The organism is Paraclostridium sp. (assembly GCF_051657365.1).
Classification (GTDB): domain Bacteria; phylum Bacillota; class Clostridia; order Peptostreptococcales; family Peptostreptococcaceae; genus Paraclostridium.
Window position 1 is genome coordinate 1 of the sequence record NZ_JBOFKN010000162.1, and the last position, 57,671, is coordinate 57,671.

The 57,671-nt window shown below is 29.1% G+C and carries 59 protein-coding genes (1 of these 59 running past the window's edge); 46 read left to right on the plus strand and 13 right to left on the minus strand.

Going from position 1 to position 57,671, the window contains the following annotated elements:
• On the minus strand, window positions 1-686 hold a 686-nt coding region (locus ACRCYC_RS12435), incomplete at its 3' end, for a ribonuclease H-like domain-containing protein (protein ID WP_438619463.1).
• 78 nt (window positions 687-764) lie between these two features.
• Here ACRCYC_RS12435 and ACRCYC_RS12440 point away from each other — a divergent pair.
• Window positions 765-2,810: an ATP-dependent helicase gene (locus ACRCYC_RS12440; RefSeq protein WP_438619464.1), complete on the plus strand. Its 2,046-nt coding sequence runs from the start codon at window positions 765-767 to the stop codon at window positions 2,808-2,810.
• A gap of 42 nt (window positions 2,811-2,852) precedes the next feature.
• Here the strand turns inward: ACRCYC_RS12440 and ACRCYC_RS12445 are convergent, their stop codons facing one another.
• Window positions 2,853-3,848, minus strand: coding sequence for an asparaginase (locus tag ACRCYC_RS12445; protein ID WP_438619465.1), 996 nt, complete (start codon window positions 3,846-3,848; stop codon window positions 2,853-2,855).
• A 684-nt stretch (window positions 3,849-4,532) separates the two neighbouring features.
• Between ACRCYC_RS12445 and ACRCYC_RS12450 the strand changes: the two genes are divergently transcribed.
• Both ACRCYC_RS12450 and thiI read left to right on the plus strand, forming a co-directional pair.
• Complete coding sequence (locus tag ACRCYC_RS12450) at window positions 4,533-5,684, plus strand: cysteine desulfurase family protein (RefSeq protein ID WP_438619466.1); 1,152 nt, start codon at window positions 4,533-4,535, stop codon at window positions 5,682-5,684.
• Window positions 5,685-5,700: 16 nt separating this feature from the next.
• On the plus strand, window positions 5,701-6,879 hold the full coding sequence (gene thiI / locus ACRCYC_RS12455; RefSeq protein WP_438619467.1) for a tRNA uracil 4-sulfurtransferase ThiI: 1,179 nt from the start codon (window positions 5,701-5,703) through the stop codon (window positions 6,877-6,879).
• 38 nt (window positions 6,880-6,917) lie between these two features.
• Here thiI and pflA read toward each other — a convergent pair whose 3' ends face one another.
• Window positions 6,918-7,652, minus strand: a complete 735-nt coding sequence (gene pflA / locus ACRCYC_RS12460; protein ID WP_438619468.1) for a pyruvate formate-lyase-activating protein — start codon at window positions 7,650-7,652, stop codon at window positions 6,918-6,920.
• 242 nt (window positions 7,653-7,894) lie between these two features.
• Window positions 7,895-10,126 (minus strand): formate C-acetyltransferase, encoded by a 2,232-nt coding sequence (pflB, locus tag ACRCYC_RS12465; RefSeq protein ID WP_438619469.1) that lies wholly within the window; start codon window positions 10,124-10,126, stop codon window positions 7,895-7,897.
• Between the two features lie 268 nt (window positions 10,127-10,394).
• Between pflB and ACRCYC_RS12470 the strand changes: the two genes are divergently transcribed.
• Both ACRCYC_RS12470 and ACRCYC_RS12475 read left to right on the plus strand, forming a co-directional pair.
• Window positions 10,395-11,351 (plus strand): calcium/sodium antiporter, encoded by a 957-nt coding sequence (locus ACRCYC_RS12470; RefSeq protein ID WP_438619470.1) that lies wholly within the window; start codon window positions 10,395-10,397, stop codon window positions 11,349-11,351.
• A 145-nt stretch (window positions 11,352-11,496) separates the two neighbouring features.
• A complete protein-coding gene (locus ACRCYC_RS12475) occupies window positions 11,497-13,086 on the plus strand; it encodes a DEAD/DEAH box helicase (RefSeq protein ID WP_438619471.1) in 1,590 nt (529 codons plus the stop codon).
• A 41-nt stretch (window positions 13,087-13,127) separates the two neighbouring features.
• On the opposite strand, the gene ACRCYC_RS12480 is transcribed toward ACRCYC_RS12475, so the two are convergent.
• The gene (locus ACRCYC_RS12480) at window positions 13,128-14,363 is read right to left on the minus strand and encodes an LL-diaminopimelate aminotransferase (RefSeq protein ID WP_438619472.1); all 1,236 of its coding nucleotides are present in this window, start codon (window positions 14,361-14,363) and stop codon (window positions 13,128-13,130) included.
• Between the two features lie 164 nt (window positions 14,364-14,527).
• On the opposite strand from ACRCYC_RS12480, the gene spoIIAA reads away from it, so the two are divergent.
• From spoIIAA to spoVAE, 6 genes are all read left to right on the plus strand, one after another.
• Window positions 14,528-14,884: an anti-sigma F factor antagonist gene (gene spoIIAA, locus ACRCYC_RS12485; RefSeq protein ID WP_438619473.1), complete on the plus strand. Its 357-nt coding sequence runs from the start codon at window positions 14,528-14,530 to the stop codon at window positions 14,882-14,884.
• Window positions 14,877-15,311 carry an anti-sigma F factor gene (gene spoIIAB / locus ACRCYC_RS12490; RefSeq protein ID WP_438619474.1) on the plus strand — a complete coding sequence of 145 codons (435 nt, stop codon included), beginning with the start codon at window positions 14,877-14,879 and terminating at the stop codon, window positions 15,309-15,311. Before spoIIAA ends, spoIIAB begins: the two co-directional genes overlap by 8 nt.
• A gap of 10 nt (window positions 15,312-15,321) precedes the next feature.
• Entirely contained in the window at window positions 15,322-16,086 is a 765-nt protein-coding gene (gene sigF, locus ACRCYC_RS12495) for an RNA polymerase sporulation sigma factor SigF (RefSeq protein ID WP_438619475.1), read from the plus strand.
• An 81-nt stretch (window positions 16,087-16,167) separates the two neighbouring features.
• The gene (gene spoVAC / locus ACRCYC_RS12500) at window positions 16,168-16,605 is read left to right on the plus strand and encodes a stage V sporulation protein AC (RefSeq protein WP_438619476.1); all 438 of its coding nucleotides are present in this window, start codon (window positions 16,168-16,170) and stop codon (window positions 16,603-16,605) included.
• A gap of 14 nt (window positions 16,606-16,619) precedes the next feature.
• The gene (spoVAD, locus tag ACRCYC_RS12505; protein ID WP_438619477.1) at window positions 16,620-17,633 is read left to right on the plus strand and encodes a stage V sporulation protein AD; all 1,014 of its coding nucleotides are present in this window, start codon (window positions 16,620-16,622) and stop codon (window positions 17,631-17,633) included.
• Window positions 17,634-17,645: 12 nt separating this feature from the next.
• A complete protein-coding gene (gene spoVAE, locus ACRCYC_RS12510) occupies window positions 17,646-18,005 on the plus strand; it encodes a stage V sporulation protein AE (RefSeq protein WP_438619478.1) in 360 nt (119 codons plus the stop codon).
• Window positions 18,006-18,040: 35 nt separating this feature from the next.
• Here spoVAE and ACRCYC_RS12515 read toward each other — a convergent pair whose 3' ends face one another.
• Complete coding sequence (locus ACRCYC_RS12515; protein ID WP_438619479.1) at window positions 18,041-20,791, minus strand: transglycosylase domain-containing protein; 2,751 nt, start codon at window positions 20,789-20,791, stop codon at window positions 18,041-18,043.
• 192 nt (window positions 20,792-20,983) lie between these two features.
• Here ACRCYC_RS12515 and tyrS point away from each other — a divergent pair, with 192 nt between their 5' ends.
• Both tyrS and yunB read left to right on the plus strand, forming a co-directional pair.
• Entirely contained in the window at window positions 20,984-22,204 is a 1,221-nt protein-coding gene (tyrS, locus tag ACRCYC_RS12520) for a tyrosine--tRNA ligase (protein WP_438619480.1), read from the plus strand.
• A 41-nt stretch (window positions 22,205-22,245) separates the two neighbouring features.
• Entirely contained in the window at window positions 22,246-22,941 is a 696-nt protein-coding gene (gene yunB / locus ACRCYC_RS12525) for a sporulation protein YunB (RefSeq protein ID WP_438619481.1), read from the plus strand.
• Between the two features lie 8 nt (window positions 22,942-22,949).
• Here the strand turns inward: yunB and ACRCYC_RS12530 are convergent, their stop codons facing one another.
• Complete coding sequence (locus ACRCYC_RS12530) at window positions 22,950-23,903, minus strand: SpoIVB peptidase S55 domain-containing protein (protein WP_438619482.1); 954 nt, start codon at window positions 23,901-23,903, stop codon at window positions 22,950-22,952.
• 163 nt (window positions 23,904-24,066) lie between these two features.
• A complete protein-coding gene (locus ACRCYC_RS12535) occupies window positions 24,067-24,402 on the minus strand; it encodes a hypothetical protein (protein ID WP_438619483.1) in 336 nt (111 codons plus the stop codon).
• A 149-nt stretch (window positions 24,403-24,551) separates the two neighbouring features.
• On the opposite strand from ACRCYC_RS12535, the gene ACRCYC_RS12540 reads away from it, so the two are divergent.
• The 4 genes from ACRCYC_RS12540 to ACRCYC_RS12555 all read left to right on the plus strand — a co-directional run bounded on the left by ACRCYC_RS12540 (window position 24,552) and on the right by ACRCYC_RS12555 (window position 28,484).
• Window positions 24,552-25,340 carry an N-acetylmuramoyl-L-alanine amidase family protein gene (locus ACRCYC_RS12540; protein WP_438619484.1) on the plus strand — a complete coding sequence of 263 codons (789 nt, stop codon included), beginning with the start codon at window positions 24,552-24,554 and terminating at the stop codon, window positions 25,338-25,340.
• A 95-nt stretch (window positions 25,341-25,435) separates the two neighbouring features.
• Window positions 25,436-26,146, plus strand: a complete 711-nt coding sequence (locus tag ACRCYC_RS12545; RefSeq protein WP_438619485.1) for a zinc dependent phospholipase C family protein — start codon at window positions 25,436-25,438, stop codon at window positions 26,144-26,146.
• A 138-nt stretch (window positions 26,147-26,284) separates the two neighbouring features.
• Window positions 26,285-27,835 carry an ABC-F family ATP-binding cassette domain-containing protein gene (locus ACRCYC_RS12550; RefSeq protein WP_438619486.1) on the plus strand — a complete coding sequence of 517 codons (1,551 nt, stop codon included), beginning with the start codon at window positions 26,285-26,287 and terminating at the stop codon, window positions 27,833-27,835.
• 19 nt (window positions 27,836-27,854) lie between these two features.
• Window positions 27,855-28,484 carry a TIGR01906 family membrane protein gene (locus ACRCYC_RS12555; protein ID WP_438619487.1) on the plus strand — a complete coding sequence of 210 codons (630 nt, stop codon included), beginning with the start codon at window positions 27,855-27,857 and terminating at the stop codon, window positions 28,482-28,484.
• Window positions 28,485-28,513: 29 nt separating this feature from the next.
• Here ACRCYC_RS12555 and ACRCYC_RS12560 read toward each other — a convergent pair whose 3' ends face one another.
• Complete coding sequence (locus ACRCYC_RS12560) at window positions 28,514-28,774, minus strand: cysteine-rich small domain-containing protein (protein WP_438619488.1); 261 nt, start codon at window positions 28,772-28,774, stop codon at window positions 28,514-28,516.
• Between the two features lie 99 nt (window positions 28,775-28,873).
• Here ACRCYC_RS12560 and hflX point away from each other — a divergent pair, with 99 nt between their 5' ends.
• The 4 genes from hflX to ACRCYC_RS12580 all read left to right on the plus strand — a co-directional run bounded on the left by hflX (window position 28,874) and on the right by ACRCYC_RS12580 (window position 32,100).
• Window positions 28,874-30,157: a GTPase HflX gene (hflX, locus tag ACRCYC_RS12565; RefSeq protein ID WP_438619489.1), complete on the plus strand. Its 1,284-nt coding sequence runs from the start codon at window positions 28,874-28,876 to the stop codon at window positions 30,155-30,157.
• A 10-nt stretch (window positions 30,158-30,167) separates the two neighbouring features.
• Entirely contained in the window at window positions 30,168-30,830 is a 663-nt protein-coding gene (locus tag ACRCYC_RS12570; RefSeq protein ID WP_438619490.1) for a HEAT repeat domain-containing protein, read from the plus strand.
• Between the two features lie 113 nt (window positions 30,831-30,943).
• The gene (locus ACRCYC_RS12575) at window positions 30,944-31,372 is read left to right on the plus strand and encodes an NUDIX domain-containing protein (RefSeq protein WP_438619491.1); all 429 of its coding nucleotides are present in this window, start codon (window positions 30,944-30,946) and stop codon (window positions 31,370-31,372) included.
• A gap of 89 nt (window positions 31,373-31,461) precedes the next feature.
• Window positions 31,462-32,100, plus strand: a complete 639-nt coding sequence (locus ACRCYC_RS12580) for a YigZ family protein (protein ID WP_438619492.1) — start codon at window positions 31,462-31,464, stop codon at window positions 32,098-32,100.
• 49 nt (window positions 32,101-32,149) lie between these two features.
• Here the strand turns inward: ACRCYC_RS12580 and ACRCYC_RS12585 are convergent, their stop codons facing one another.
• Window positions 32,150-32,527: a TSUP family transporter gene (locus ACRCYC_RS12585; protein WP_438619493.1), complete on the minus strand. Its 378-nt coding sequence runs from the start codon at window positions 32,525-32,527 to the stop codon at window positions 32,150-32,152.
• Window positions 32,527-32,895 (minus strand): sulfite exporter TauE/SafE family protein, encoded by a 369-nt coding sequence (locus ACRCYC_RS12590; protein WP_438619494.1) that lies wholly within the window; start codon window positions 32,893-32,895, stop codon window positions 32,527-32,529. Before ACRCYC_RS12590 ends, ACRCYC_RS12585 begins: the two co-directional genes overlap by 1 nt.
• Window positions 32,896-33,006: 111 nt before the next feature.
• Here ACRCYC_RS12590 and nadE point away from each other — a divergent pair, with 111 nt between their 5' ends.
• On the plus strand, window positions 33,007-33,762 hold the full coding sequence (gene nadE / locus ACRCYC_RS12595) for an NAD(+) synthase (protein ID WP_438619495.1): 756 nt from the start codon (window positions 33,007-33,009) through the stop codon (window positions 33,760-33,762).
• Between the two features lie 169 nt (window positions 33,763-33,931).
• Entirely contained in the window at window positions 33,932-34,654 is a 723-nt protein-coding gene (locus ACRCYC_RS12600) for a YebC/PmpR family DNA-binding transcriptional regulator (RefSeq protein ID WP_438619496.1), read from the plus strand.
• A 30-nt stretch (window positions 34,655-34,684) separates the two neighbouring features.
• On the opposite strand, the gene ACRCYC_RS12605 is transcribed toward ACRCYC_RS12600, so the two are convergent.
• Together ACRCYC_RS12605 and ACRCYC_RS12610 are read right to left on the minus strand one after the other, a co-directional pair.
• Window positions 34,685-35,008 carry a DUF1540 domain-containing protein gene (locus ACRCYC_RS12605; RefSeq protein ID WP_438619497.1) on the minus strand — a complete coding sequence of 108 codons (324 nt, stop codon included), beginning with the start codon at window positions 35,006-35,008 and terminating at the stop codon, window positions 34,685-34,687.
• Window positions 35,009-35,099: 91 nt separating this feature from the next.
• A complete protein-coding gene (locus ACRCYC_RS12610; RefSeq protein WP_438619498.1) occupies window positions 35,100-35,417 on the minus strand; it encodes a hypothetical protein in 318 nt (105 codons plus the stop codon).
• Window positions 35,418-35,590: 173 nt separating this feature from the next.
• Between ACRCYC_RS12610 and ACRCYC_RS12615 the strand changes: the two genes are divergently transcribed.
• From ACRCYC_RS12615 to ACRCYC_RS12725, 23 genes are all read left to right on the plus strand, one after another.
• On the plus strand, window positions 35,591-36,187 hold the full coding sequence (locus tag ACRCYC_RS12615; RefSeq protein WP_438619499.1) for a hypothetical protein: 597 nt from the start codon (window positions 35,591-35,593) through the stop codon (window positions 36,185-36,187).
• Window positions 36,188-36,324: 137 nt separating this feature from the next.
• The gene (gene ruvC / locus ACRCYC_RS12620; RefSeq protein WP_438619500.1) at window positions 36,325-36,834 is read left to right on the plus strand and encodes a crossover junction endodeoxyribonuclease RuvC; all 510 of its coding nucleotides are present in this window, start codon (window positions 36,325-36,327) and stop codon (window positions 36,832-36,834) included.
• A complete protein-coding gene (ruvA, locus tag ACRCYC_RS12625; RefSeq protein ID WP_438619501.1) occupies window positions 36,827-37,429 on the plus strand; it encodes a Holliday junction branch migration protein RuvA in 603 nt (200 codons plus the stop codon). Before ruvC ends, ruvA begins: the two co-directional genes overlap by 8 nt.
• Before the next feature lie 14 nt (window positions 37,430-37,443).
• Complete coding sequence (gene ruvB, locus ACRCYC_RS12630; RefSeq protein WP_438619502.1) at window positions 37,444-38,457, plus strand: Holliday junction branch migration DNA helicase RuvB; 1,014 nt, start codon at window positions 37,444-37,446, stop codon at window positions 38,455-38,457.
• Between the two features lie 106 nt (window positions 38,458-38,563).
• On the plus strand, window positions 38,564-39,589 hold the full coding sequence (gene queA, locus ACRCYC_RS12635; protein WP_438619503.1) for a tRNA preQ1(34) S-adenosylmethionine ribosyltransferase-isomerase QueA: 1,026 nt from the start codon (window positions 38,564-38,566) through the stop codon (window positions 39,587-39,589).
• A gap of 15 nt (window positions 39,590-39,604) precedes the next feature.
• On the plus strand, window positions 39,605-40,105 hold the full coding sequence (locus ACRCYC_RS12640) for a phosphate-starvation-inducible PsiE family protein (RefSeq protein WP_438619504.1): 501 nt from the start codon (window positions 39,605-39,607) through the stop codon (window positions 40,103-40,105).
• Window positions 40,106-40,127: 22 nt separating this feature from the next.
• Entirely contained in the window at window positions 40,128-41,249 is a 1,122-nt protein-coding gene (gene tgt, locus ACRCYC_RS12645) for a tRNA guanosine(34) transglycosylase Tgt (protein ID WP_438619505.1), read from the plus strand.
• Window positions 41,250-41,332: 83 nt separating this feature from the next.
• Complete coding sequence (gene yajC / locus ACRCYC_RS12650) at window positions 41,333-41,605, plus strand: preprotein translocase subunit YajC (RefSeq protein ID WP_438619506.1); 273 nt, start codon at window positions 41,333-41,335, stop codon at window positions 41,603-41,605.
• A gap of 64 nt (window positions 41,606-41,669) precedes the next feature.
• Window positions 41,670-42,032, plus strand: a complete 363-nt coding sequence (locus ACRCYC_RS12655) for a TIGR04086 family membrane protein (protein ID WP_438619507.1) — start codon at window positions 41,670-41,672, stop codon at window positions 42,030-42,032.
• Between the two features lie 65 nt (window positions 42,033-42,097).
• Complete coding sequence (gene scfA, locus ACRCYC_RS12660) at window positions 42,098-42,241, plus strand: six-cysteine ranthipeptide SCIFF (protein WP_007789995.1); 144 nt, start codon at window positions 42,098-42,100, stop codon at window positions 42,239-42,241.
• A 144-nt stretch (window positions 42,242-42,385) separates the two neighbouring features.
• Window positions 42,386-43,759, plus strand: a complete 1,374-nt coding sequence (gene scfB / locus ACRCYC_RS12665; RefSeq protein WP_438619508.1) for a thioether cross-link-forming SCIFF peptide maturase — start codon at window positions 42,386-42,388, stop codon at window positions 43,757-43,759.
• A 5-nt stretch (window positions 43,760-43,764) separates the two neighbouring features.
• Window positions 43,765-44,265: a gamma carbonic anhydrase family protein gene (locus ACRCYC_RS12670; protein ID WP_438619509.1), complete on the plus strand. Its 501-nt coding sequence runs from the start codon at window positions 43,765-43,767 to the stop codon at window positions 44,263-44,265.
• Window positions 44,266-44,348: 83 nt separating this feature from the next.
• Complete coding sequence (locus ACRCYC_RS12675; protein WP_438619510.1) at window positions 44,349-46,013, plus strand: ABC1 kinase family protein; 1,665 nt, start codon at window positions 44,349-44,351, stop codon at window positions 46,011-46,013.
• A 14-nt stretch (window positions 46,014-46,027) separates the two neighbouring features.
• Complete coding sequence (gene recJ, locus ACRCYC_RS12680) at window positions 46,028-48,472, plus strand: single-stranded-DNA-specific exonuclease RecJ (RefSeq protein ID WP_438619511.1); 2,445 nt, start codon at window positions 46,028-46,030, stop codon at window positions 48,470-48,472.
• Between the two features lie 10 nt (window positions 48,473-48,482).
• The gene (locus ACRCYC_RS12685; protein ID WP_438619512.1) at window positions 48,483-48,995 is read left to right on the plus strand and encodes an adenine phosphoribosyltransferase; all 513 of its coding nucleotides are present in this window, start codon (window positions 48,483-48,485) and stop codon (window positions 48,993-48,995) included.
• A gap of 73 nt (window positions 48,996-49,068) precedes the next feature.
• A complete protein-coding gene (locus ACRCYC_RS12690) occupies window positions 49,069-51,276 on the plus strand; it encodes a RelA/SpoT family protein (protein WP_438619513.1) in 2,208 nt (735 codons plus the stop codon).
• 10 nt (window positions 51,277-51,286) lie between these two features.
• Window positions 51,287-51,736 carry a D-aminoacyl-tRNA deacylase gene (dtd, locus tag ACRCYC_RS12695; protein ID WP_438619514.1) on the plus strand — a complete coding sequence of 150 codons (450 nt, stop codon included), beginning with the start codon at window positions 51,287-51,289 and terminating at the stop codon, window positions 51,734-51,736.
• 13 nt (window positions 51,737-51,749) lie between these two features.
• On the plus strand, window positions 51,750-52,364 hold the full coding sequence (locus ACRCYC_RS12700; RefSeq protein ID WP_438619515.1) for an MBL fold metallo-hydrolase: 615 nt from the start codon (window positions 51,750-51,752) through the stop codon (window positions 52,362-52,364).
• 39 nt (window positions 52,365-52,403) lie between these two features.
• Window positions 52,404-53,879 carry a coproporphyrinogen dehydrogenase HemZ gene (hemZ, locus tag ACRCYC_RS12705; RefSeq protein WP_438619516.1) on the plus strand — a complete coding sequence of 492 codons (1,476 nt, stop codon included), beginning with the start codon at window positions 52,404-52,406 and terminating at the stop codon, window positions 53,877-53,879.
• Entirely contained in the window at window positions 53,869-55,131 is a 1,263-nt protein-coding gene (gene hisS / locus ACRCYC_RS12710) for a histidine--tRNA ligase (RefSeq protein ID WP_438619517.1), read from the plus strand. Before hemZ ends, hisS begins: the two co-directional genes overlap by 11 nt.
• Before the next feature lie 32 nt (window positions 55,132-55,163).
• Window positions 55,164-56,954 (plus strand): aspartate--tRNA ligase, encoded by a 1,791-nt coding sequence (gene aspS / locus ACRCYC_RS12715; RefSeq protein WP_438619518.1) that lies wholly within the window; start codon window positions 55,164-55,166, stop codon window positions 56,952-56,954.
• A 101-nt stretch (window positions 56,955-57,055) separates the two neighbouring features.
• On the plus strand, window positions 57,056-57,346 hold the full coding sequence (locus ACRCYC_RS12720; protein WP_438619519.1) for a metal-sensitive transcriptional regulator: 291 nt from the start codon (window positions 57,056-57,058) through the stop codon (window positions 57,344-57,346).
• 10 nt (window positions 57,347-57,356) lie between these two features.
• Window positions 57,357-57,671: the 5' portion of a SoxR reducing system RseC family protein gene (locus ACRCYC_RS12725; RefSeq protein WP_438619520.1), read on the plus strand. It continues 126 nt past the right edge of the window; the window shows 315 of its 441 coding nt (coding positions 1-315); the start codon lies at window positions 57,357-57,359; its stop codon lies off the right edge, out of view.

Genomic DNA, 57,671 nt, shown 5'->3' on the forward strand with positions numbered 1-57,671 from the left:
TTAGTAGTAGATATAAATTTTAAAGATAATATTTTTTTACGTATAGTGTATTTAGTAAGTAAAATTTCATAAGGATTTTTGCAGATTAAAATATCTATATAATCTAGTTTATTATGTAAAATTTCTTTGATTTTAAAAATTTTACCTAAATAATAAATATCTTCATAGTTATGAAGTAATATTTTAGATTTTATTAATTCATCTTTATTTAAAATAAATTCTTTATACAATCTAACACTGTCTTTTCCAGAAATAGAATCATCTCTTTGTATGCCTATGTATTTTTCTATAGTTTTTAGTTTACAATCAGATAAAGCAAGTTTTTCTTTATAAGGCTTTATAAGTCGTAAAATATCAATATCCTGAGATTTATCCATATGGTAATCTATACCATTAGTTTTAAATCTAGAATTTAGGAAAGGAATATCAAATGAAATTCCATTAAAAGTGATATGATAATCGAAGTTTTTAATATCTTTTATAAAGCAAATTAATAATTCTTTTTCTTCTTCTTCGGATGTAGCAAAGTATTGCTTTATGATTGTTGTATTTTCAAAATTATAAAGTATACCTATTAATATTACTTTACAGTATTTATGGCTTAAGCCTGTTGTTTCAATATCAAATATAAAGTGATTTTTAGGTATATCAATTAAATTATCTAAAGTTTTAGTAATAACTTGCATAGTGTTACTCCTTTTTAAAAAATATGATATATAATATTAATTATAAAATAATATAAAGATAGTTCAAGGTGATAAATTATGATAGATATAAATAAATTAAATGAAAATCAAAAAAATGCAGTAATGCATACTGAAGGGCCATGTATGGTGCTAGCTGGACCAGGATCAGGTAAAACTAGAGTTATAACTTATAGGATAGTTAACATGGTTTTAAACAACAATATAAATCCTAAAAATATATTAGCGATTAGTTTTACAAAAGCATCTTCTACAGAAATGAAAAATAGAGCGCTTAGCTTAAGCCATGATACTAGGATAAATAGAATAAACTACGGAACCTTTCATTCTGTATTTTTTAGAATACTAAGGTTTTTCGAGAAATACGAATTAGATTGTATTTTAGACGAAAAAAATAAGAAGTTTGCAATAAAAGGTATTTTGAAAAACTTAAATGTAGAGAATGCAGAAGATGATGATACTATATTAAGTGTTATAAATGAAATATCATATGTTAAAAATGAATTGATGGATAAATTAGATTTTGACTCAGAAATATTAACTAAAGATGAGTTTAGTAAAACATATAATATGTATGAAGAGTATAAGGAGAGTATTAAAAAAATTGATTTTGATGATATGCTTATAAAAACATACAATTTATTAAAAGATAATAGTAGAGTATTAGAAAGAGTTAGAGCTGCGTACAAATATATTTTAGTAGATGAATTTCAAGATATAAATAAAGTTCAATTTGAAGTTATAAAATTAATTGCTAGCCCCAATAATAATATATTTGTAGTAGGAGATGAAGATCAAAGCATATATGGATTTAGAGGATCAAGACCTGATTTTTTGTTAGAGTTTGAACAATACTTTAAGAATAGTAAAAAATATATATTAGATGTAAATTATAGATCTAAGAAGTGTATAACTGATATTGCAAACAAATTAATACAAAATAATGATAATAGATATGAAAAGTTAATAAAATGCGATAGAGATGATACAGGGATAGTAAAATATATAAATACAGAAGATTCAGAGGAAGAAGCAAAATTTATTGCAAAAGATATAATAAATAAATGCGAAGACAATTGTATTAATTATGAAGATTTTGCAGTTATATATAGAACTAATATACAGTCAAGGGCGTTAGTAGATGTATTTATGGATATGCATATACCTTTTGTAGTCAGAGATTCTATTGTGACTATATATGATCATTGGGTAGCTAAAGACTTATTAGCATATTTAAGATTAGGTATTGATACGACACTAAGTGAAGATTGGATAAGGATCATAAATAAGCCATTTAGATATATATCTAAGGATAGTATAAAATTAGCTAGTGAAGATAAAGATTTTATAGGGGGACTTATAAATAAGGCTGGATTACATCCAAAGCAAATAAAAACTTTAAATGATTTGGAAATAGATTTAAGTTATTTAAAAACTTTATCTCCTAAAAATGCTATTTCTTATATAAGGACTAGCTTAGACTATGATAGATACGTACTAGATTATTGTAGCAACAGAAAAATAAAGCCTAATGGATTGATAGAAATATTAAATGAATTAGAAAGCTCATCAACTAACTTTAAAACTATAAATGATTACTTAGAACATATAGAAAAGGTAAAATCTGAAATAATTGAAAATAGAAATAATAAAAATTCAGAAGGTGTAATATTCACAACTATGCACAGTGCAAAAGGATTAGAATTTCCATATGTTTATATAATTGGAGCTAATGAGGGAACTATACCTCATGAAAAATCTTATGATATAGAAGATGAACAAAAAAGAAAATTTGCAATTGAGGAAGAAAGAAGACTGTTATATGTAGGAATAACTAGGGCGCAAGATGAATTATGTATAAGTTCTCCGAAAAATAAATATGGGCGTAAAGTTTTTAAATCTAGATTTATAGATGATATTAAATCACCTACAAAAGACGATATAAAAGCAATAAAAGTAGGAGATACTTTAGTTCATAACAAATTCGGAGAAGGAAGTATAATTGGGAAAGAAGGCAAGATGATAGATGTTAAATTCAAATCAGGAATAAAAGCTTTAGATTATGCTATATGTTTTAAAAATGAAATTATAAATAAAATTAAATAAATATAAAAGGGATGTATCTAGTTAGATGCATCCCTTTTGATTTTAGTAATATATACCTTCTTCAAATATATCTTTTAATTCATTTAAGTCATTAGTTTTACCTAATGCAACCATTAATTTTATTCTAGCCTTTTGCCCAGGTAAATCACCTGCGAATATGCAGCCTAAGTTTCTTAAATCTCTACCAGAACCTAAATAACCATAACTATCAAAAACTCTACCAGAATGGCATCTGCTAGCAACTATAACGGGTATGTTTTTGCTTCTAGCATATTCTACGCCTTTAAGCATTCCTGGAGGTATATTACCTCTACCCATTGCTTCAATAACTATTCCTTTACATCCTTTATCGGCTGCGAATTGTATAAAAGACTCATCCATTCCTACACCAGATTTTATAAGTGCTATATCAGATTCAACTTTATCTACATCTATAGTTTGTCTATCAACTATATTTCTAGATAGAACAAGTTTATCGCAATCAATAATACCTAAAGGACCGCAAGTTAAAGACTTGAATGTATTTAAAGTAAGTGTATTAGTTTTAGTAGCTTCAGATGCTAATAAAACTTCATTACTTAAAACAACTAAAACACCTTTATCATAAGCTTCATCAGATATTGCAGTACAAACTGCTGATGCAAGGTTGCTAGGTCCATCATAACCAAGTTCATCACTACTTCTCATTGCACCGGTAACTATTACTGGTTTAGATGTATTTAATGTTAAATCTAAGAAATATGCAGTTTCTTCTAAACTATCAGTACCATGAGTAACAACAACGCCGGAAACATCATCTTTAGCAAGTATATCGTTTATATAATTTCTTAAACTTAACATTTTTTCAGGAGTCATATGAGGTCCTGGAATTTCATCGAAATTATATACCTCTATATCAGCAACTTTGTCTATATTAGTTACCATAGACATTATTTGCTCCCCAGATAAAGATGGTATGGCAGCGCCTATTTTTTCGTCTACAGTCATTGAAATAGTACCACCTGTAAACACTATAGCTACTTTTTTCTTATTATGCATAGTATCGACCCCCTAAATTTATTATATCTATTAAATTATATCAAAAAAAAGAAGATAAATGTAGAATTAAAGATAAAAAAAAAGAGCTTGGGGAAGCTCTTTTTTGCATTAAACTAACTTCCGTTGTTAGCTTAATATTGGATATAAAGTCTATCCGTTCAAAAGGGGTATTGGGAATAGAGATTTTAATTAAGGTTATCAGGGGGATAACCATGTATATATAATAACAATATTCGACAGAAAAATCAATAGTTTTTGAAAATATATTTAATTAAAATTTATTAATCATTTTAAACATAAAAAAACCTACTTCTTTTCCGTTAAGAAGTAGGACTTAAATGAATGTAGTATATTCATTTAAAAGGGGTATTGGGAATAGAGATTTTAATTAAGGTTATCAGGGGGATAACCATAAATATATAATAGCAACATTCGACAGAAAAATCAATGTTTTTGACAAAAAAATTAAAAAAAACCACATTTAAGACAATATAGCCGGATAAAACATATAGATACTACAGGAACTATTGAATTATGCTCCTTTGGTATATAAAAAAAGATCAAATAGTGGTATAATAGTAAAAGTTTCACTAAATTTATATGATAATTTATAGCTTTAATTGGGACAATAAAATAAAGAACAAAATAACATAATTTTAAACAAAAGAAAGTTGGTGTATTAGTATGGATATATACTTAGATAATAGTGCAACAACTAAACCATACAAAGAAGTTGTAGATAAGATGATATATGCACTTACTATAGACTATGCAAATCCTTCGGCAGCACATAAAAAGGGTGTAGAAGTTGAAAAAAATATAAAAAAAGTAAGACAAGAAATAGCTAAAAGTATAGGATGTAAAGATAAAGAGATAATATTTACATCAGGAGGTACAGAGGCAAATAATACTATAATAAGAGGAATTGCCAATCTTCATAAAAAAAGAAAAAATCATATAATAACTACGAATATAGAACATCCATCAGTCTTAAGAACTATGGAGGATTTACAAGAACAGGGATTTGAGGTTACATACTTAAAGGTAAATGACAAAGGTGTAGTAGATATAGATGACTTAAAAAATGCTATAAAAGACACTACTATATTAATAAGTATGATGCATGTAAATAATGAAATTGGAAGTATACAACCTGTAAAAGAAGTCGGAAAATATTTGAGTACATTAAAAGATAAAATATACTTACATGTAGACGCAGTTCAATCATTTGCTAAAATTAATTTTAGGCCAGCTAGATACAATATAGATTTTATGAGTGTTAGTGGTCATAAATTACACGGACCAAAAGGTATTGGATTTATGTATATAAAAGATAGTAATAAGATAAAGCCTATGCTTACTGGTGGAGGCCAAGAAATAGGTATTAGATCGGGTACTGAAAACGTAGCTGGTATATACGGCTTAGGTGAAGCTGTAAATATAATAACTTCAGATTTAAGCTCTAAAATAGATAATATTGAAAAATTAAAAAACTTATTGAAAGACTATATAGTAGAAAATGTAGATGATATAAAAGTAAATTCTCCGGAAGATGGCGTGTGTCATATACTGAATATATCATTTAAAGGTGTTAGAGGTGAAGTATTACTTCATCACTTAGCTCAACAAGGTATATTTGTATCTACTGGATCAGCATGTTCTGCTAAGAAAAAAGGAAGTCATGTTTTAAATGCAATAGGACTTACACATGAAGAAATAGACGGAGCTATAAGATTTAGTTTTTCTGATATGACTACAGAAGAGGAAATAAAAGAAGCATCACAAATAATAAAAAAATCTGTTGAAGAACTAAGAATGATAATAAAAAGAAGATAATTAAGAGGTGATAGATTTGTATAATATAGCAATAGTAAAGTACGGAGAAATAGGTGTAAAAGGAAAAAATAGATATATATTTGAAAACAAACTTATAAAAAATATAAAGAATATGTTATCTCATATAGCTAAATTTAATGTATACAAAGAGTATGGAAGAATTTATGTTGATTTAGGTGAGTATGCGGAAGATTATGAGGAAGTATTAGAAGAAATTAAAAAAGTATTTGGAGTTGTAGGAGTTTGTCCTGGCGTAAGAGCTGAAAAAGACTATGACAAATTAAAAGAATTAGCATTAAAGCTTTTAGAAGAAAAAATAGAAGAAGGTTCTAAATCATTTAAAGTTACATCAAGAAGAGGAGATAAAAATCTTCCTTTAACATCTCAAGAGATGAGTATGGATATAGGTGGTTTTTTAGTTTATAACGTTAAAGATAGAATAAATGTAGATGTAAGAAATCCAGAAACAATAATACATTGTGAATACAGACAAAATCACGTAATGGTATACAGTGATACTGTTGCAGGATATGGTGGACTTCCAGTTGGAACAAATGGAAGAGCTATGTCTTTATTATCAGGAGGAATAGATAGTCCTGTTGCATCATGGATGGTTGCAAAAAGAGGAGTTGAAATAGAAGCTATACATTTCCATAGTTATCCTTTTACTAGTGAGAAATCGCAAGAGAAGGTAAGAGATTTAGCTCAAATATTAGCTAAATATTGTGGTAAATTAAGACTTCATAAAGTTAACTTACTAGAAATACAAAAAGCTATAGGTGTATCTTGTAAAGAAGAAGAAATGACGATAATATCTAGAAGATTTATGATGAGAATAGCTCAACAAGTAGGTGAGATGAGATATTGTGATGCTTTAGTTACTGGAGAAAGTATAGGACAAGTTGCATCACAGACGATACAAGGATTAACTTGTACAAATGCATCTATAAGCTTACCTGTATTTAGACCTCTTATAGCTATGGATAAATCAGAAATAATAAAAATAGCTCAAAATATAGGTACATTTGAAACATCAGTAATACCAGAAGAAGATTGTTGTACAGTATTCTCGCCAAAGAACCCAGTAACAAAACCTAAATTGGATAGAATAGAAAGATCAGAATCTAAATTAGATGTAGAAGCATTAATACAAGCTGCTATAGATAATATGGAAGTTGAAGTATTTGAATTTTAAATAAAAAAAGTCGTAGTAAAATACTACGACTTTTTTATTTACTTACTATGAACCTTAATACCAAACTGAGCCAATACTTCAGATGCTTTTTCAACATCTTCTTTAGTTGCATCTGGGACATCTTTCAATTCGTAATCATATCCCAGGTTTTCCCACTTATGAACTCCTAATGTATGATAAGGTAAAAGTTCAACTCTATCTACATTTTTTAGAGTATTTATAAATTCACCCATAAGTTCAAGATTTTCTTTGCTATCTGTTATGCCAGGAACAAGTACATGTCTTATCCAAACTGGTATATTTCTATCGCTTAGATGCTTCGCTAATTCTAAAGTTTTTTCTATACTTACACCAACTAAGTCTTTACATTTATCTGGAACCATATGCTTTAAATCAAGTAAAACTAAGTCAGTATAATCAAGTACAGGGTCTATTGTATCTATATTTACAAATCCAGATGTGTCTAAACATGTATGAATATTATTTTCTTTAGATTTTTTAAATAATGCTTTTAAAAATTCTGGTTGAAGTGTTGCTTCACCGCCTGAAACTGTTAATCCACCACCTGAAAATTTCATATAAGAGGAGTATTTATTAATCTCTGTTATTATTTCATCTACAGTGTATTCTTTACCTCCATTTACATCCCATGTATCTCTATTATGGCAGTATTTGCATCTTAATGGGCAACCTTGCATAAATAATATAAATCTAATACCAGGACCATCTACAGTACCAAAAGTTTCTATTGAATGAACTCTACCTTTTATCATTTTATCCACCTCATTGATTATTATATATTTATAAGAAAAAATCATATTTATCGAATTTAAAATAACATGTATACATTATACTTCATACCCAATATTATAAGCTACTAAACTTATTATGTCTATTTTAAAAAATCTTAATAGAATTTTCAGAAAAAAAGAGTGCAAACTGATGAGGTTTGCACTCGTAATATACTTTGATAATTGATTGTTTAATAATATGTTTACAAATTTATTGAGTTATATTAGCACATTTTTCCGTGGAATGTTCTGTTTATAACGTCCATTTGTTGTTCTCTAGTTAACTTGATGAAGTTTACAGCATATCCTGAAACTCTTATAGTTAATTGAGGGTATTTCTCTGGATGTTCCATAGCATCTTCTAAAGTAGCTCTATCAAATACGTTAACGTTTAAGTGATGAGCATTTTGAGAGAAGTATCCATCCATCATTGATGATAAGTTGTGTACTCTTTCATCCATATCTTTTCCTAAAGCACCTGGTACTATAGAGAAAGTATTAGATATACCATCTTGAGCATGCTCATATGGTAATTTAGCAACTGATGATAATGAAGCTAATGCACCACTATTATCTCTTCCGTGCATTGGGTTAGCACCAGGAGCGAATGGCTCTCCAGCTCTTCTTCCATCAGGAGTGTTACCAGTTTTCTTACCGTAAACAACATTTGAAGTTATTGTAAGTATTGATTGAGTGTGGTAAGAATCTCTATAAGTTTTGTTCTTTCTTATTTTGTTCATGAAACTTTCAACTAAGTCACAAGCTATTTCGTCAACTCTATCATCGTTGTTTCCGAACATTGGGTATTCACCTTCTATTTCGAAGTCAACAGCAACTCCAGCTTCGTTTCTTATAGTTTTAACTTTAGCATGTTTTATAGCAGATAATGAGTCAGCACATACTGATAAACCAGCTATACCACAAGCCATAGTTCTGAATATATCTCTATCATGTAAAGCCATTTCTAATGCTTCATAAGAATACTTATCATGCATGTAGTGGATTACATTTAATGTATTTACGTATAAGTTAGCTAACCAATCAGTGAATGGATCAAGTTTAGCCATAACTTCATCATAGTCTAAGTACTCAGAAGTTATTGGTTCGAATCTAGGTCCAACTTGAACACCTGACTTCTCATCAACACCACCATTTATAGCGTATAATAAAGTCTTAGCTAAGTTAACTCTAGCTCCGAAGAATTGCATTTGTTTACCTATTCTCATTGCAGATACACAACAAGCTATACCGTAGTCATCTCCCCAGTAAGGTCTCATTAAATCATCGTTCTCGTATTGAACAGAACTTGTATCTATAGAAACTTTTGAACAGAAGTTTTTGAATCCTTCTGGTAAGTGAGTAGACCATAATACTGTTAAGTTTGGCTCTGGAGAAGCTCCAAGAGTATATAATGTATTTAAAACTCTGAATGAGTTCTTAGTTACTAATGTTCTACCATCTATTCCCATACCACCTATAGACTCAGTTACCCAAGTTGGGTCTCCAGAGAATAAATCGTTGTATTCAGGAGTTCTTAAGAATTTAACCATTCTTAATTTCATAACGAAGTGGTCCATTATTTCTTGAACTTCTTCTTCAGTTATAGTTCCAGCAGCTAAATCTCTTTCGAAGTATATATCTAAGAAAGTAGAAGTTCTACCTAATGACATTGCAGCACCATTTTGATCTTTTATAGCACCTAAGTATCCGAAGTATAACCATTGAACAGCTTCTTTAGAGTTAGTAGCTGGCTTAGATATATCGAATCCGTAAACTGCAGCCATAGCTTTTAATTCATTTAAAGCTTTTATTTGATCAGCTATTTCTTCTCTTGATCTTATAACAGCTTCATCCATTGTAGAAACGTCTAAAGAATCTTTTTGTACTTTTTTATCAGCTATTAAAGCATCAACACCGTATAAAGCAACTCTTCTGTAGTCTCCTATTATTCTACCTCTTCCGTAAGCATCAGGTAATCCAGTTACTATACCAGATTTTCTAACAGCTCTCATCTCAGCAGTGTAAGCATCGAATACACCTTGGTTATGAGTTTTTCTGTATTTAGTGAATATTTCACTTATTTCAGGGTCACATTCATATCCATAAGCCTTACAAGAATTTTCAGCCATTTTTATACCACCGAATGGTTGTATAGCTCTTTTTAAAGGAGCGTCAGTTTGGAAACCAACTATAGTCTCTATTTCTTTATCTAAATATCCAGGACCGTAAGCATTTATCATAGATACTGTTTTAGTGTCTATGTCTAATGTTCCGCCATTATCTCTTTCCTTTTTGAAAAGAACCATAGCTTCTTCCCATAATTTTTTAGTGTTTTCAGTAGCTCCAGCTAAGAAAGAATCATTTCCTTCATATGGAGTGTAGTTTAATTGAATGAACTCTCTAACGTTTATTTCTTTAGTCCATCTACCAGTTTTGAATCCTTGCCATGCATTCATGTTGATAGCCTCCTTAAGTTTATGTGTGTTCAATTTAATTTATATTTATAAAATCTAGCTAGATATTTTTTAAACAATATAATCATAACACAGAATTAGTATTTTGTATACAACATTTTATATAATGTTTTGTATTTTGACATTTTTCTTATACTCATATAATACCCGTTAAAATATATAATAAACATAAATTTTAAGAATAATTTTAAAATTTAACCTATACATAAAATTACGTTAATTGAATACTTATTTAATAAGGGGGGATAAAATGATATTTACAATTATTTTGTTTTTAATAGGATTTATACTAATAACTAAAGGTGCTGATATATTTATAGAATCAACTATAACTGTTGCTAAAAAGACAAATATACCAGAGATGATTTTAGGAGCTACAATAGTTAGTTTAGCAACTACTTTTCCAGAACTTACAGTTTCAACAATGGCATCTATACAAGGACATGCTACAATGAGTTTAGGCAATGCTGTAGGGTCTATAATTTGCAATACGGGGTTAGTTCTTGGTATTGTAGCTACAATAAGACCTTTTAAGATTAACAGTAAAGATTTTAATTCTAAAGCTTTGTTATTAATTATATCTATAATAGTACTTATTATATTAGGGCTTGATAGAAGTATAAATAGAACTGATGCTTTAGCTTTAATTGGATTGATGTGTATTTATATGATACAAAATTATAAAAGTATTCCGAAAAATGATTCAAGAAGAGGCTATATAAGTAGAAATGATAAAATAAATAAATCTAATGATATCATTAAAGTAGTTGTTATATTTATAATTGGAATAAGTATGATGATTATAGGGTCTAGATTATTAGTTAACAATGGAATAATAATAGCTGAATTTGTAGGTGTTCCACAAGCTGTAATAAGTTTAACTGTAATAGCACTTGGGACATCATTGCCTGAATTAGTATCTTGTTTGACAGCTATTAGAAAAAAACATAATGCAATTTCTGTAGGAAATATACTTGGAGCTAACATATTAAATATTGTTTCAGTAATAGGATTATCAGCATTTATAAATGATATACCTATATTAAAACAAACATCTACGATTGATTTTCCATTTATGATAGTATTGACACTAATTCTAATTATTCCAGCGTTTATAAAACAGAGGATATATAGAAAGCAAGGTTTACTTATGTTGCTTACATATATAATGTATTTAATAACTCTATATTTTACATATATAAGTTAAAATAAGGTGTGTTAAATCACGCCTTATTTTTATTTATATTGAATAGATTATTTAGTGTTAGGATAAAATATTAATTGCATAATGTCTAAAAAAATTATATAATTGATAAAGTTAAGATAAATTGATTACGGAAAGGAAACAATATATGAATATAGTTAAATTCGATGATTTACCAATAAATGAAAACATAAAAAAAGCTGTATTAGAAATGGGGTTTGAAGAGCCATCTCCAATACAAGCTCAAGCAATACCAAAGATAATAACAGGAGTAGATATTATAGGACAAGCGCAAACTGGTACGGGGAAAACAGCGGCATTCAGTATACCTATACTAGAGATGGTGGACGAAAACGACAAAAGTCTACAAGCTGTAGTTTTATGTCCAACAAGGGAATTAGCAATACAAGTTTCAAGTGAGATAAAGAAAATAGGTAAGTACATGCACGGAATAAAAACTTTACCTGTATATGGTGGACAACCTATAGATAGACAAATAAAATCTTTAAAAAGTGGAGTACAAATCGTTATAGGAACTCCAGGTCGTATTATAGATCATATAAATCGTAAGACTTTAAAGATGGATAAAGTGAAAATGGTTATATTAGATGAAGCGGATGAAATGCTAGATATGGGATTCAGAGAAGATATTGAGATGATTTTAAGTGAAACTCCAGAAGATAGACAAACAACTTTCTTCTCAGCTACTATGCCTAAGGGAATATTAGACTTAACAAAGAGATTCCAAAAAAATCCTGAGCATGTAAGAATAGTTAGAAAAGAACTTACAGTTCCTAATATAAAGCAATATTATATAGAAACTAAAGCAGCTAATAAATTAGAAGTATTATGCAGACTAGTAGATGTATACAACCCTAAATTATCAGTTGTATTCTGTAACACAAAAAGAGGCGCGGATGAATTAGTTAGTGATTTACAAGCTAGAGGATATTTTGCAGATGCATTACATGGAGATTTAAAGCAAACTCAAAGAGATATAGTAATGGATAAATTCAGAAACGGAACTATAGATATATTAGTTGCTACAGATGTTGCCGCTAGAGGAATAGATGTTGATGATGTTGAAGCAGTATTTAACTACGATTTACCTCAAGATGAAGAGTACTATGTACACAGAATAGGTAGAACTGGTAGAGCTGGTAGAAATGGAATGTCATTCACGTTTGTATTTGGTAAAGCTATGAGAAAAATGAAAGATATAGAAAGATACACTAAATCTAAATTAGAAAAACATGAGATACCATCAATATCAGATGTAGAAGAGAAAAAAGTAAGTGTATTCTTCGATCAAGTTAAATCAACTATAGAAGCTGGACACTTAACTAAGCAAGTTCAATGGTTAGAAAACTTCTGTAAAGAAGAAGATTATGATACTTTAGATATAGCAGCAGCTTTAGTTAAATTAGCATTAGGTGATGAAGCTAAACAAGAAATAATCGAAGAAAGTTATGATACAGGCGCTGAATCAGGAATGACTAGATTATTTATAAATATAGGTAGAAATCAAAGAGTTCAAGCTAAAGATATAGTTGGAGCTATAGCTGGAGAAGTTGGTATACCTGGTAAGTTAGTAGGAACTATCGATATATATGATAAATATACTTTCGTTGAGATTCCAAAAAAACATACAAGAAAAGTTCTTGATAAGATGAAGAACATAAAGATAAAAGGAAATAAAGTTAATATAGAAAAAGCTAACTCTAAGAGAAGAAAATAGCAAATAAAGAAGATACCTATAATTAGGTATCTTTTTTTAATTTAATCAAACTCTAAGTTTAAAGAAATAAGTCTTTTTTTCAAATCATTCATAACATAGACTTCCTCATCTATAGAATTTGCATCGAAAGTAACTGAAAATCTTAAAAAACTACCGCAATCATCCCAAGGAACTGTTGAAATTAATGCATTTGATAATATATAAATGCTAGCTTCCTCTGCATTTTTAAATCTAATACCGTCTTTAACACCTATAGGGATAGGTACGTAAGAATAAAAACCACCTTTAGGTGTATCTACTTTAAATCCAACTTCTTTTAAAACATTTACTAGTAAAGCAAATCTTCTTATATATCTTTCTTTATTAATATTTATTAAGTCACAATGATCGAGTGCATAAGCTCCTGATTTTTGAATTGCTCTAAATTGTCCAGAATCTGTATGTCCTTTAACAGCACGATATACTTTCATAGCTTTTTTAGATCCAACAACGAAGGCTAATCTCCATCCAGTCATATTAAATGATTTAGATAAAGAATGTACCTCAATGCAAACATCTAAACTACCATCTACACTAAGTATACTAAGTGGTTTATTGTCACCATATGTTAGTGATCCATAAGCTAAATCAGAAATTATTAAAATATCATTCTCTTTAGCAAACTTAACTGCATATTCATAAAACTCTTTAGTAGCTACCTGACCAGTTGGATTGTTAGGATAATTTAAGTATAAGAGTTTAGATTTCTTCTTTATTTCACTTGGAATAGAATCTAAATCAGGATAGAAATTATTTTCAGAACATAGTGGAAGTTTATAAATTTCACCACCCATGAACTTTGAATATGTTCCAAGAACTTGATATGCAGGTGAAGGCATAAGGCATATATCACCAGGGTCCATAAAACAAATTGGAAGCATTGCTAACACAGGCTTAGAACCTATTCCGTGTACAATGTTTTCTGTATTTATATTGTTAACTCCATACATAGCAGATAGATATCTGCAAGCTGATTCTTGAAATTCTATAATTCCATTATCAGAGTAAAATCTATTTTCTGGCTTACTAGCCTCAATAGATAAAATATCTACAATAGACATATCGGCCATTTTATCAGGTTCACCAACACCCATATCTATTAGTTTTATATCAGGATATTTAGATTGAATTTCTTTAGTTATTTTTTTTACTTTTTCGAATTTGTAGAGATTATCAATACCTTTAAAAAAGGATGGACCTCCAAGACGATTGGAAACTTTGTTGTCAATAAAATCCATTATTATTCCTCCAAAATTAATTTTAGTATAATACTATAGTATTTAGAGATGTAGTTTTTTGATACAATAAAACAAAACTATTTAGATTTCGTTGAAGGATAATAATTTAATTTATAGAATTCAATACAAAGTAGTATTTTTAAAATTGTTAGGAGGGGAAACTAATGATAAATTTTTCATTGGACAATAAAAACTTAAGAGTGGAGTTTTTAAGCAAAGAATTAGATCATCATATAGCAAATGAAGTGAGAGAAGAAATAGATTATGTTATACAAGATAAGCAAATAAAGAATATAGTATTTGATTTTAAAAATATGAATTTTATGGATTCTTCTGGAATAGGTGTTGTAATTGGAAGATATAAAAAGATATCTAGCGAAGGTGGAAAAGTTGCTGTGATAAATATAAATCCTAGAGTTAGAAAGGTTTTTGATTTATCGGGTATGGCTAAAATAATACAAATTCATAATACTTATGAAGATGCTTTAAGTTCTTTTTTAGGAGGCGTAGGAAATGAATAATATTATGGAAGTTAAATTTTCAGCAAAATCAGAAAATGAAAGTTTTGCAAGAATTATAGTTGCATCTTTTGCATCTAAATTAGATCCTACATTAGATGAACTTGCAGATATAAAAACTGCTGTCTCTGAAGCTGTTACAAATTCAATAATACATGGTTATGATGAAGATGAAAGCAAGTTTGTAAAAATTAGATGTGAAATAGAAGATAAAACCGTATTAATAGTAGTTGAAGATTTTGGAAATGGAATAGAAGATTTAGATATGGCAATGCAGCCATTATATACCTCTAAACCTGAGTTAGAGAGATCAGGTATGGGATTTACAGTTATGGAAAGTTTTATGGATAATGTAGAAGTTTCTTCTAAGCAAGGTGAGGGAACTAAGGTTACTATGAAAAAGAAAATAGATTCATCTAATATAGAATAGAGGTTTTATTATGGGGATAACTACCAATAAAGAAGAAAGAAAGGGATTGCTTAGCCATGAAGAGACTTTAAGATTAATACAACTTGTACAAAATGGAGATGAAGAAGCAAAAGAAACTTTAATAGAATGTAATTTAGGGTTGGTTAGAAGTGTTGTATCTAAATTTTTAAATATAGGATACGAAAGAGATGATTTATTTCAATTAGGATCTATAGGACTTATAAAGTCTATATATAAATTTGATCCTAAATTTAATGTGAAATTTTCTACTTATGCAGTACCAATGATCTTAGGCGAGATAAAAAGGTATCTAAGAGATGACGGGATGATAAAAGTATCAAGGTCATTAAAACAGGTTGCTATAAAAGCTAAAATTCAGACAGAGGTATTAACAAAAAAATTAGGAAGAGAACCTACAATAGAAGAATTATCAAAAGTAGTAGGGGTAGATAAAGAAGAATTGGTAATGGCTTTAGAATCTAATTTTTCAGTAGAATATTTGCACGGAGTTATACATGAAGAAGAAGGTGCTCCTATATGTTTAATTGATAAAATAAGTTTAAAAGGTGAGAATGAAGAAGAAAAAGTTATTGATAATCTTTTATTAAAAGAAGTATTAGGAAAATTAGATAAGCGAGAGCGTCAAATTATAATGCTTAGATATTTTGAAGATAAAACACAAAGTGAAATAGGTGAAATGTTGAATATATCTCAAGTTCAAGTTTCTAGAATAGAAAAAAAAGTACTATCAAAATTAAAAACATATATAGGATAAATAAACCCTTAAAATAGGGTTTATTTTTTTTGTTTTGTTAAATAATAACATTATACAAAAAAGTTAAAAGGAGGTTAGAATATGGATGAAAATTATAAAGATTATGTTGATAAAATAAGTCCAAAACCAACATATACAAAAAATTATATATTAGCTTTTATAGTTGGAGGAATCATATGTGTGATAGGACAAGTAATAAATGATATATATATGAATTTTGGACTAGATAAGTTAATGGCTGGAGGAGCAACATCTATGACCTTAATATTTATAGGTGCTTTTTTAACGGGAATAGGAGTGTATGATTTAATAGGAAAAAGAGCAGGAGCGGGATCTATTATACCTATAACTGGATTTGCAAATTCTATAGTATCTCCAGCTATGGAATATAAGAGAGAGGGATATGTATTAGGAGTCGGAGCAAACCTATTTAAAGTTGCAGGTCCAGTTTTAGTTTATGGTATAGGATCTTCAGTTTTATGTGGATTTGTTTATTATGTGATAAATATTGTTAAATAAAGGTGGTTATTTAGTTGGCAAAAAAAAGAATTGGAAACAGGACTGTTAAATTAGAAAATGAACCAATTATATTATCAACTGCATCGATAGTAGGACCTAAAGAAGCAAAAGGGCCATTGAAAGATTACTTTGATATGACTCTTGAAGATGATTTATTTGGAGAAAAAAGCTGGGAATTTGCTGAAAGTAAAATGGTACAAACTGTTATAAAAAGTGCAATAGAAAAAGCTAATAAATCTATAGAGGATATAAACTACATGGTAGCTGGAGACTTATTAAATCAACTTTTATCAACGTCATTTGCTGCACGAGAAGTTAATATACCGTTTTTAGGAGTATACGGAGCTTGCTCAACTATGGCACAGTCGTTATCTATTGGAGCTATGCTGGTTGATGGAGGATTTGCTGATTTAGTTGTGGCTTCAACATCTAGTCATTATTGCACGGCGGAGAGGCAATTTAGATTTCCTTTAGAATTAGGAAATCAAAAACCTATGACTGCACAGTGGACTGTTACTGGGTCTGGATGCTCATTATTATCAAATAAGGGAGAAGGACCTAGGGTGAAATATATAACAATAGGTAAAGTGATAGATAAAGGCATAAGTGATGCTAATAATATGGGGGCAGCTATGGCTCCGGCTGCAATAGATACTATATATTCATATTTTATGGATACAAAAGATGATCCCGATAGTTTTGATATAATTGCAACTGGGGATTTAGGTAAAGTTGGAATGAAAATAACATCAGATATTTTAAAAGAAAAAGGGCTTGATATATCAAATGTATATACGGATTGTGGAGTAGAGATATTTGATTTAGAAGTTCAAGATGTACATTGCGGAGGCAGTGGGTGTGGATGCTCTGCATCTGTGTTTAACGGATATATATACAAAATGTTAAAATCTAAAAAATTTAATAAAGTGATGTTGGTTTCAACAGGAGCGTTATTATCTCCCACAAGTACATTGCAAAAAGAAAGTATACCAAGTGTAGCTCATGCAGTAATAATAGCAAATGAATAAGAGGTGTGCGATATGATAGATTATGTAAAAGTATTTTTAGTAGGTGGAACTATATGTTTAATTGCTCAGATAATGATGGATTTTTTTAAGATGCAAACACCATATATAATGGTGACGTATGTAACTAGTGGTGTAATTTTAAGTTTCTTAGGTATTTATGAGCATATAGTTGATTTTGGAGCATCTGGAGCAACTACACCAATAATAGGATTTGGATATTCCTTATATAATGGAGTTATTAAGGCTATAGAACAGGATGGATTTATAGGTATCTTTACAGGTGGAATAACTGCTACGGCAGGAGGTATAACAGCTGCTATTTTCTTTGGTTATATAATGGCTGTTGTGTTTAATCCGAAAACAAAACCATAAAAAAGAACTATATGATTTCTCATATAGTTCTTTTTTTATGCTCCTGCATTTGGAGCATTAGTTTGTGGGTTTGGAGTTGGGTTAACAGGTTGAGTCGGTTGAGTAGGAGGTGTTGTATTTGAACTACCTCCACTACCTTGATCAGGAGGTGTTGTACCACCAGTACCTGTATTATTATTTCCACCATTATTTGTACCGGAACCAGTACCAGTACCTGTATTATTAGTATTATCACCAGGTGTTGTAGTTGTACCATTATCCCCAGGAGTTACAGGATTTGTAGTATTTTCAGGAACTGTAGGAACTTCAGGTGTTTGCGTATTTGTATTATTCTGTTCCTCAGTATCAGATTTTTTATCCTCTACATCCTGTTTCTCATTAACTGTTGGAGTATGGTTTATAGGGCTACCACCTGGTGTATTGCCTTTTATAAATGCTGCAATTGCAGAATTATAGGCACCTTTACTCATAACATTACCGTTAGTTAAATTTATATTGAAAAATTCTATATTACTAGGTTTTTTAAATTCTGTAGGCTTAAGATCTTCATGAACGGATTCCATTACCTTAGCCCATAGTTTTGCAGAAGTAGAACTTCCTTTTACAACACCTCTACGAGGTATGCTTTCTTTTGTTTCTTGGGTAACTCTATAGTCATCTCCTATGTATGTAGAACCTACATAGTAAGGTGTATACCCAACAAACCAAGCATCTTTATCATCATTTGTAGTACCAGTTTTACCAGCAACAGGCATATCACCAAGTTTTGCAGATTTACCTGTACCTTCAGTTATAACAGATTTCATCATATCAGTCATTACATAAGCAACTTCAGAATCAACAACTTTGTGTTCTTCAGGAGTATTTTGTATTAATACTTGTCCATCAGACGATTCTACAGTTGTGAATGTTATAGGTTCAACATAAACTCCTCCATTTGCTAATGTTCCATAAGCAGCGGCCATATCAAGAGGAGAAACTCCCTTAGTCATACCACCTAAAGTAAGTGCAGAGAAAGTTCTATCTGCTCCACCAGGGCCATCCTTTAAATCAGATAAACCGAAGTTCTTTAAGTAATCAAGCATAACATCAACACAGTCATCATAAGAACTGCCTAATGATTCAGCAACTTTAACAGCTATTGTATTTGATGATTTAGCTAAAGCTTGACGCATTGTCATAGTACCTGAACCTGCTGTTGTAGTTTTTGGGTTCCATTTAGTATTTTTTTCGAATTTATATCCACCAGGTACATCGCTATAAACATCGGCTTGGTTCTTTCCATTATCAATAGCAGGAGTATATACTGCTAAAGGTTTTATAGTAGAACCAGGTTGATGAGGTGAAGTAGCTCTATTTAAAACTTTTCTAGCTTTAATTTCTCTACCACCCATTAAAGCTTTAATTTGACCGCTTCTATAATCTAATATTACCATTGCAGCTTGCGGTTGAGGTACACCATCAGGACCTATTATAGTACCAGGGAAGTTTGCTCTATTATTAAATTCATCTTCTAAGTTACTCTGCATACCTTTATCGATAGTAGTACGTATTTTTAAACCACCGTTAAAGTATAAGTTATTAGCTTCAGAATCTGTATAACCTTGTGCTATAAGACTGTTTATAACATCATCTTCAATAAGATCTTCAACTGTAGAAGCAGGTTTTTTAGTCGGCTTAGGTAATTTTATTTCGATTTTTTCAGCAACTGCTTTATCATATTCTTCTTGAGTTAAGTATCCAAGTTCTAACATTTTCATTAAAACAGTTTCTTGTCTTTTTTTGGCTTCTGGGTTTAATTCTACTTTTCTACAAACCATAGTGCCATCTTTTAATTGTTTGTAGTAATCATCATCAGGTAAAAGACCCCAATCATACATTTTATCTATCATATCAAGTTCCACTCGAGTAGGATCATCAAAGTTATCATTTTTACCATTTACATAAAACTTTACTTTATTTTGTAAATCTTCTTTTGTTTCATTACCAGTCAACTTTGCAGTTCTATATGCTGCATATTTATTTGGATTTTGAGTTATACCAACTATCATAGCTGACTCTGCTACTGAAAGATCTTTAGCATGTTTATCAAAATAAGCATTAGATGCAGCTTCCACACCTATTGCTCCACTTCCGAAATAAGCACTATTTAAGTATAATTCTAGAATTTCTTCTTTAGACAGAGTTTTATCCATTTCTAGTGCATAATATATATCTTTAATTTTACGAACGACTGAAACTTCTTTAGAAGTTAACAAGTTTTTAGATACCTGCATAGGTATGGTACTTCCACCAGGAGAAGAAGATGTTAATAAGTTTGCTACTGTAGCTCTAGCAAGACCCTTAAAATCTACACCATTATGTTCATAAAATCTCTCATCTTCTATAGATACAAGTGCATGTTGAAGATGTGTAGGCATGTCTTTTACTGAAATAGGAACTTTTTTATTATCTGTAGGTGGATTTCCCATTAAAGATCCATCGTTATATAATAGTTCGGTTACAGTATTAACTTTTTTATCAAGTAAAGCTTTAGTTATAGGCTCTACATTTTTTAAAGCTACAAATACTAATGCTGAAGAAACAGCGACGCCTAAGACTAGTGTAACTAAAAGTGTAACACCTATTGTTCTTAGTACCTTAAATTTATCTTTCTTATTAGGTTTACGAGTACTATTTTTGCTACTGCTTTTACTTGATTTGTTTGACGAGGCAGTAGGTCTAGTACTAGAGGAACTAATTTTTTTTCTGCGAATTTTGTTTTTATCATTGTTATCATTTCCCATGAAATTGACCTCCTTACTATAAGCATATATTATATCATATATAAGTATATTTTTGTATTTTATAGATAAAAATGAATATTGTGTAAATAAATGTTACAGTATAACTAGCATTAATTGAATTTAGCATTTAACTATGATACAATATTAATTATTTTTAACTAAGTATCAAAAAAATATGTGTGAGGTGTACATATGATCGAAATAAATGAACAAATGAAGATAATCAAAAAAGGGGTAGCTGAAATGATATCTGAAGAAGATATTATGAAGAAGCTAGAACAATCTTTTAAAGAAAACAAACCACTAACAATAAAGTTAGGATTAGACCCATCTGCACCAGATATCCACTTAGGACATACTGTAGTGCTAAGAAAAATGAAAGCATTCCAAGATTTAGGTCATCAAGTAATCATAATAATAGGTGATGCTACTGGTATGATAGGTGATCCAACTGGAAAATCAGCAGTTAGAAAGCAACTATCTCATGATCAAGTTTTAGAAAATGCTAAAACATATCAAGATCAAATATTTAAAATATTAGATAGAGAAAAAACAATAGTTAAGTTTAATAGTGAGTGGTTACAGGCTATGAATTTTATGGATGTAGCTAATTTAGCATCTAAATATACAGTGGCTAGAATGTTAGAAAGAGATGACTTTAAGAAGAGATTTGCATCTAATCAGTCTATATCAATACATGAATTTTTCTATCCTTTAATGCAAGGATATGACTCTGTCGCAATAAAAGCTGATATAGAAATGGGTGGAACAGATCAAAAGTTTAATATATTAATGGGAAGAACTCTTCAAAAAGAGTATGAGCAAAGTCCTCAAATAGCTTTATTAATGCCTATAATAGAAGGTACTGATGGAGTGAAAAAAATGAGTAAATCGTTAGGCAACTATATTGGGATAAGTGAAGCACCTAATGATATGTATGGGAAGACAATGTCTATACCTGATGAACTTATAATAAGATATTTTGAGTTAGTTACAGATGAACATCCAGATTCTATAGAAGCTATGAAAACTGATATGGAACAAGATAAAGTTAACCCAAGAGACTTAAAAATGAAACTAGCTAAAGAAGTAGTTAAATTATATCATGGAGAAGAAAAAGCTTTAGAAGCTGAGCAATATTTTAAATCTGTATTCCAAAAGAAAAACATGCCAGATGATATAGCTGAAATGGAGATATCTATAGCTGAAGCTGAAGACGGATTGTTCTTTATACCTAAATTAGTAACAACATTAAAGTTAGCACCATCTACAAGTGAAGCTAGAAGATTATTAAAACAAGGCGGAATAAAAGTTAATGGTGAAAAACTAGAATCTGATAAAATATCTCTATCGGATGGAGATATAATTCAAGTAGGAAAAAGAAAATTTGCAAAATTAATAATTAAGAAGTAATTATAAGCCCCTCTTACATAAAATAGTAAGGGGGGCTTTTTATGAAAAAAATTCTAATAAAAAAAAAGAAAGAAAAATTTAAAAAAAATATATTTATATTTATAATAATTTTTATACTATCTATATTAATAGGAAGTTTTATATACATAGATAATAAACTTAGACCTACAATAACAGTAATAGCAGAAACTAAAGCAGAGGAACTTGCCAATAAATCTATTAATAAAGCAGTGTCTACTATTATAGATAATGATATAAAATATGAGGATTTAATAAATATAAAAACAGGTGAAGATGGAAGCATCACTATGATGCAAGCTAATTCTATATTGATTAATGAAATAGCATCAAAAGTTGCACTTGAAATACAGTCAGAGATGAAAAAAATAAAAACAACATCAACATACATACCAATAGGAACTGCAATAGGAAGTCCTTTACTAGCTAAATATGGACCTAAAATAAAGGTATCTATTGAACCTATAGGAACGGTATATGTAGACTTTGGTACAGACTTTGAATCATCTGGAATAAATCAAACTAGGCATAGAATATATCTAAAAGCAACAACTGAAGTTAAGGTAGTAGTTCCGCTAACTACTTCTACAAAAGAAGTTAAAACACAAATACCTATATGTGAAACTATAATAGTTGGAGATGTACCTCAAAGCTATGTAAATGTACCTCAAAAAGATATGATGAATGTTTTGCCTAATATAGGTTCAAAAAACAATTAAAGAGGGAGTTACTCTCCCTCTAACATCCAACCTATATATACGCCGTAGCCTAGAGCTGGGTCATTTTCAATCGCATGAGATATGGCACCTATAATTTTATCATTTTGTATTATGGGAGTACCACTCATCCCTTGAACTATACCTCCAGTCATATTTAACAGTTCTTTATCTGTAATTTCTATTTTAAAAGTTTTAGATTCCGCATTTTTTTGATTTTTTATGTTTATTATATTTATTTCATATTCTGTTGAATTTCCAGTTGATGTTTGCAATAAAATTGATGCTTTTCCTGTTTTAACTTCATTTAAATTTGCAACTTGATATTTTTTAGATTTACAAAAATCTAATGTTTGAATAGTACCTTTTATTCCAAAAGCTGTATTTTCTTTAAAATTACCTATAAATTCATTTTTTTGTGCGTTAATACATCCTACTGAGCCTCTATATGATTTATTAATTGTTAAATTAGATGTTGATGAAATATGCCCATTTTTAATTAATAAACTTCTATTAGAGCCAACGCTTATTGGATGCGCTACAGCACCAAACGTATTATCTTTTGGATCTACATAAGTTAAAGTTGCAAATCCAGAAACTATATTATTGAAATTAACTTTTTCTAAAATATTTTTAGTTATATTTACAGTAATAAGTTCGCTATTCCTTAAAAAATTTACCTTTATAGAATTATTGTTATCTAAGTTTTGAATTAGATTAGAAAAATCTTCATAATTTTTAATTTTAATATCATTCACTGAAACTAATGAATCACCAACTTTAAATGGAGAACCATCAAAAGAATTTCTAACCATTAATGATTGTAATTCAGCATCTATTTGAGTTATATTGCCTAAAGGAATTAAATATCTAGCATCATTTTTAACTTTAGTTTCTGCATAAATAAAGCTTATTGAGAAAAAATATAGCATAAATGATATTATTAGAAACTTTTTAAATTTCATTAAAACACCTTCTTTCTGATAAAGTCATGATGATATTAATTGGTGCTTATTTAATAATAGATTGTGCAAGATAAAAAAATTAATCCATAGAAAACAGACACAATAAAACCATAGTTTACAAGTTATAAAATAAGCACTTAAAATACTATTGATTTTAAGTGCTTTAAATTTTTTTATATTTTTTTTTGGGTTTTTTAATTTTTTTAATTTTTGATTTTGATCTTGTTATAGCAGTATCAGGAACAGGAGCTACAAAGGAATTATCAGTATTGTTACTATTGTTAGTACAATTTTTAACAGAACCTATAAGAGCTAACTCATCGGATAAAACAGCGAAGAAGGTAGCAAGTATGCTTAAATCATTTGAATTTACTTCCTCTGATATGGCTATGGATAGAGTAGATGCAAGAACAATATAATCTACATATCCAAAACAACAAAGTTTAGACTTATCCATATCAGTTCTATTAATAACTCTAGTTTTTCGTAGTTTAGACATATTAACCTCCAGATTACTTATATTAAATATATATGAAACAATACTATTGCTAACAACTATAAAATAAATTAAATAGTTTTTAGAATAACTTACATAAAAATGAATAGTATTGCCAAAATTATATATATAACTTTCGAAAGGAGAATGACATGAAAAACTATAAATTTTTAGTTATGGCAATTATAGCATTAGGTGTAGTATTTCTAGGTACCTCAAATCCAATAACAAATTTATATAAATCAACAAATTTTATAAATAAAGATAAGCAAGAAAATAAAGATTTAAATGTTAAAAATAAAAAGTATACTATATGTATAGATCCAGGGCATCAAGAAAAAGGAGATTCTAATTTAGAATCAATTGGACCGGGTTCAAATTCTAAAAAAGCTAGAGTTTCATCAGGAGCCACAGGTATAGCTACAAAAAAGCCAGAGTATAAACTAAATTTAGAAGCAAGTATAGTACTTAAGCATATTTTAGAGAATAAAGGATATACAGTTTTTATGACTAGAGAATCTCACGATGTTAATATAAGCAATGCTGAAAGAGCTATTTTTGCAAATGAAAAAAATGTAGATATGGTAATAAGAGTTCATGCAGATAGTATAGATAAGTCATCTAAAATTGGAGCATCTTTGTTGATACCTCAAAAAGATGGTAAATATACATCTAGAATATATAAAGAGAGTAGTAAGTGTGCTAATTATATAGAAAATGAAATGAAAAATATGAATATAAACTTAAATGGAATATTTGAAAGAGGAGATTTAACTGGTTTTAATTGGTCTGAAGTGCCTGTAGTTTTAATAGAAATGGGATTTATGAGCAATTATAATGAAGATTTAATGATGTCTAGCCCTGAATATCAAAGAAAAATAATGCAAACAGTAGCGGATGGGGTAGAAACATATTTAAAAGGCAAGGAAAGTGGCAATTAAAAATAAATATCAAGGTTAACAAATGTAGCAAAAAGTAATATAGTGATAATAGCGAAATTAAAATAAGTTGTTAATACAACCACTAGGTGATTATAATGAGAAAAAGAATAGAAAATGTTTATGGAAAGGCTTTATCAGGTACATTTAAAGTTGTAAATCCTGTAAAAAAAAGTATTATAAATACGGACTGTGAAGTTCATATATTTATACAGGCTAATGCATTAGAAATATTAAAAAATGAAGGTTATATAAAAGAGTATGAGTTCTTTAAACTTTATTTACCGCAAATAAATAAAGGATTGATATGGGCAGACCAAGATTTTAAGAGTTACCACCATTTCTATAATCCTAATTTAAAAAGAGGAAAATTTGGATATGAAGAAAATGCTTTAACTGTAGCAAAAAAATATTATCATAAATCTATTAAGTTTTTTAAATTAGATAAATTTGAATTGGGTCTGTTTTATTTTGGGGTAGCATGCCATATAATACAGGATTTAACTATACCTCAACATGCTAAAGGAAAGTTATTAGATAATCATAGGCAATTTGAAGTTTATATAAAAAATAATTATATGTCTATACCAAGACTTAAGGCTAAAGAAGGGGCTATAAAAAAAGATACAGTAGAAGAATATGTGTTTTTTAATTCAATGAATGCGCTTAATTATGACAAAATGTATAAAGACATAACTAATTTAAAAAATAAGTTTTATATGTTAGGTACAAAATGTTTGCCATTAGCTCAAAAAACTTCTGCAGGTTTTATGTTGATGTTTTTTGACGATATATTTAATAACGAGTAAAAGCTCCTTTTTAAAGGAGCTTTTACTCGTTATTAAATATAATCTATATGAAAATACATGAAATTATTTGTATTACTTGATTTGATTAAAAAAAGAAGATATTATGGTATAGATAATAAAATAAGAAGAGGTGTTTAGATGCTAGTAGTTGAAAATGTTAGTCACGGGTTTGGAGCAAGAACTATACTTGAGAATGTATCTTTTAGATTAAGAAAAGGTGAACATATAGCACTTGTTGGAGCTAATGGAGAAGGTAAATCTACATTTTTAAATATAATAACAAAAAAACTTATGCCGGATGCAGGTAATATAAAATGGTCATCAAGAGTAACTGTTGGATACTTAGATCAGCATACGGTATTAACAAAAGGAAAATCTATAAGAGAAGTACTTAGAGATGCTTTTAAGCCTATGTTTGATTTAGAGCAAGAAATGATAAGCATGTATGACAAAATGGGCGAAGCTGATGAAGATGAAATGACAAAATTAATGGATTCAACAGCGGAGATACAAACTATTTTAGAAAATAGTGGTTTTTATATGATAGATGCTAAAATACAAGAAATAGCTAATGGTTTAGGTCTTGGAGAAGTAGGATTAGATAAAGATGTAACTGATTTAAGTGGGGGGCAAAGAACTAAAGTATTATTAACTAAATTACTTTTAGAAAACCCTACAATATTAATATTAGACGAGCCTACTAACTATTTAGATGTAGAGCATATAGAATGGTTGACAAGATATCTTCAAGAATATGAAAATAGTTTTATATTAGTATCACATGATATACCATTTATCAATGATACATGTAATGTAATTTATCATATGGAAAATGGAGAACTTAACAGATATAAAGGAAATTATGATGAGTTTGAGAGACTTAGTGATATAAAGAAAAGACAAGAAGACCAAGCTTATGAAAAGCAAGTTGAAGAAAGAAAAAAATTAGAAGATTTTGTTGCTAGAAATAAAGCTAGAGTTGCTACTCGTGGTATGGCAAACAGTAGACAAAAAAAATTAGACAAGATGGAGATATTAGAAAGACCAAAGGAGAAAATAAAGCCTACATTTGGATTTATGGAATCTAGAGCATCTAGTAGATTTGTATTCACTACAGAGGATCTTGTTTTAGGATATAATGAAGCTTTAACAAAACCTCTTAACTTTACTTTAGAAAGAAATCAAAAGATTGCATTAAAAGGTATGAATGGAATAGGAAAATCAACACTTTTAAAAACTCTTTTAGGAATAATAAAGCCATTTGATGGAAAAGTAGAGTTAGGTGATTATTTGGAAGTTGGATATTTTGAACAAGAAAGTTCAAGAGAAAATAGCAATACACCTATGGATGAAATTTGGGCTGAATATCCAGGACTTACTAACTTTGAAGTAAGACAATCATTATCTAGATGTGGACTTACAAATGAACATATAACTAGTCAAATGAGAGTTTTAAGCGGAGGAGAAGCTGCTAAAGTAAGATTATGCAAGTTAATGCTAAAGAAAATTAATTTTTTAGTTCTAGATGAGCCAACAAATCACTTAGATGTAGAGGCTAAAGATGAGCTTAAAAAAGCTATAAGAGAATTCAAAGGAACTGTATTATTAGTATCACATGAACCTGAGTTTTACATGGATATAGTTGATGATGTTTGGAATATTGAAGATTTTACAACTAAAATAGTTTAGAAAATATAAGGGGTATAAAATGAAAAGAATTTTAGACTTGTTTTTTTCGCTAGTTATAAGTGTGTTTATAATAACTTCTGTTATAAAATTTACGGTTAACTTTAAACAACTATATTATTTTGACGTAGAGTATCTCAATATTCCTATGATAAGTGATATGACGAATGAAGATATAAAACTTAACTATGATTACTTAATTGAATACAACACAAAGAGTAGCGATTCTGATTTTAAATTACCGACATTGAAATCATCAACTCAAGGTAAAATTCATTTTGAGGAAGTTAGAGATATATTTGGAAATATAAATAAAATAAATTTTATAACATTAATTTTTTCAGCTATAGGCATTTATTTTAGTTTTATAAAAAAAGATATAGAAATATTAAAATACAGTAGTGTAACTTTAATTGCTATACCATTAATTTTAATATCACCTATAATTTTAAATTTTGAAAAAAGTTTTGAAATATTTCATAAATTATTATTTAGTAATGATTACTGGATATTTGATCCAAGTTTAGATCCGGTAATCAATATGTTACCTGCAGAATTTTTTCTTCATTCAGGGATAATGATACTAGGATTGATATTGATGTTTAGTATAGTAATGATAATTAGTTATAACAAAATTAAAAGTAAGGAATAGTAAATTAATTTACTATTCCTTTTTTAAAATTACAGTTTTTTACCAAGATTTAATATATCGCCTATTTTGCTCATTATATAGTCATGACTTTTTTTATTATGAGGAACTAAACAAGAAGAACAATCTTTTATACCATCAGATGTATACTTAAAATTACCTCCGCAATCTTCTTTTAATGCATATAAGGGACAATAACAAAATAAACAATTAAAATTTTCTGGATTATTTACTTTATGACAAGGAAAATATTCACATTTATTATTATTGAAAAACTTATAGTTTTCAGACATAAATTATACCTCCTAAAATATTTAGAGTTTCAATATAATTATACTAAAAATTTACAATAGTGGTATAATAAAAAAAAGTAGATTAAATGAGGTGTTACAATGGAAAAAATAGTAGAAAAGGCGTTATTAGTAGGACTTAATATAACTACTAACGTAAAAAAAGTTGATGATATAGATATTAATGAATCTATGGCAGAATTAAAAGAACTTGCTAAGGCAGCAGGAGCTGAAGTTGTAGGAAGTATAATACAAAATAGACCAGCAAGAGAAGCCGCTTTTTATATAGGAAAAGGAAAAGTGGAAGAAATAAAGGCTTATTGTGAGTCATTAGATGCAACTGTAGTAGTATTTAATGATGAATTATCAGGTGCCCAAATAAGAAATATAGAAGAATTAGTTCAAAGAAAAGTAATTGATAGAACTACTTTAATACTAGATATATTTGCACAAAGGGCTTTAAGTAAAGAAGGAAAGCTTCAAGTTGAGTTAGCACAATTAAAATACAGATTACCTAGACTATATGGTATGGGTGGTGAAATGAGTAAAACTGGTGCGGGTATAGGAACTAGAGGACCAGGAGAACAAAAATTAGAAGTAGATAAAAGACATATATTAAATAAGGCTGCAGATATAAGAAAAGAGCTTAGAGATGTTAAGAAAAATAGAGAAACTCAAAGAGCTCAAAGGCTAAAGTCGAATGTACCTATAGTTGCATTGGTTGGGTATACGAATGCAGGTAAATCAACATTGCTTAATGAACTTATAAAAACACATAAGGAATATACTGTTGAAAAAGAAGTTTTATCAAAAGACATGTTATTTGCAACTTTAGATGTAACTTTAAGAAAAGCACTATTACCAAATAAAAAGGAATATTTAGTAGTTGATACAGTTGGATTTGTAAGTAAATTACCACATGATTTAGTAGAAGCATTTAAAGCTACATTAGAAGAAGTTCACTACGCTGACTTAATAGTACATGTTGTTGATGCTACTAATGATAGTTTTGAAATTCAAGAAAATACAACTAAAAAAGTATTAAAAGAATTAAAGGCAGATAATAAACCGACTATAATGGCTTACAATAAAATAGATAGATTAGAACTTGATATATATCCTAAAAACCAAGAAAATGCAGTCTATATATCAGCTAAAAAAGGTACAAATATGGACAAACTTGTGGAAATGATACAAGAAGCTTTAATGGAAAATACATATAAAGTAACTTTATTATTGCCATATGACAAAGGTGATGTATTTAGTAGGTTAAAAAACAAATATAATGTAGAAGAATTTGAATATGTTGAAAATGGGATCGAATTAACTCTAAGCTTAGATGAAGAAGACTATAATATATATAAAGAATATATTATAAACGAGTAGGTATATAAGTATGAATATATGTTGGGATAATATAGAAAACTTGCAAGATCACTTTATAACATACCTTTTATATAAAGACTCTAAGACAGTATCTCAAATAAGTAGAATAAGAAATATTGATGCTCAAGAAGTAAATGAACATTTAATAAAAGCTAAAATGGAAATTAAGATATTGCTTAAAAGTCAATTAGAAAAATCAAAAGATGTTTTAGATAGATTTTTAGAATTAGGAAAAAATGATAGAATTAATTTTATGAATGATTTGGATGATGAAAATCTATTGGAATTTAAGAGGAAATTATACAAGAGGATTATGATAGAGAAAAATGTGGAAGATTTAATGATATTAATATGGACAACTGGAGAATTGAATGATGACAGATTTTTATCTATATTACACCCATTAACGACACATAGACACTCAGACCTTAGAAGAATAACTTACTCTGCTCTTAGAAAAATATCGTCAAATAAAAGTAGAGAATATTTTCAAAGAGGCTTATATGATTCAAATCCTCAGACACGTCAATATTGTGCAAAAGCTTTGGCAAAGGTAGGGGATAAAAATAGTTTAATTATGATTATAAAGTTAAAAAATAGAAAAAGAGATGAAAAAGAATATGTAATAAGAGCGTATAATGATGCTATAGAAGAACTCGAAAAAACTACTTAATATATAACATAAACACTATGAACTCAACATATAATGGATTAACAAAAGAAATTACTTATAAATTTAGCTCCATAACTTGGTGTGAAAATATGGTTAAGTGGGGGGAGTTCAATATGATATTAAGACGTTGTGCAGGAGGCATAGTATTTTACGCAAACAAAGTATTGATAGTTAAAAATGATAAGGGAGAATGGACTATTCCTAAAGGCAAAATAAGTGATAGTGATATCCCAAGCGAAGTAGCACCATTAAAGGTCAAAGAAGAAGTTGCAGTTGACGCTAAAGTACTAGATATGGCAGGAGATACTATATATGAATTTTATTCAAGAACTAGACAGCAAAAAGTATGTAATGCTATTGTATGGTACATAATGGAATCTGACAATACACAATATAATGTAAATGATGAAAGTATAATAGAAGCAGGATTTTTTAAAGTTAAAGATGCTCTAGACATGCTAACTCACAATAGAGAAAAATCTCTTGTAGATATATCGTATAGAAAATTTAAGGATTTAAAAAAGCAGGGGATAGATAATTAATTATAGTAATAAAAATAGAACAAGGTATTTGCCTTGTTCTATTTTTATTACTATAATTAGAATATAAAAAATGATTAGGAGGATATAGTATGTACAAAACATTACATGAATTTGGAATGGATGAAATAATAATAGAAAAGTCTACATTTATCGGATATGCAAAACCTGTGAAAACAGAGGAAGAAGCTGTTGAATTTATAAATGAAATAAAGAAAAAACATAAAGATGCAAGACACAATGTTTGGGCGTATACAGTAGGTAAAAATATGAATATACAAAGATATAGTGATGATGGAGAGCCTCAAGGTACAGCGGGCATACCAACGTTAGAAGTTATAAAAAAAGAGGATTTACGAGATGTAGTAGTTGTAGTTACTAGATATTTTGGCGGAATTAAATTAGGAGCGGGTGGATTAGTTAGAGCATATACTAAGGGTGCAAAGATAGGACTTGAAGCAGCTAGAATAATAGATAAAGTAATGCATCAAGAAGTAAACATAAAAATAGACTACAATCAACTTGGTAAAGTGCAAAATGAAATAATGAATATGGGGTATTTTATAAAAGATACTATATATGAAGATAATGTAATTATAATAGTTTATTCGAAGTTGGATGAAATAGAAAGCTTAGTGGATAAAATAAATGATGCAACTAGTGCTACAGCAGATATAGTATTAGGAGATGAGTTTTATTTATCTGAAAAAGATGGAAAAATTATATTTTAAAAAGGAATGACTCAATATTGAATTTTATATATTTTGAGTCATTCCTTTTTTATTTTTTGCATTTATTAGAATTAGGATTAAATATACCTTTTTTTATTTCTAATAAACCTATTATTAGTAAAAATAAACCAAATACTTTTTTTAGTGTTTCAGAGGAAATATAATTTGCTAAATAAGAACCGGATATAGCACCGAATATGCCAAAAGTAGCAATTGGAATTACTAAATTTAACATAACATTTTTGTTTTTTATATGAATTATTAAAGCGAATATAGTCATTGGAATAGATGAAAGTAAATTGATGCTTTGAGCCATTTTAGCATCTATATTTAAAAAAAGTATAAGGGATGGAATAAGTATTGTTCCACCACCCATGCCCATACCGCCTATTATACCTGCAAAAAAACCAAATAAAATTAATAACATTAAAACACCATCCTTATAGCAGCAATTACCATTATTAAACCAAAAGAAATCCTAAGAAACCTACCTGTTAGCTTACATAAAATTTTAGCTCCTACAATACCTCCTATTGTACTACCTATAGCAACTTTAAATGTAATATTAAAATCATAAGTTCCCTGAGATATATAAATTACAGAACTTGCAGTAGTTAAAAAAACTATTATAGATAGTGCTGTAGCATGAGATTTATGTTCTTCGATTTTTAAAATATTGTTTAATATAGGAACTAAAAGAGTACCTCCACCAGAACCAAATACACCATTTACAAATCCTGTAACAGCACCTATTATAGAGTTTTTAAAGTTGAAATTACAATATTTTTTATTCATATTATCACCTTCTTGAATTATTTTTCACATAAAGCATAAATTATATTTAATTAAAATAAAAATATCTGATATAATTGGGTTATCCAAAAAATGTAAGGAGGAATGGTTTATATGACAGATATAAATATTAAAATAGATAGAACTATAGAATGGTTGAGATCGAAGGTAAAAGAATCTAATACAAAAGGATTAGTTGTTGGAGTTTCAGGAGGAATAGATTCTGCAGTTGTTGCCTATTTGATAAAAAAAGCTTTTCCAAATGACTCTATGGGTGTAATTATGAGTATAAAAAGTAATCCACAAGACAGATTAGATGCGCTTAAAGTTATAGAAGGATGTAATATAGAATATCTAGATTTAGACTTAACAAATGAGCAAGTTTCTATATATGAAAAAGTGATAGGGAGTTTAAAAGAAAAAGAATTGTATAATTCTAGTAATGATAGAATGAGTGATGCTAATTTAAGAGCTAGAATAAGAATGAGCACTGTATATACAGTTGCTAATAACATGGGGTATTTAGTTGTAGGAACAGATAATGCAGCTGAAATACACACTGGATATTTTACTAAATATGGAGATGGCGGGGTTGATTTAGTGCCATTGGCTAATTTGACCAAAAAAGATGTTTATGAGTGGGCTAAAGTATTAGGAGTTCATAGTGACATTATAAACAAAGCCCCATCAGCTGGTCTTTGGGAAGGACAAACTGATGAAACTGAAATGGGAACTACATATGATATGATAGATGCAATTGTAGAGGGTAGAGTAGATAAAGTGCCACAAAAAGATCAAGAAATAATAGCTAGGTTGCATAAGATAAGTGAGCATAAAAGACATACTGCAGCAGCTCCTCCCAAGTTCTAATTTACTAAATTTTAGTTTTGTGCTAAAATTACGGTGTATATAGAGTATAAATTGATATTTAGTAAGTATTAATTTATATTGCGTACTAATAACTATACCTACAAAAAATATACAAGCATAACACAATTTTAAATTAGATAAAATAATTTACATGGCAAGGAGTGAAATTATGGGACGTATAGGAAACATAATCAACAGAAAAGGTAAACAAGATGCTAAAAGAGCTAAAATATTTACAAAGCATGCTAGAGCTATAGCAGTTGCAGCTAAAGAAGGTGGAGCTGATCCTGAGTATAATGCAGCTTTAAAAGCGGCAATAGATAAAGCTAAAGCAGATAATATGCCTAATGACAACTTAGATAGAGCTATAGCAAAAGGTGCTGGCGGAGGTGCCAATGAAAACTTCGAAACTATAGTTTATGAAGGATACGGACCAGGTGGAGTTGCTGTAATAGTAGAAACTTTAACTGATAATAAAAATAGAACTGCAGGAAATGTTAGATATTACTTTGACAAAAATGGCGGAAACTTAGGTACTAGTGGATGTGTATCATTTATGTTTGATAAAAAAGGTCAAATATTAATAGAAGCAACTGATGATGTATCAGAAGAAGAATTAATGGATATCGCTTTAGAAGCTGGAGCAGAAGACTTAATCGTTGAAGAAGATGGATTTGAAGTAGTTACTTCACCAGAGGACTTCCAAGCTGTTAGAGATGAGTTAGAAGGTAAAGGATATAAATTTATATCTGCAGAAGTGAAATTATTACCTCAAACTACTACAAAGTTAACTGAAGAAGATCAATTAAAGTTTATGAATAAGCTAGTTGACATGTTAGAAGATGATGATGATGTTCAGAATATAGCTCATAACTGGGAAATAGAAGAGTAATAAAAAAGGAGATATTAATATCTCCTTTTTTTATTTGCACTTAAAACTAGAACAACTTGTTTCAGAATAAATATTAGGTTTTTTAGTATCAGGTGAGATATTTATATTATCTAAAGTACACAGGTTGTTAGTATTGTAATTACAAGTATTAACTTTACAACATAAGCAAGAGCAAGGGCCAGGATTATTAGTATTATTAGTTAAATTACTATAAACAGATTTTTCTAAAAATGAAGCACATGCAGTATGTTCTGTTGTTTTAGCTTGCGACCCTTGAACATTTATTCTATTTGCGTAACAAATACTTTTGTTGTTATGGGAACAATTATTAACACTACAATTTATTTTATCCATAAAATTTCCTCCTATAATAATGTGTTAATAAAATTATTTCCTAAAATTTTATAGATATACTATTAAAAAATAAATAAAGCAATAGACGAATTTAATTGTAATGTGAGAATAATAAATCGAAATTTTTAATATCCATTAATATTTTTGCAATCAATATAGAACTACCAGGGTAGGTTTTTATTAGTGGACATAATTCATATAGTCCATTTTCATATTCATTAAATGTATAAGCTTTATTAATATTCATGGATCTTTCAAATCTATTTACATAATCTTTTATATTTAAATACTCACTTAAGGACAAATTTGCGAAAACACTAACTTTATGATTAGGCTGTTTTAAAAGTAAAATTTGTTGCTTAAATTCAATAAAGTCAAGTCGAGCTAATAAATTATTATTTATATTCAAAATTAATCACTCCTTTTAATAAATATATTATAAATTGATAAGATATATTATGAAATATAAGTGGAAAGTGAAACATTTATTAAATAAAAAATAAATATATGGATTATAAATTTATAAAATGTATAAAAAAAATCTAATTGGAAAAAATAACCGGTATAAGGAGGTTGTTTTTAATGTTCGAAAAGAAAAAAGAATTTCCTTGGCGAATACCGATTATGATAACAATAGGCATAGGAGTTCTCGCTGGAGGAATTTATGTAGGATTTAATACGTCAGATGAAGATATTTCTAAAAAAGGAAATGCAGAGTTAAAGAAAGAAGAAACGGTTAAAGATACATTTAACCTGAGTGAAGATTGTGAAATTTGGGTGGAAAAAGTATTTGAAGATGGAACGCCTAGTGATGAAGCACCTATGATGATAGGAACAATACCAAATGAATTAATAGGAAAATCAAAAGATGAAATAACTGACTATCTAACAAATAAGTATCCAAATAGAACTATAAAGCAATTAGATAAATACGAAATAACATTAACTGAAAAAGAAAACTTTAATGATCCAGGTAAAGCAAACCAATTTTCAATAGAAGATAAACAAGGACTTATAATAGTTTGCAAATACAATGATAAAGGTGAAAGAGAATTATTAGAAAATACTCAAATTGAAACGCAGTCGTTACCAAAAACTGTTCAAGAAGATGTTAAATCTGGAATATGCGCAAGTACACAGGATGAGATATATTCTAAGTTAGAGGATTTTGGTAGTTAAATGTTAACTAAAATTTAATAAAAGAAAATTATAAAGAGATGGAAGGGAAACTTTTCATCTCTTTATAGTTTATACATAAATGTGTTATTATATATTAATACAGAACGTAAGTTTCTTATGAAGGAGTAATTTAAAATATGATTATTTTAGGTATAGACCCAGGTATAGCTATAGTTGGATACGGAATAATAGAATATAAAAACAATAATTTTAAAGTTATTGATTATGGAGCTGTAACTACACCAGCACACATGGATATATTAAAAAGACTAGAACTTGTATATAAAGGAATAGATATTTTGATAAAAAATTACAATATAGATGAAGTTGGTATAGAGGAATTATTCTTTAATAAAAATGTTAAAACTGCTATTACAGTAGCACAAGCAAGAGGAGTTACAATGCTTGCTTGTGCACATAATAATAAGCCGGTTTATGAATACACTCCTCTTCAGGTTAAACAAGGTGTAGTTGGTTATGGAAGAGCAGAAAAATCTCAGGTACAACAGATGGTTAAATCATTTCTAAATTTAAAGTCAGTGCCAAAGCCGGATGATGTAGCAGATGCATTAGCAGTTGCTATATGTCATTGCCACTCCAATAAATTAGAAAAAACATTCAAAAATATAGGGGGGAAATATGTATAGTTATATAAAAGGAAGTATAGAAGAAATAAAATTAGATAGTTTAGTAATAGAAGCAAATAATATTGGATACAAAATTAATGTATCATCAAATACATTAATGGGTGTGCAATTAGGTAAAGAATGCAAGATATATACTAAATTAATAGTAAGAGAAGATGATATGAGCCTTTGTGGATTTGGTACAAAAGAAGAACTTACTATGTTTGAATTATTAAATTCTGTTTCTAAGATAGGACCTAAGGTAGCTCTTGGAATTCTATCATTTGCTACACCAAAACAAATAGGTGCTTATATAGTAAGTGAAGATGTGGCAAAAATGTCTAAAGCTCCAGGTGTTGGAAAGAAGACAGCAGAAAGAATCATATTAGAATTGAAGGATAAGATAGATAAAAATAATATTGAATTTGAACCAACTCTTCTTACACAAACTCCGGTTGCTATATCACAAGATGAAGCAATTGATGCACTTGTTGCATTAGGATACTCAACTCAAGAATCTAGAGAAGCTGTTGATAGCTGTAAAAAAAGTGGCATGAATACAGAAGATATAATAAAAAAATCACTAAGTTATATAATGAGTAAGTCTCTTAGATAGGGGGAGTTTAGAACATGTTTGATGAGGAAAACAGAATAATAACATCTACCATGCAAAATGAAGATGTTGATATAGAAAATAATTTAAGACCTAAAAACTTAGATGATTATTTAGGTCAAAATAAAGCAAAGGAACTTCTGAAAATTTTTATAGAAGCTGCAAGAGCTAGGAATGAACAGTTAGACCATGTCTTATTATATGGTCCTCCAGGACTTGGGAAAACAACTTTAGCATCTATTATAGCTAGTGAGATGGGCGTTAATCTTAGAATAACTTCTGGACCAGCTATAGAAAGAGCTGGAGATTTAGCTGCAATATTAACAAATTTAAATGAAAATGATGTTTTATTTATAGATGAAGTTCATCGAATAAGTAGAACTGTAGAAGAAGTTTTATATTCAGCAATGGAAGATTATTGTTTAGATATAATTATAGGAAAAGGACCATCTGCTAGAAGTATAAGACTTGATTTACCTAAGTTTACGTTAATTGGAGCAACTACTAAAGCGGGCATGTTAACTAACCCATTAAGAGATAGGTTTGGAGTTATATGTAAGTTAGATTATTACACAGTTGAAGAACTAGCGCAAATAGTAATTAGATCATCGACTATATTAGGAGCAGAGGTTCAAATTGGAGGAGCTACAGAAATAGCAAGGAGGTCTAGAGGAACACCAAGGATATCAAATAGACTTTTAAAAAGAGTTAGAGATTATGCTCAAGTTAGAGCTGATGGAAATATAACTGATGAAGTTGCAAATGATGCATTAGAGTTGTTAGGAGTAGATAGTTTAGGGCTTGATTATGTAGATGAAAAACTTTTAACCACTATTATTGAAAAATTTAAAGGTGGACCAGTTGGGCTAGATACTTTAGCAGCATCTATAGGTGAAGATAGAAACACTATAGAAGATGTTTATGAACCTTATTTATTACAATTAGGATTTATAAATAGAGGACCTAGAGGTAGAATTGCTATGCCTTTAGCTTATGAACATTTAAAGCTACCATATCCTAATCAAAAGTAAGGAATTAAAACCAATTAGTATAAATAATAAATACTATTAATATAGAAAAAAATTATTTTTTTTGTTATGATGTAATTTGTACTATGATATAGAAAGGACGTTTAAATTGAAAACTAGTGATTTTTACTTTGATTTACCAGAAGAATTAATAGCTCAAACACCATTAGAAGATAGATCTAATTCTAGACTTATGGTTCTAGATAAGCAAACAGGAGAAGTTGAGCACAAAATATTTAAAGATGTTGTAGATTACTTAAATCCAGGGGACTGTTTAGTTCTTAACAATACAAGAGTTATACCTGCAAGACTTATAGGTGAAAAGGTTGATACTGGTGGTAAAATAGAATTTCTTTTATTAAAAAGAACAGATAAAGATATTTGGCAAGCATTAGTTAAACCAGGAAAAAGAGCTAAAGTTGGAACAAAGTTCTCGTTTGGAAATGGAAAGCTTATAGGAGAAGTAGTAGGATTGGCAGAAGAAGGTTCTAGATTGGTAAAATTCTACTATGAAGGAATTTTTGAAGAGGTATTAGATGAACTTGGAAATATGCCGCTACCACCATATATAACAGAGAGATTAGAAGAAAGAGAAAGATATCAGACTGTATATTCAAAGCATAGTGGATCTGCAGCAGCACCAACAGCTGGTCTTCATTTTACTAATGACCTTTTAGAAAAGATAAAAGAAAAGGGTGTAGATATAGCATTTGTAACTTTACATGTAGGACTTGGAACATTTAGACCAGTTAAAGTAGACGATGTGTTAGAACATGAAATGCATTCTGAATATTATATGGTAGAAAAAGAAGCAGCAGATAAAATAAATAAAGCGAAGAAAAATGGTAATAAAGTTATATGCGTTGGAACAACTAGTTGTAGAACTGTTGAATCAGCAAGTAATGAAGTAGGTGAAATTTTAGAATCTAGCGGATGGACTAATATATTTATATATCCAGGATATAAATTTAAAATAGTAGATAGATTAATAACTAATTTCCACTTACCAGAGTCTACTTTAATAATGTTAGTAAGTGCATTAGTTTCTAAGCAAGCTGTATTAAATGCATATAGTACGGCAGTTGAGGAGAAATATAGATTCTTTAGTTTTGGGGATGCAATGATAATAAAATAGATATGGGGGCCTAATGTGAAAAAATTGGATGAAAAAAGTTTAGCACTTAAAATAGCATATATATTTGAATCATTATTAGCAATGGTTGTATTATTAGCTGTATTTTTAGGTACTATTGATGTACTTAGAGTTATATGGCAATCGTATATTGTAGAATATCATACACCGGTACTATATGCACAATTTAATGATTTATTAGGTCAAATATTACTATTAGTTATAGGTGTAGAATTGGTTGTAATGCTATCACTACATATACCGGGGGCATTGATAGAAGTACTTTTATATGCAATAGCAAGAAAGTTATTATTACTACCTAAAAGTGAGGGAATGTTAGATCTATTATTAGGTATAATGGCTATAGCTGGGTTGTTTGCAATAAGAAAATACTTGCTAACAGATGATAACAGTACGATGAATGTAACTAGTATACATTATGAGGAATGTGAAGACCATGACTGTGAATGCCATAAAAGAAATTTAGAACAGGCTTTGAGTCATGAAAATAAACAATAGATAAAAAGTAAGGAGAATCAGCATGAGCGCAGTAAGATATGAACTTATAAAAACTTGCAAACAAAGTGGAGCAAGATTAGGAAGATTACATACTCCTCACGGAGTAATAGAAACACCGATATTTATGCCAGTTGGAACTCAAGCAACTGTAAAAGCAATGACACCAGAAGAGTTAAAAGAAATAGGATCTCAAATAATACTAAGTAATACTTATCACTTATATATGAGACCGGGACATGATTTAGTTAAAGAAGCGGGCGGACTTCATAAGTTTATGAACTGGGATAAGCCAATACTTACAGATAGTGGAGGATTCCAAGTATTTAGTTTAGGGCCACTTAGAAAAATAACTGAAGAAGGTGTACATTTTAGATCACATATAGATGGATCTAAGCACTTTATAAGTCCTGAAAAAGCTATGGAAATTCAAAATGCATTAGGATCAGATATAATGATGGCATTTGATGAGTGTGCACCATATCCAGCTGATAGAGATTATGTTAAAAATTCTTTAGAAAGAACTACTAGATGGTTAAAGAGATGTAAAGAAGCTCATACAAATACAGATAATCAAGCTTTATTTGGTATAATTCAAGGTGGTATGTATAAAGACTTAAGAGAACAATCTGCTAAAGAAATACTAGAATTAGACTTACCTGGATATGCAGTAGGGGGATTAAGTGTCGGAGAACCAAAAGAATTAATGTATGAAGTTTTAGATTATACGGTACCTTTAATGCCAGCAGATAAGCCAAGATACTTAATGGGTGTTGGAAGTCCTGATGATTTAATTGAAGGGGTTATAAGAGGGATAGATATGTTTGACTGTGTTTTACCTACTCGTATAGCTAGAAATGGAACAGCTATGACAAGTGAGGGTAAAGTAGTAGTTAGAAATGCAAAATATGCAAGAGACTTTGGACCACTAGACCCTAATTGTGATTGCTATTGTTGTAGAAACTATACAAGAGCATATATAAGACACTTAGTTAAGGCTAACGAGATATTAGCATCTAGACTTATAACTACTCACAACCTGCATTTCTTATTAAATTTAATGAAACAAGTAAGAGAAGCTATAATGGAAGATAGATTATTAGACTTTAGAAAAGAATTTTTCCAAAAATATGGCTATGAATTATAATTATTTTAAGTTATAATGATTATTATATAAAACATAAAAGCTTAAATTTTTAACAAATATATTATTTAAAAGGAGTGATACATATGCCTCAAGCTATAACAGGTATAATTATGTGGGTTGTATTTTTTGCAGTATTTTATTTCTTCTTAATAAGACCACAGAAGAAAAAAGACAAGCAACTTAAAGAGATGAGAGAAAACTTAAATGTAGGTTCTAAAGTTGTAACAATAGGTGGTATAGTAGCAAATGTAGCTAAAGTTGAAGAAGATGTTGTGATATTAGAAATTGGACCAAGCAGAACTAAGGTTCCATTTGAAAAATGGGCTATAGCATCTACTGAGTCAAACGAAAAATAAAACAATAATTGTAATTACAAAGCCTTCCCTTGAATATATTGTATATTAGAGGGGAGGTTTTTTTATGGAAAAATCAAATAGTATTTTTAAAGGATTAGGATATGCGTACATAATAACACTTACTTGCTTATTAACTTATAATATTTTACTTACATTTACTGGTATGTCTGCAGAGAGTATAGCTATAGCAACATCTATAATAACAACAGCATCTGCGGCGTTTGGTGGTTTCTACGCAACTATGAAAATAAAAGAAAAAGGACTTCTATATGGGGTATTAGTTGGATTGCTTTATATATTATGTTTAATGATTGTCGTGTTTTTAGCTAATGATTCTTTTGTATTTGAAATGACTATGGTATATAAAATATTACTTATATCTTTAGCAGGTGGAATAGGTGGTGTTTTAGGTGTAAACTTCAAATAAATTTCCACTTATGTAAATTTTATGATATAATCAAGAAAGTATTATTAAGATAGGAGGTAGTTAAAATGGAAAAGAAGCATGTAAAAACTTTATCTAAAGCTACTTTAAAAGAAAGTGCGGCAAAAGGTGGATGTGGAGAATGTCAAACATCTTGTCAATCTGCTTGTAAAACTTCTTGTACAGTTGCAAATCAAGAGTGCGAGAGATAATAAATTTATTATTTAACAAAGGGAAAGCAGCTATGTAAGCTGCTTTTTTTGAGTAGAATTAGAAAATAGGGATATAAAACATAAGTAGGCTATAAGTCTATTTATATGATAATATATAGGTATAAACAAACTAGGAGGCACATTATGAGTATGATACATAAGTTTTCAATGAACGGATATAATATAGTTTTAGATGTAAATGGTGGAGCAGTTCATGTTGTAGACGAGGTAGCGTATAACCTATTAGACCACTATAAGGAAATGTCTTTACAAGAAATAACAAATAAATTAAGCGATACTTACACAGAAGCACAAATAAAAGAAGCATATAATGAAATAAAAACGCTAGAAGATGAAGGGTTATTATATACAGAAGATACATATCAACATCATCCGAACTTCATAGATAGAAAAAAGGTAGTAAAAGCTTTATGTTTACATGTTGCACATGATTGTAATTTAAAATGTAGTTACTGTTTCGCGGCTCAAGGAGATTTTGGTGGAGCTAAGGAAATGATGAGCTTTGAAGTTGGTAAAAAAGCTATAGACTATTTAATAGCTAACTCTGCAAATAGAAGAAACCTGGAGATAGATTTCTTTGGTGGAGAGCCATTAATGAATTTCGAAGTAGTAAAACAACTTGTTGAGTATGGAAGAAGTATAGAAAAAGAGAATAACAAAAATATAAGATTTACAATAACTACAAATGGAATATTATTAGATGATGAAAAAATAAAGTATATAAATGAAAATATGCACAATGTAGTTTTAAGTTTAGATGGAAGAAAAGATGTTAATGATAGAATGAGACCTACATTAAACGATAAGGGAAGTTATGATATAATAATGCCTAAGTTTAAGAAGTTAGTAGAAAGTAGACCTAAGGATAAGTATTACTATATAAGAGGAACATTTACTAGAGAAAACTTAGACTTCTCAGAAGATGTACTTCACTTTGCAGATGAAGGATTTAAACTTACATCAGTAGAACCTGTTGTAGATGATGAAAGTAATCCATTTGCATTAAGACAAGAAGACATGGAAACAGTATTTAATGAATATGAAAAGTTAGCAGTTAAATATTCAGATAGATTATTAAATGGAGAGAACTTCAAGTTTTTCCACTTTATGATAGATTTAAATCAGGGACCTTGTGTAATAAAAAGAATAACAGGTTGTGGTGCAGGTAATGAATACTTAGCTATAACACCTAATGGAGATATATATCCATGTCATCAATTTGTTGGAAAAGATGAGTATAGACTTGCAAATATAAGTGATGAAGAAGTAGTAATACCAAGGGAAATAACGGATACATTTAAAAATGCACACGTATATAGTAAAGAAGATTGCAAAAAATGTTGGAATAAATTCTATTGTTCTGGAGGATGTCATGCAAATGCAACTAACTTTAATGGAGATGTAATGAAACCATATGAGTTGGGTTGTGAAATGCAAAAGAAACGTACTGAATGTTCTATAATGATACAAGCCAGATTAATGTTAGAAGGGAAGTAGATACGGTGATACAGGGCTATAAAGGAAAAGAACCACAAATTGATTCAAGTGTTTTTATAGCAGAAACAGCATGTATTATAGGTGATGTGAAAATAGGTAAAAATGCAAATATATGGTATAATGCGGTTATAAGAGGCGATGAAAATTCTATAAGTATAGGAGAAAATACTAATATACAAGATGGCACAGTTATACATATTGAATATAATTGTGAAACTCTAATAGGAAAAAATGTGACTGTAGGTCATAAAGCACTTATACATGGATGTAAAATAGGGGATAATACTTTAATAGGTATGGGATCTATTGTACTAGGTGGTGCAGAAATAGGGGAATGTACATTAATTGGTGCGGGAAGCTTAATTCCCCCAAATAAAAAAATACCATCTGGTGTTCTTGCGATGGGATCTCCTGCTCAAGTTATAAGAGAACTTACACAAGAAGAAAAACAAAATCTTATTAATTCTGCATTAAAATATGTAGAAACTGCAAATAATTATAAATAGATTAGAAAAAGGGGCAATATAAAATATATTGTCCTTTCTTCTCTTATAAATAATATTATTTTAATTAAGGCTAGGTGTAAAAAATGAAAGTAAGTTATAGACATTTAAAAAGATATAAGGAAATAGTTCAAATACTTTTGAAATACGGATTTAGTATTATCGTAGAAAAACTTAATATAGAAGGTGTAGCTTACAAAATTCCAATAACTAATCCACCGGCAGAAATAAAAAATATGTCTACGGGAGAGCGATTGAGAAGAGCTTTTGAAGAATTAGGACCTACATATGTGAAATTAGGCCAAATATTGAGCACTAGAAAAGATTTATTAGATCAAAATATTATAGATGAACTAGTAAAGTTAAGAGATAATGTAGAGGTATTTGATACTGATATAGCTATGAAGATATTAAAAGAAGAATTAAATGTACCTATAAATGATATCTTTTTAGAGTTTAATCATACACCTATAGCAGCGGCGTCTTTAGGGCAAGTTTACGAAGCTACATTAAAAAGTGGAGATAGTGTAATCGTTAAAATTCAAAGACCTAATATGGAGAATATAATAAAGTCCGATATCGAAATATTAAAAGCTATTGCTGGAGCTATTAAAGATTTCAATAAAGATTTAAATGTTGATATTCAAAGTATAATAGAAGACTTTGAGACTCAGCTCTTGAGAGAATTAGATTATAATTTTGAGGCTATAAATGGATTGAAATTTCAAAATATGTTTGCGGATACATCGGAAGTATATATACCTAAAGTATTTATGGAATACACAACTCAAAAAGTTTTAGTGTTAGAAAAAATTGTAGGTGTTAAATTAAGTAATGTAAATAAAATGAAAAAATTAGGGTGGGATACTGAAAAAATTAGTGAGATAGGAATAAAATCTTTATTTAAGCAGATATTCGAATATGGATTTTTCCATGCAGATCCACATCCAGGTAATATATTTGTTATAAATGATAGCTGTGTAGCTTATATTGATTTTGGAATGATAGGAATAATAGATAAGAAAACATTAAATATATTAAATGCTATAACACTTGCAGCGGTAGATAGAAATATAGATAGAATTATATATTTACTTATGGAGTTAGATGTTATATCTTATGATACTAATTTAACCGGATTAAGACAGGACTTGTTATATTTAATGCACTATTATTATGATGTTCCACTAGATAAGTTGAGTTTGGGAGATATATTAAATGAAGTATTTAGATTCTGTAGAACATATAAGGTAGCACTTCCGCCACAACTAGTGTTATTAGTAAAAGCGCTTATAACGTTAGAAGGAACTGCTAGAGAATTGAATCCTAATTTTTCTATAACTATTGCAGGAAAATCATTTATGAAATATTACTATGTGAATAGATTAAATCCTGAAAATATAATAAAACAATCGAAACAAAGCACGCAAGAAGCTATTTCAGATATAAAAGCGATACCCAAGCAACTAAAAGGTATATTAAGAAATATAGAAAAAAATAATATTAGAATTCATATAGAGGATGTTAAATTCTCTAAATTAGAAAAAATAATAACAGACTTTGCGACTAAATTATCTTTAAGTTTGGTACTAGCTGCATTGCTAGTGGGGTCGTCTTTAATAATATCATCACCTAACATAAATAGTAGTTTTTGGGTTAGAATTTTAGCTTTCTCAGGATTTATAGTTTCATTTTTAGTGGGAATTTTATTAGTTATAAAAATAATAAGATCTGAGTATATGAAAAAATAGGGGGTAGATTGTCTATGTTTAACAAAAAATGGACACTTAAATATAAAGGTAAGATAAAAAATTACGATTTAAATGAAAAAATGAAAATTTCCCCGGAAATAGGACAAATATTAAAAAATAGAGGTATTAATAACGAAGATGATGCTGAAATATTTATAAATCCATCGTTAGAATATCTTAGAGATCCATTTTTGATGAAAGATATGGAAAAAGCTGTAGATAGAATAAATTATGCTATAGAAAATAATCAAAATATATGGATATATGGAGATTACGATGTAGATGGAGTTTCATCAACATCTATATTATGTATATATTTTGATTCTATAGGATATCCGGTTAAATATTATATACCGAATAGACTAGAAGAAGGATATGGTATAAATGAAGAAGCTATAAAAACTTTAAACGAACAAAATTGTGACTTAATAATAAGTGTAGACTGTGGAATAACATCTATAAAAGAAGTTGAGATAGCAAATGAATTGGGTATAGATATTATAATAACCGATCACCATGAAGTTCAAGAATGTATACCTAATGCTTATGCGGTTGTAAATCCAAAGCAAGATGAATGTAATTATCCTTTTGATATGTTATGTGGATGTGGAGTTGCTTTTAAGCTTATCCAAGCATTAACTCCAAAAGAAGTATTTGAAAACTCTATGTACGATTATTTAGAAATAGTAACATTAGCTACTATATGTGATATAGTTCCACTAGTGGATGAAAATAGAATTATAGTTAAAAATGGATTGAAGCTTATGAAAGATGGTAAAAATTTAGGGTTAAGGGAGCTTATAAATGTATGTGGAATAGATACTAATAAAATAGGATCATCACATGTGGGATTCTCTATAGGACCTAGAATTAATGCATCTGGTAGGTTGGGATATTCATATTTAGGGGTAGAATTATTTACAACTAAATCAAAAGAGGAAGCTGTTGAAATAGCGAATCTTTTAGAAGATAAAAATAATGAAAGACAAATGATAGAATCTAAAATGTATCAAGAAGCTGAAAGCATAATTGAGAGTAATCAAAGTTATGAAAATGATAAGGTACTTGTAATAGCAAATGAAGGATGGCAGCATGGAGTTATAGGAATTGTTGCATCTAAATTAACAGAAAAATACTATAAACCAACCATACTTCTAACAATAGAAGATAATGAAGCTACAGGTTCAGCAAGGTCTATAAAAGGATTTAGCATATTTGATACATTGGTTAAATGCTCGGACTTACTTGGTAGATTTGGAGGACATGAACAAGCTGCAGGTTTGTCTATGGATGCAGGTAATGTTGGAGAGCTAAGAAGAAGAGTTAATGAAATAGCTGATTATAATCTTACAGATGAAGACATGATAGAGAATGTAAATGTAGAATTTGAATTAAATGAAGCTTCAATAGATTTTAACTTGATAGAGGAATTGCATAGTCTAGAACCTTTTGGAATGAGCAATCCAAGTCCTAGGTTTATAATTAGAAATATGGAAATTAGAGGGATGTTTAGAATGGGAAAAGAGAAAAACCATTTGAAGCTAAACTTAGAAAAAGATAAAATATATGAATGTATTGGATTTAATATGGCGTATATGGCTGATAATTTTGAAATTGGAGATAAAGTAGATATATTATTTCAATTAGATGAAAATACTTATATGGGTAATAGGAAAATACAATTTTTATTAAAGGACATAAGACTTGCTTATCCAAAAGATACAAGTAAAAATATAGATAGTATAAAATTATTTGAAAGTATTAGGCCTTGTATAGAAAGTGAAAACTTAATATATAGTAGTGAAGCTATAGATATAACTGGAAATAAAAATATAAATATTTTTGAGCATATAAATAATAAGAGTTTAATTGTAACGAACTCAATAAATGGTTTTTTCAAAGCTATATCTGATATGTCGCTTACAGATTATGAATTTGATATAAATTATAATATTATAGACAATATAAATGACAAACTTCAACTTATATTCTTTCCCTATATTGATAAAATAGATTTAAAAAGATATAATAATATTATTCTTTATGATTATTTATACAATATAGAGGAATATTCGTTTTTATATGAATATACTAAGAATCAATGTGAAATTATAAGATATTATGATAAAAATGATTTAATATATGTAAATAATATAATAAGTAGTATAATTCCAAGCAGAGAAGAATTTATAACTCTATATAAGTTGATGTTTAAATATAGAGAGCTAAAAATTAATATATTAGAAATTAAGTCGAATTTTAACATAGCACCTATAAAATTATTTGCTATGTTAAATGTGTTTAAAGAATTAGATTTAATGAATTTTAATATAGATGATAAAAATAATACTTTAAAGATGGAAATTATGCCAAGACCAAGTGCTAAGATTGACTTATGTTCAAGTAAGGTACTACAAGGACTTAATCAACTTAAAGATAAATATAAGCAAAGCTATTAGGAGGATTTAAATGAACTTAAAAGATTCAATAAGAGAGATAAAAGATTTCCCAAAACCAGGTATAGGATTTAAAGACATAACAACTTTATTAAGCAACGGAGAAGCATTTAAGTTTGCAGTAGATGAAATAATAGCAGATCTAAAAGATAAAAATGTTGATATAATAGTTGGGCCAGAAGCAAGAGGTTTCTTAATGGGAACTCCAGTTGCTTACGGAATGGGTATAGGATTTGTTCCAGTTAGAAAGCCAGGTAAATTACCTGGAGAGGTTGAAAAGTATGAATATGGATTAGAATACGGAACTGATACATTAGAGATTCATAAAGATGCAATAAAGCCAGGTCAAAGAGTTGCAATAGTAGATGATCTATTAGCTACAGGAGGAACTATGGAAGCTGCTGCTAAGCTTATAGAGAAGCTAGGTGGAGAAGTTGTTTCTATGCAATTCTTAATAGAATTAGAAGAGTTAAAAGGCATTGATAAAGTATCTAATTATCATGTAAACTCACTTATAAAATATTAAGAAGTTCAATAGTTGGTAAAAAGCCAACTATTTTCATATATATCAAAATTTATACTATAAAATAGGTGGTTATATGCAAGATAAGCAATTACAGGAATTAATAGATAAGATAAAAAGATATGCCCCTAATGGAGATATAGGCTTAATCGAAAAGGCTTATTATTATGGCAAAAAAGCACATGATGGCCAATTAAGAAAATCTGGGGAGCCATATTTTATACATCCAATAGCAGTTGCTAATATACTTTGTGATATGGAACTAGATATGCAAACTATAGCGGCTGGATTACTACATGATGTAGTTGAAGACACTGAATACACATATGAAGATATAAAAAAAGATTTTGGGGAAGAAATCGCAGATCTTGTTGATGGAGTTACAAAGCTTGGACAAATAAAGTATAAGTCAAAAGAAGAGACACAAGCTGAAAATCTAAGAAAAATGTTTTTAGCTATGTCAAAAGATATTAGAGTTATACTTATAAAGTTGGCAGATAGATTACATAATATGAGAACTTTAAAGTACATGCCTCCTGAGAAAGCTAGAGCTAAAGCAACGGAAACATTAGAGATTTATGGTGGAATTGCAAGTAGATTAGGAATATATAAAGTAAAATGGGAATTAGAAGATATTGCGCTAAGATATATAGATAGTGAAGGTTATTATGAGTTAGTAGATAAAGTAGCCAAAAAAAGAAGTCAAAGAGAAGCTTATATAGAAAAAATAGTAGATATTCTTAAAGTAAAAGTTGAAGAAGTTAATATAAAGTGTGATATATATGGAAGACCTAAACATTTCTATAGTATATATAGAAAAATGAAGAATAAGCATAAAGATTTTGAAGAAATTTATGACTTAATGGCAGTAAGAATAATAGTTAACTCTGTAAAAGATTGTTATGCAGTTTTAGGTATGGTACATACATTATGGAAGCCTATACCAGGAAGATTTAAAGATTATATTGCCATGCCGAAACCAAATATGTACCAGTCATTACACACAATAGTTGTAGGACCAGATGGAGAACCTGTAGAAATACAAATAAGAACTAAAGAAATGCATAATATAGCAGAGTATGGTATTGCAGCTCACTGGAAATATAAAGAAGGCAAAACCAATATCAAAGAAAATAAGTTAGAAGAAAAATTGCAATGGTTAAGACAAATGATGGAGTGGGAAAAAGATTTAAAAGACCCTCAAGAATTTATGGATGCATTAAAAGATGATGTATTTAATAGCCAAGTTTATGTATTCACTCCAAAAGGAGATGTAATTGAGTTACCAGCAGGATCTACTCCAATAGATTTTGCATATAGAGTCCATACAAATGTGGGTAATAAATGTGTTGGAGCTAAAATTAATGGAAGAATAGCTTCTCTAGATTATAAATTGGAAAATGGGAATATAGTTGAAATTTTAACATCGTCAAATTCAAGTGGACCAAGTAGGGATTGGGTAAATATAGTACAAACACCTAATGCGAAGTCTAAGATTAGACAGTGGTTTAAAAAAGAAAGAAGAGAAGAAAATATAGAAAGAGGTAGTGCTATACTAGAAAAAGATTTTAAAAAGTATGGAGTACCTACAAAAGATTCAGCAATTGAAAAATATATGATTCAGGTGGCTAGAAAATTTAATCAACCTACAGTAGAAGATTTAGTAGCTACTATAGGATATGGAGGAATAATGTCCTCGCAAGTAGTTCCTAAAGTAAAAGAACTTTATGAAAAAGAATTTACGAAGAAAATACCTGAAAATAAAGAAATAGATGATTTCAATAAACATAGTATAGGAGAGCAGGAATATACCAAAAAAAGAAAAAAATCCTCACCACAAGGTATTATAGTAAAGGGTGTAGATAATATATTGGTAAGATTTGCAAAATGTTGCAATCCTATACCTGGAGATGAAATTATTGGATATATAACAAAAGGAAGAGGAGTTGCAGTTCATAGAAAAGATTGTCCAAACTCTAATTTAGACAATGAGTACTTTAACAATAGATTAGTAGCAGTTTCATGGGAGATTGCTAACAATGCTAAATTTGAAGCGGAAATACAAATTCAGGCATACGACAGAAGAGGTGTTATAAATGATATAACACACATTGTTGCTATTGAAAAAGTATCTTTAAATGGAATAAATGCAAGGAAAAGTAAAGATAACATAGTAAATGTAAACTTACTTGTAGAAGTAGAAAGCATAGAGACTTTAAACTTTTTAATGAAAAAGATTAAAGCTATTCCAGGAGTAGAAAATATTTATAGAGTTATAAATTAAGGAGGATCTAATGAGAGCTGTAGTTCAGAGAGTAGCTTCATCAAAAGTTGTAGTAGATGAAACTACTATTGGAGAGATAAATAAAGGATTACTTGTATTATTAGGAGTAACACATGAAGATACAAGTGAGGATGTAGATTACTTGCTAGAAAAAATCATAAATTTAAGAATATTTGAAGATGAAGATGAGAAGATGAACTTATCACTTAAAGATGTAAATGGGGAACTTTTAGTAGTTTCTCAGTTTACATTATATGGTGACTGCAAAAAAGGAAGAAGACCTAATTTTACAAATGCAGCGAAACCAGATTTGGCAACTAATCTTTATGAAGAATTTATTGCTAAAGCTAAAAAGCATGATGTAAAGGTTGGAACTGGTAAATTTGGAGCGCATATGATGGTAGAGCTAGTAAATGATGGACCAGTTACTATGCTTATAGATTCAGAAAAAAATTTTTAAGGGGGATAAAATCATGATAATAGAAAAATATACAGATCATTTATTTGGAGAAAATACGTATTTGATAGCAGATAAAAATACTAGAGACGGTGCGGTTATAGATCCAGGTGGAGAAATAAAAGATTTAATGAGATATGCTAAAGATAATTTTATAAATATTAAATATATAATTCTTACGCATGGACATGGGGACCATATAGGTTGTGTTCCAGAGTTAAAAGAAGCTACGAATGCATGTATTATAGCGCATGAAGATGAAAAAGAAATTTTATTAGATAAAAAGAAAAATTTAAGTTATAGAATGCACTGTGGAGCAACAGAATTTGATGCAGATAAATATGTAAAAGAAGGCGATAGTATAAAGTTAGGTGATTTAAAGCTTAAATTTATACATACTCCTGGACATACAAAAGGATGTATGTGCATAAAGGTAGGAAATCATATGTTTACAGGAGATACTTTATTTGCAGGAAGTATGGGTAGAACTGATTTATATAGTGGAGATAACAAACAAATTCAAAAATCACTAAATAGATTAAAAAATTATGAAGATGACATAATTGTGTATCCAGGACATGGACCAAATACTACAATGGGGATAGAAAAAGCAACTAATCCTTATATGTAATAGGCCCTTGTTACAATCAAAGAAAAAGGAGTAGTTTAAATGTTAGGTATTGAGCTAAAAGGACATGACTACAAGTATGAAGTTGCAGAATTATTAAAGTTATTTACTACTCAATTTAGATTTATAAATGGTAATGATGTATTTGAAAATATTTTAATAAATGAAATTAGTGTAGAAAAAGATCAAATTAAAAGTACAACAAAGTACTATGAAAATAAAGTATTAAAAATTTTAAAAGATGAATGTTTTGAAACAGAATTGCTTAATGAAGAAGATATAAAAAAGAAAACAAAAACAATAATAAAAAGAAGTATGTTCAAGGTTTTAGATGAATTATTTGATACTTATGTGCCTTGGGGAATTTTAACTGGAATTAGACCTGTTAAAATAGTTCACAATCTATTGGATTTAGGATTAAGTGAAGATGAAATAAGAAAAAATCTTAAATCAAATTACTTAATAAAAGATGAAAAAATAGATTTAGCTTTAGATATAGCAAAAAGAGAACGAGTATTTATATATCCTATTGATAAAAATAAAATATCTTTATATGTAAGTATTCCATTTTGTCCTACAAGATGTGTATATTGTTCTTTCCCATCTAATCCTATGAAGCAATTTGGGCACCTTAGAGATCATTATGTAAAAGCTCTTATTGAAGAAATTAAAGGTCTAGCAAAAATATTAAAAGATACAAAAAAGGAAATTGAAACTTTATACATAGGTGGAGGAACACCTACAACTTTAGATGCAGATCAGTTAGACTTTTTAATAAAAGCATTATTTAAAGAGTTAGATTTGACTACAATAAAAGAATTCACAGTTGAAGCAGGTAGACCAGATACTATAACTAAAGAAAAACTAGAAGTTATGAAAAATCATAATGTAACTAGAATAAGTATAAACCCACAAACTATGAATGATGAAACTTTAGTTAAAATAGGAAGAGATCACAATGTTAATGATATAGTAGATTGTTTTAATCTAGCTAGAAATCTAGGTTTTGACAATATAAATATGGATATTATACTAGGATTAGTTGATGAAGACATAGATATGGTTAGAAATACTTTAGAGAGAATTAAACAATTAGATCCTGAAAGTTTGACTGTACATACATTAGCTATAAAAAGAGCATCTGAATTAAAAGAAAACCTTGATAAATATGAACTTACTAGATATGAAGAAATGATAAAAATGATAGAACTATCTATGGAATATGCAGGTAAAATGGGATTAAATCCATATTATATGTATAGACAAAAACATATGCTTGGAAACCTTGAAAACATAGGGTATGCAAAAGAAGGATTTGAATGTATATACAATATTCAAATAATGGAAGAAAAACAAAGTAATTTAGCAGTAGGAGCAGGAGCTATAAGCAAATATGTTTATGTAGATGAAGATAGAATAGAAAGAACTGACAATGTCAAAAATGTAGAAATATATATAGATAGAGTTGAAGATATGATAGAAAGAAAGGTAAAGGAGGTATACAAAAATGTTAACTAAAGCTCCGAGAGGTACGAAAGATATAACTCCAAAAGATGCATATAAATGGAATTATGTTGAAAATAAATTTAGAGAAGTTTGTGCATTATTTGGATATGAAGAAATAAGAACTCCTATATTTGAACACACAGAATTATTCCAAAGAGGTGTTGGAGAAACTACTGATGTTGTTCAAAAGGAAATGTATACTTTTGAAGATAAAGGAAATAGAAGTTTGACTTTAAAACCTGAAGGAACAGCTGGTGCAGTTAGAGCATTTATAGAAAACAAGATGTATGCAGATACTCAACCAACAAAATTATTCTACCAAACACCATGTTTTAGATATGAAAGACCTCAAGCTGGAAGACAAAGACAATTCCACCAATTTGGAATAGAGACATTAGGTAGCGATAAGCCATCTATAGATGCTGAAGTTATAGCTTTAGCAGTTCAATTCTTTAATGAAGTAGGACTGAATAACTTAGATACTTGTATAAACTCTGTAGGATGTCCTACTTGTAGAGCTAAGTATAATGAAATATTAAAATCATATCTTGATGCTAAGAGTGATGTATTATGTGAAACTTGTAATGAAAGAAAAGAAAAAAATCCAATGAGAGTTATTGACTGTAAAAATCCAGTTTGCAAAGAAAATTTAAAAGATGTTCCATATATGATAGATCACTTATGTGATGATTGTAAGGATCATTTTGCAAAAGTTCAAGAGTATTTAACTGAAATGGGTATAAATTTTAAAGTTGATAAGACTATAGTTAGAGGACTTGATTATTACAAGAAAACTGCATTTGAGATAGTATCAAATGATATAGGTGCTCAAAGCACTGTTTGTGGTGGTGGAAGATACGATGGATTAGTTGAGCAATTAGGCGGACCTAAAGGGGTTAGTGGTATCGGATTTGCACTAGGAGTTGAAAGATTATTATTAACTCTTGAAAATAATAATATAGAAATACCTAATCCTAAGGCTACAGATATATTTATAGCAACTATAGGTGAAAATGCTCAAGCAAAGAGTTTTAAAATATTAAAAGATTTAAGAGAAAATCATATAAGTGCAGATAAAGATCATTTAGATAGAAGTTTAAAGGCTCAATTTAAATATGCTGATAAATTAAATGCAAAATATACTATAGTTATAGGTGATGATGAATTAGCTAATGATGAAGTAACGCTTAAAGACATGGCTAAATCAGAGCAAACTACTATAAAATTAAGTGAAATAGTAAAAGAATTACAAAATAGATTATAATCTAGACTTAAATAATAGACGGAGGATAAGTTATGGAGACTCTAAACGGATTAAAGAGAACTCACTACTGTGGGGACTTAAGAGAAAGTAACATAGATGAAGAAGTTGTACTTATGGGATGGGTACAAAAGAAAAGAAACTTAGGTGGATTAGTGTTTGTTGACTTAAGAGATAGAAGTGGAATATGCCAAATAATATTTGATACAGATGTAAATGAAGAAGCTTTTGCTAAAGCTGAAAAATTAGGATCTGAGTATGTGATAGCTGTCAAAGGAAAAGTCGCAGAAAGATCATCTAAAAATCCTAATTTACCAACAGGTGATATAGAAATATTTGCAACTGAGTTAAAATTATTAAATAAATCAGAAACACCACCTATATATATAAAAGATGATGATAATGTATCAGAGGAATTAAGACTTAAGTATAGATATCTAGACTTAAGAAAATCATCTATGCAAAAGAATTTAATATTAAGAAGTAAGGTTGCTAGTATAGTAAGAAATTATTTAACAGAAAATAATTTCTTTGAGATAGAAACTCCTTTTTTAATAAAGCCAACTCCAGAAGGTGCTAGAGATTATTTAGTTCCAAGTAGAGTTAATGAAGGTAAATTTTATGCATTACCACAATCACCTCAATTATTTAAGCAATTATTAATGGTGAGTGGTATGGATAGATACTTCCAAATTGTTAAATGTTTTAGAGATGAAGATTTAAGAGCAGATAGACAACCCGAGTTTACACAAATAGACTGTGAAATGTCTTTTGTTGAGCAAGAGGATGTTATGGATATAATGGAAAAGATGGTACAAAGAATATTTAAAGAGATTTTAAATATAGATGTTAAATTACCACTTCAAACAATGACTTATGCTGAAGCTATGGAAAAGTACGGATCAGATAAACCAGATACTAGATTTGGATATGAGCTTACTAATATATCAGATGTAGTAGCTGACTGTGGTTTTGGGGTATTTGCAAATGCTAGTAAAGATGGTATGAGCGTTAGAGGTATAAATGTTAAAGGTCAAGCTGAAACATTCTCTAAAAAGCAAATAGGTAAATTAGAGGATCATGCTAAAACATACAAAGCTAAAGGTCTTGCTTGGATAAAAGTAGGAGAAGATAGAGAAGTTAATTCTCCTATAGCAAAATTCTTTACACAAGAAGAAATGACAGCTATATTAGATAAAATGAATGCAGAAGCTGGAGACTTATTATTATTTGTTGCAGATAAAAATAGCGTAGTGCTTGATGCATTAGGGCAAGTAAGATTAGAAGTTGCTAGAAGATTAGATTTATTAGATAATAATGTTTATAACATGTTATGGGTAACAGAATTCCCAGTATTTGAAGAAGATGAAGAAAATGGAAGAATGGTAGCTAAACATCATCCGTTCACATCGCCACTTGATGAAGATTTAGAAAAACTTGAAGGTGATGATAAAGCATCTTTAAGAGCTAAAGCCTATGATATGGTTATCAATGGATATGAAGTAGGTGGAGGAAGTGTTAGAATATTTAATTCTGATGTTCAACAAAAAATGTTTAAAGCATTAGGTTTTACAGAGGAAGAAGCAAATGAGAAGTTTGGATTCTTATTAGATGCATTTAAATATGGAACACCACCTCATGCAGGTATGGCATTCGGTCTTGATAGACTTATAATGATACTTGCGGGTACTAATAATATAAAAGATGTTATAGCATTCCCTAAAAATCAAAGTGCTGTTTGTCCTATGACAAATGCGCCTGCTGTTGCAGAAGAACAACAATTAAACGAGTTAAATATAAAAGTTGATATACAAGAGAAAGAATAATACTTTAATAAATAAATACTGTTGAATTAATTCAACAGTATTTATTTTTTTATAATAAAATGGTATATAATATAGTATATGAATGAAAAAGAGGTTGGAATATGGAAAAAAAATTAGCTAATAGTAATGATAAACAATTACTTATAAAAAGATTGAATAGGATTGAAGGTCAAGTAAAAGGTATACAAAAGATGGTTGAAGAAGAAAGATACTGTGTTGATATATTAGTGCAAATATCGGCAATAAGATCAGCTATAAATAAAGTGGGTAATATTATTTTAGAAAATCATATTAAAGGTTGTGTTTCTACATCTATTAAAGATGGCGATTCACAAAAATCAGAAGAATTAATTTCAGAATTGATGGAAACTATAAATAAATTTACTAAATAGGGGGAGTAATATGAATCAACATGGATACGTAGTAGAGCTAGTAGACAGTATAACCGCTAAAATAAAAATGCAACAACATTCTGCATGTGCATCTTGTGGTAAATGTGCATCATCTACAGACAAAAAAGATATAGTCGTAGAAGTTGATAATACAATAGGAGCTAAAATAGGCGATTATGTGGAAGTAAATATGGATTCTATGGATGTAATAAAAGCAGCATCTATTGTTTATGCAATACCGCTTATAGCACTTTTAGGGGGGACGATTATATCATATAAAATATTGAGCTATATAGATATATCATTTAATAAAGAAGTTATAAGT

Coding starts and splice junctions, on each gene's coding strand:
- ACRCYC_RS12440 (WP_438619464.1), top strand. CDS start 765: ATGATAGATATAAATAAATTAAATGAAAATCAAAAAAATGCAGTAATG.
- ACRCYC_RS12445 (WP_438619465.1), bottom strand. CDS start 3,848: ATGCATAATAAGAAAAAAGTAGCTATAGTGTTTACAGGTGGTACTATT.
- ACRCYC_RS12450 (WP_438619466.1), top strand. CDS start 4,533: ATGGATATATACTTAGATAATAGTGCAACAACTAAACCATACAAAGAA.
- pflA (WP_438619468.1), bottom strand. CDS start 7,652: ATGATAAAAGGTAGAGTTCATTCAATAGAAACTTTTGGTACTGTAGAT.
- pflB (WP_438619469.1), bottom strand. CDS start 10,126: ATGAATGCATGGCAAGGATTCAAAACTGGTAGATGGACTAAAGAAATA.
- ACRCYC_RS12470 (WP_438619470.1), top strand. CDS start 10,395: ATGATATTTACAATTATTTTGTTTTTAATAGGATTTATACTAATAACT.
- ACRCYC_RS12475 (WP_438619471.1), top strand. CDS start 11,497: ATGAATATAGTTAAATTCGATGATTTACCAATAAATGAAAACATAAAA.
- ACRCYC_RS12480 (WP_438619472.1), bottom strand. CDS start 14,363: ATGGATTTTATTGACAACAAAGTTTCCAATCGTCTTGGAGGTCCATCC.
- spoIIAA (WP_438619473.1), top strand. CDS start 14,528: ATGATAAATTTTTCATTGGACAATAAAAACTTAAGAGTGGAGTTTTTA.
- spoIIAB (WP_438619474.1), top strand. CDS start 14,877: ATGAATAATATTATGGAAGTTAAATTTTCAGCAAAATCAGAAAATGAA.
- sigF (WP_438619475.1), top strand. CDS start 15,322: ATGGGGATAACTACCAATAAAGAAGAAAGAAAGGGATTGCTTAGCCAT.
- spoVAC (WP_438619476.1), top strand. CDS start 16,168: ATGGATGAAAATTATAAAGATTATGTTGATAAAATAAGTCCAAAACCA.
- spoVAE (WP_438619478.1), top strand. CDS start 17,646: ATGATAGATTATGTAAAAGTATTTTTAGTAGGTGGAACTATATGTTTA.
- ACRCYC_RS12515 (WP_438619479.1), bottom strand. CDS start 20,791: ATGGGAAATGATAACAATGATAAAAACAAAATTCGCAGAAAAAAAATT.
- tyrS (WP_438619480.1), top strand. CDS start 20,984: ATGATCGAAATAAATGAACAAATGAAGATAATCAAAAAAGGGGTAGCT.
- yunB (WP_438619481.1), top strand. CDS start 22,246: ATGAAAAAAATTCTAATAAAAAAAAAGAAAGAAAAATTTAAAAAAAAT.
- ACRCYC_RS12530 (WP_438619482.1), bottom strand. CDS start 23,903: ATGAAATTTAAAAAGTTTCTAATAATATCATTTATGCTATATTTTTTC.
- ACRCYC_RS12535 (WP_438619483.1), bottom strand. CDS start 24,402: ATGTCTAAACTACGAAAAACTAGAGTTATTAATAGAACTGATATGGAT.
- ACRCYC_RS12540 (WP_438619484.1), top strand. CDS start 24,552: ATGAAAAACTATAAATTTTTAGTTATGGCAATTATAGCATTAGGTGTA.
- ACRCYC_RS12545 (WP_438619485.1), top strand. CDS start 25,436: ATGAGAAAAAGAATAGAAAATGTTTATGGAAAGGCTTTATCAGGTACA.
- ACRCYC_RS12550 (WP_438619486.1), top strand. CDS start 26,285: ATGCTAGTAGTTGAAAATGTTAGTCACGGGTTTGGAGCAAGAACTATA.
- ACRCYC_RS12555 (WP_438619487.1), top strand. CDS start 27,855: ATGAAAAGAATTTTAGACTTGTTTTTTTCGCTAGTTATAAGTGTGTTT.
- ACRCYC_RS12560 (WP_438619488.1), bottom strand. CDS start 28,774: ATGTCTGAAAACTATAAGTTTTTCAATAATAATAAATGTGAATATTTT.
- hflX (WP_438619489.1), top strand. CDS start 28,874: ATGGAAAAAATAGTAGAAAAGGCGTTATTAGTAGGACTTAATATAACT.
- ACRCYC_RS12570 (WP_438619490.1), top strand. CDS start 30,168: ATGAATATATGTTGGGATAATATAGAAAACTTGCAAGATCACTTTATA.
- ACRCYC_RS12575 (WP_438619491.1), top strand. CDS start 30,944: ATGATATTAAGACGTTGTGCAGGAGGCATAGTATTTTACGCAAACAAA.
- ACRCYC_RS12580 (WP_438619492.1), top strand. CDS start 31,462: ATGTACAAAACATTACATGAATTTGGAATGGATGAAATAATAATAGAA.
- ACRCYC_RS12585 (WP_438619493.1), bottom strand. CDS start 32,527: ATGTTATTAATTTTATTTGGTTTTTTTGCAGGTATAATAGGCGGTATG.
- ACRCYC_RS12590 (WP_438619494.1), bottom strand. CDS start 32,895: ATGAATAAAAAATATTGTAATTTCAACTTTAAAAACTCTATAATAGGT.
- nadE (WP_438619495.1), top strand. CDS start 33,007: ATGACAGATATAAATATTAAAATAGATAGAACTATAGAATGGTTGAGA.
- ACRCYC_RS12600 (WP_438619496.1), top strand. CDS start 33,932: ATGGGACGTATAGGAAACATAATCAACAGAAAAGGTAAACAAGATGCT.
- ACRCYC_RS12605 (WP_438619497.1), bottom strand. CDS start 35,008: ATGGATAAAATAAATTGTAGTGTTAATAATTGTTCCCATAACAACAAA.
- ACRCYC_RS12615 (WP_438619499.1), top strand. CDS start 35,591: ATGTTCGAAAAGAAAAAAGAATTTCCTTGGCGAATACCGATTATGATA.
- ruvC (WP_438619500.1), top strand. CDS start 36,325: ATGATTATTTTAGGTATAGACCCAGGTATAGCTATAGTTGGATACGGA.
- ruvA (WP_438619501.1), top strand. CDS start 36,827: ATGTATAGTTATATAAAAGGAAGTATAGAAGAAATAAAATTAGATAGT.
- ruvB (WP_438619502.1), top strand. CDS start 37,444: ATGTTTGATGAGGAAAACAGAATAATAACATCTACCATGCAAAATGAA.
- tgt (WP_438619505.1), top strand. CDS start 40,128: ATGAGCGCAGTAAGATATGAACTTATAAAAACTTGCAAACAAAGTGGA.
- yajC (WP_438619506.1), top strand. CDS start 41,333: ATGCCTCAAGCTATAACAGGTATAATTATGTGGGTTGTATTTTTTGCA.
- ACRCYC_RS12655 (WP_438619507.1), top strand. CDS start 41,670: ATGGAAAAATCAAATAGTATTTTTAAAGGATTAGGATATGCGTACATA.
- scfA (WP_007789995.1), top strand. CDS start 42,098: ATGGAAAAGAAGCATGTAAAAACTTTATCTAAAGCTACTTTAAAAGAA.
- scfB (WP_438619508.1), top strand. CDS start 42,386: ATGAGTATGATACATAAGTTTTCAATGAACGGATATAATATAGTTTTA.
- ACRCYC_RS12675 (WP_438619510.1), top strand. CDS start 44,349: ATGAAAGTAAGTTATAGACATTTAAAAAGATATAAGGAAATAGTTCAA.
- recJ (WP_438619511.1), top strand. CDS start 46,028: ATGTTTAACAAAAAATGGACACTTAAATATAAAGGTAAGATAAAAAAT.
- ACRCYC_RS12685 (WP_438619512.1), top strand. CDS start 48,483: ATGAACTTAAAAGATTCAATAAGAGAGATAAAAGATTTCCCAAAACCA.
- ACRCYC_RS12690 (WP_438619513.1), top strand. CDS start 49,069: ATGCAAGATAAGCAATTACAGGAATTAATAGATAAGATAAAAAGATAT.
- dtd (WP_438619514.1), top strand. CDS start 51,287: ATGAGAGCTGTAGTTCAGAGAGTAGCTTCATCAAAAGTTGTAGTAGAT.
- ACRCYC_RS12700 (WP_438619515.1), top strand. CDS start 51,750: ATGATAATAGAAAAATATACAGATCATTTATTTGGAGAAAATACGTAT.
- hemZ (WP_438619516.1), top strand. CDS start 52,404: ATGTTAGGTATTGAGCTAAAAGGACATGACTACAAGTATGAAGTTGCA.
- hisS (WP_438619517.1), top strand. CDS start 53,869: ATGTTAACTAAAGCTCCGAGAGGTACGAAAGATATAACTCCAAAAGAT.
- aspS (WP_438619518.1), top strand. CDS start 55,164: ATGGAGACTCTAAACGGATTAAAGAGAACTCACTACTGTGGGGACTTA.
- ACRCYC_RS12720 (WP_438619519.1), top strand. CDS start 57,056: ATGGAAAAAAAATTAGCTAATAGTAATGATAAACAATTACTTATAAAA.